This window comes from Streptomyces sp. A18 (genome assembly GCF_059026065.1).
In genome coordinates, this window is the sequence record NZ_JBWLKL010000050.1 from 1 (window position 1) to 43526 (window position 43526).

General features: G+C 64.5%; 40 protein-coding genes and 1 pseudogene. 17 read left to right on the top strand and 24 right to left on the bottom strand.

Annotated elements, in window-relative coordinates:
- The 8 genes from AC5P1C_RS38910 to phnD form a co-directional block, all read right to left on the bottom strand.
- On the bottom strand, positions 1–491 hold a 491-nt coding region (locus AC5P1C_RS38910), incomplete at its 3' end, for a 2-oxoacid:acceptor oxidoreductase family protein (protein WP_493870741.1).
- A 4-nt stretch (positions 492–495) separates the two neighbouring features.
- Positions 496–1743: a cysteine desulfurase family protein gene (locus AC5P1C_RS38915; protein ID WP_493870706.1), complete on the bottom strand. Its 1248-nt coding sequence runs from the start codon at positions 1741–1743 to the stop codon at positions 496–498.
- Positions 1744–1806: 63 nt separating this feature from the next.
- The gene (locus tag AC5P1C_RS38920) at positions 1807–2484 is read right to left on the bottom strand and encodes a TorD/DmsD family molecular chaperone (protein WP_493870707.1); all 678 of its coding nucleotides are present in this window, start codon (positions 2482–2484) and stop codon (positions 1807–1809) included.
- Positions 2485–2490: 6 nt separating this feature from the next.
- Complete coding sequence (locus AC5P1C_RS38925) at positions 2491–5067, bottom strand: molybdopterin-containing oxidoreductase family protein (RefSeq protein WP_493870708.1); 2577 nt, start codon at positions 5065–5067, stop codon at positions 2491–2493.
- Positions 5068–5082: 15 nt separating this feature from the next.
- Positions 5083–5982: an NrfD/PsrC family molybdoenzyme membrane anchor subunit gene (nrfD, locus tag AC5P1C_RS38930; protein WP_493870709.1), complete on the bottom strand. Its 900-nt coding sequence runs from the start codon at positions 5980–5982 to the stop codon at positions 5083–5085.
- A gap of 3 nt (positions 5983–5985) precedes the next feature.
- Entirely contained in the window at positions 5986–6582 is a 597-nt protein-coding gene (locus tag AC5P1C_RS38935; RefSeq protein ID WP_493870710.1) for a 4Fe-4S dicluster domain-containing protein, read from the bottom strand.
- 148 nt (positions 6583–6730) lie between these two features.
- On the bottom strand, positions 6731–7705 hold the full coding sequence (egtD, locus tag AC5P1C_RS38940; RefSeq protein WP_493870711.1) for an L-histidine N(alpha)-methyltransferase: 975 nt from the start codon (positions 7703–7705) through the stop codon (positions 6731–6733).
- A gap of 185 nt (positions 7706–7890) precedes the next feature.
- Complete coding sequence (gene phnD, locus AC5P1C_RS38945; RefSeq protein ID WP_493870712.1) at positions 7891–8796, bottom strand: phosphate/phosphite/phosphonate ABC transporter substrate-binding protein; 906 nt, start codon at positions 8794–8796, stop codon at positions 7891–7893.
- Between the two features lie 639 nt (positions 8797–9435).
- Here phnD and AC5P1C_RS38950 point away from each other — a divergent pair.
- From AC5P1C_RS38950 to AC5P1C_RS38960, 3 genes are all read left to right on the top strand, one after another.
- Positions 9436–10182 (top strand): ATP-binding cassette domain-containing protein, encoded by a 747-nt coding sequence (locus AC5P1C_RS38950; protein WP_493870742.1) that lies wholly within the window; start codon positions 9436–9438, stop codon positions 10180–10182.
- Entirely contained in the window at positions 10173–11045 is an 873-nt protein-coding gene (gene phnE, locus AC5P1C_RS38955; protein ID WP_493870713.1) for a phosphonate ABC transporter, permease protein PhnE, read from the top strand. Before AC5P1C_RS38950 ends, phnE begins: the two co-directional genes overlap by 10 nt.
- 162 nt (positions 11046–11207) lie before the next feature.
- Complete coding sequence (locus AC5P1C_RS38960) at positions 11208–12272, top strand: UbiA family prenyltransferase (protein ID WP_493870714.1); 1065 nt, start codon at positions 11208–11210, stop codon at positions 12270–12272.
- A 200-nt stretch (positions 12273–12472) separates the two neighbouring features.
- On the opposite strand, the gene AC5P1C_RS38965 is transcribed toward AC5P1C_RS38960, so the two are convergent.
- The 3 genes from AC5P1C_RS38965 to dxs form a co-directional block, all read right to left on the bottom strand.
- The gene (locus AC5P1C_RS38965; RefSeq protein WP_493870715.1) at positions 12473–13444 is read right to left on the bottom strand and encodes a 4-hydroxy-3-methylbut-2-enyl diphosphate reductase; all 972 of its coding nucleotides are present in this window, start codon (positions 13442–13444) and stop codon (positions 12473–12475) included.
- Positions 13445–13460: 16 nt separating this feature from the next.
- Positions 13461–14591, bottom strand: a complete 1131-nt coding sequence (ispG, locus tag AC5P1C_RS38970; protein WP_493870743.1) for a flavodoxin-dependent (E)-4-hydroxy-3-methylbut-2-enyl-diphosphate synthase — start codon at positions 14589–14591, stop codon at positions 13461–13463.
- A gap of 94 nt (positions 14592–14685) precedes the next feature.
- Entirely contained in the window at positions 14686–16620 is a 1935-nt protein-coding gene (gene dxs, locus AC5P1C_RS38975) for a 1-deoxy-D-xylulose-5-phosphate synthase (protein ID WP_493870716.1), read from the bottom strand.
- Positions 16621–16801: 181 nt separating this feature from the next.
- Between dxs and AC5P1C_RS38980 the strand changes: the two genes are divergently transcribed.
- The gene (locus AC5P1C_RS38980) at positions 16802–17746 is read left to right on the top strand and encodes a DUF7916 family protein (protein ID WP_493870717.1); all 945 of its coding nucleotides are present in this window, start codon (positions 16802–16804) and stop codon (positions 17744–17746) included.
- A 124-nt stretch (positions 17747–17870) separates the two neighbouring features.
- On the opposite strand, the gene fdxA is transcribed toward AC5P1C_RS38980, so the two are convergent.
- The 8 genes from fdxA to AC5P1C_RS39020 all read right to left on the bottom strand — a co-directional run bounded on the left by fdxA (position 17871) and on the right by AC5P1C_RS39020 (position 27215).
- Complete coding sequence (fdxA, locus tag AC5P1C_RS38985) at positions 17871–18200, bottom strand: ferredoxin (protein ID WP_493870718.1); 330 nt, start codon at positions 18198–18200, stop codon at positions 17871–17873.
- 79 nt (positions 18201–18279) lie between these two features.
- The gene (gene senB / locus AC5P1C_RS38990) at positions 18280–19257 is read right to left on the bottom strand and encodes a selenoneine biosynthesis selenosugar synthase SenB (RefSeq protein WP_493870719.1); all 978 of its coding nucleotides are present in this window, start codon (positions 19255–19257) and stop codon (positions 18280–18282) included.
- Complete coding sequence (gene senA / locus AC5P1C_RS38995; RefSeq protein ID WP_493870720.1) at positions 19254–20567, bottom strand: selenoneine synthase SenA; 1314 nt, start codon at positions 20565–20567, stop codon at positions 19254–19256. The genes senB and senA overlap by 4 nt, the downstream gene beginning before the upstream one ends.
- Before the next feature lie 3 nt (positions 20568–20570).
- Positions 20571–22430: a prenyltransferase/squalene oxidase repeat-containing protein gene (locus AC5P1C_RS39000; RefSeq protein ID WP_493870744.1), complete on the bottom strand. Its 1860-nt coding sequence runs from the start codon at positions 22428–22430 to the stop codon at positions 20571–20573.
- Positions 22417–23721: a cytochrome P450 gene (locus tag AC5P1C_RS39005; protein WP_493870721.1), complete on the bottom strand. Its 1305-nt coding sequence runs from the start codon at positions 23719–23721 to the stop codon at positions 22417–22419. Before AC5P1C_RS39005 ends, AC5P1C_RS39000 begins: the two co-directional genes overlap by 14 nt.
- Before the next feature lie 112 nt (positions 23722–23833).
- Complete coding sequence (locus tag AC5P1C_RS39010; protein ID WP_493870722.1) at positions 23834–24889, bottom strand: flavin-containing monooxygenase; 1056 nt, start codon at positions 24887–24889, stop codon at positions 23834–23836.
- A 67-nt stretch (positions 24890–24956) separates the two neighbouring features.
- Positions 24957–26147, bottom strand: coding sequence for a cytochrome P450 (locus AC5P1C_RS39015; protein ID WP_493870723.1), 1191 nt, complete (start codon positions 26145–26147; stop codon positions 24957–24959).
- Between the two features lie 159 nt (positions 26148–26306).
- Entirely contained in the window at positions 26307–27215 is a 909-nt protein-coding gene (locus AC5P1C_RS39020; RefSeq protein WP_493870724.1) for an ABC transporter ATP-binding protein, read from the bottom strand.
- A gap of 231 nt (positions 27216–27446) precedes the next feature.
- On the opposite strand from AC5P1C_RS39020, the gene AC5P1C_RS39025 reads away from it, so the two are divergent.
- The 4 genes from AC5P1C_RS39025 (at position 27447) to AC5P1C_RS39040 (ending at position 31225) form a co-directional block, all read left to right on the top strand.
- Positions 27447–27902: a MarR family winged helix-turn-helix transcriptional regulator gene (locus tag AC5P1C_RS39025; RefSeq protein ID WP_493870725.1), complete on the top strand. Its 456-nt coding sequence runs from the start codon at positions 27447–27449 to the stop codon at positions 27900–27902.
- A 192-nt stretch (positions 27903–28094) separates the two neighbouring features.
- A complete protein-coding gene (locus tag AC5P1C_RS39030) occupies positions 28095–29285 on the top strand; it encodes a cytochrome P450 (RefSeq protein WP_493870726.1) in 1191 nt (396 codons plus the stop codon).
- An 8-nt stretch (positions 29286–29293) separates the two neighbouring features.
- Positions 29294–30769: a hypothetical protein gene (locus AC5P1C_RS39035; protein WP_493870727.1), complete on the top strand. Its 1476-nt coding sequence runs from the start codon at positions 29294–29296 to the stop codon at positions 30767–30769.
- A 126-nt stretch (positions 30770–30895) separates the two neighbouring features.
- Positions 30896–31225, top strand: coding sequence for a thioredoxin family protein (locus AC5P1C_RS39040; RefSeq protein ID WP_493870728.1), 330 nt, complete (start codon positions 30896–30898; stop codon positions 31223–31225).
- A 72-nt stretch (positions 31226–31297) separates the two neighbouring features.
- Here AC5P1C_RS39040 and AC5P1C_RS39045 read toward each other — a convergent pair whose 3' ends face one another.
- Both AC5P1C_RS39045 and AC5P1C_RS39050 read right to left on the bottom strand, forming a co-directional pair.
- Positions 31298–32485: a cytochrome P450 gene (locus tag AC5P1C_RS39045; RefSeq protein ID WP_493870729.1), complete on the bottom strand. Its 1188-nt coding sequence runs from the start codon at positions 32483–32485 to the stop codon at positions 31298–31300.
- 51 nt (positions 32486–32536) lie between these two features.
- On the bottom strand, positions 32537–33733 hold the full coding sequence (locus tag AC5P1C_RS39050; protein ID WP_493870730.1) for a cytochrome P450: 1197 nt from the start codon (positions 33731–33733) through the stop codon (positions 32537–32539).
- Between the two features lie 85 nt (positions 33734–33818).
- Between AC5P1C_RS39050 and AC5P1C_RS39055 the strand changes: the two genes are divergently transcribed.
- The 4 genes from AC5P1C_RS39055 (at position 33819) to AC5P1C_RS39070 (ending at position 37489) form a co-directional block, all read left to right on the top strand.
- Positions 33819–34418, top strand: coding sequence for a TetR/AcrR family transcriptional regulator (locus AC5P1C_RS39055; RefSeq protein ID WP_493870731.1), 600 nt, complete (start codon positions 33819–33821; stop codon positions 34416–34418).
- Between the two features lie 99 nt (positions 34419–34517).
- Positions 34518–35282: a hypothetical protein gene (locus AC5P1C_RS39060; RefSeq protein WP_493870732.1), complete on the top strand. Its 765-nt coding sequence runs from the start codon at positions 34518–34520 to the stop codon at positions 35280–35282.
- Between the two features lie 393 nt (positions 35283–35675).
- Complete coding sequence (gene selD / locus AC5P1C_RS39065; protein WP_493870745.1) at positions 35676–36746, top strand: selenide, water dikinase SelD; 1071 nt, start codon at positions 35676–35678, stop codon at positions 36744–36746.
- Between the two features lie 107 nt (positions 36747–36853).
- Positions 36854–37489 carry a class I SAM-dependent methyltransferase gene (locus tag AC5P1C_RS39070; RefSeq protein WP_493870733.1) on the top strand — a complete coding sequence of 212 codons (636 nt, stop codon included), beginning with the start codon at positions 36854–36856 and terminating at the stop codon, positions 37487–37489.
- 103 nt (positions 37490–37592) lie between these two features.
- On the opposite strand, the gene AC5P1C_RS39075 is transcribed toward AC5P1C_RS39070, so the two are convergent.
- Positions 37593–37766: a rubredoxin gene (locus AC5P1C_RS39075; RefSeq protein WP_493870734.1), complete on the bottom strand. Its 174-nt coding sequence runs from the start codon at positions 37764–37766 to the stop codon at positions 37593–37595.
- Positions 37767–37966: 200 nt separating this feature from the next.
- On the opposite strand from AC5P1C_RS39075, the gene AC5P1C_RS39080 reads away from it, so the two are divergent.
- Positions 37967–38974 (top strand): polyprenyl synthetase family protein, encoded by a 1008-nt coding sequence (locus tag AC5P1C_RS39080; protein WP_493870735.1) that lies wholly within the window; start codon positions 37967–37969, stop codon positions 38972–38974.
- Positions 38975–39014: 40 nt separating this feature from the next.
- Entirely contained in the window at positions 39015–39821 is an 807-nt protein-coding gene (locus tag AC5P1C_RS39085; protein ID WP_493870736.1) for an IclR family transcriptional regulator, read from the top strand.
- Between the two features lie 88 nt (positions 39822–39909).
- Here AC5P1C_RS39085 and AC5P1C_RS39090 read toward each other — a convergent pair whose 3' ends face one another.
- Complete coding sequence (locus tag AC5P1C_RS39090) at positions 39910–40572, bottom strand: ArsR/SmtB family transcription factor (RefSeq protein WP_493870737.1); 663 nt, start codon at positions 40570–40572, stop codon at positions 39910–39912.
- A 301-nt stretch (positions 40573–40873) separates the two neighbouring features.
- Entirely contained in the window at positions 40874–41539 is a 666-nt protein-coding gene (locus AC5P1C_RS39095) for a metalloregulator ArsR/SmtB family transcription factor (protein ID WP_493870738.1), read from the bottom strand.
- A gap of 97 nt (positions 41540–41636) precedes the next feature.
- On the opposite strand from AC5P1C_RS39095, the gene AC5P1C_RS39100 reads away from it, so the two are divergent.
- The 3 genes and pseudogenes from AC5P1C_RS39100 to AC5P1C_RS39110 all read left to right on the top strand — a co-directional run.
- On the top strand, positions 41637–42851 hold the full coding sequence (locus tag AC5P1C_RS39100; protein WP_493870739.1) for an MBL fold metallo-hydrolase: 1215 nt from the start codon (positions 41637–41639) through the stop codon (positions 42849–42851).
- Complete coding sequence (locus AC5P1C_RS39105) at positions 42799–42999, top strand: rhodanese-like domain-containing protein (RefSeq protein WP_493870740.1); 201 nt, start codon at positions 42799–42801, stop codon at positions 42997–42999. The genes AC5P1C_RS39100 and AC5P1C_RS39105 overlap by 53 nt, the downstream gene beginning before the upstream one ends.
- A 257-nt stretch (positions 43000–43256) precedes the next feature.
- Positions 43257–43526: pseudogene (locus AC5P1C_RS39110) on the top strand (4-(cytidine 5'-diphospho)-2-C-methyl-D-erythritol kinase); the annotation flags it as partial.

The following is a 43526-nucleotide window of genomic DNA, read 5'->3' on the forward strand; positions in this document are numbered from 1 at the left end:
AGCGCCTCGACCGTCAGCGTCGTCAGCGGCACCGGATGCACGCTGTAACCATCCAGCGAACCGTCCTCCAGCGGCGACACCTCATAGCCGACCTTCGCCATCGCCCGCTTGGAGAACTCATCCGTGTTCACGATGATCTCCGCACCCCGCGGCACATCGGCGATGTTCGCCTTCAACGCCGCCGGATTCATCGCGACGAGGACGTTCGGCGCGTCCCCCGGCGTCAGGATGTCGTGATCCGCGAAATGCAGCTGAAAGGAGGAGACACCCGGCAGCGTCCCGGCAGGCGCCCGGATCTCCGCGGGAAAGTTCGGCAGAGTCGACAGGTCGTTCCCGAAGGACGCCGTCTCCGACGTGAACCGGTCACCCGTCAGCTGCATACCGTCACCCGAGTCACCCGCAAAGCGGATGACGACCCTGTCAAGGCGGCGAACGTTCTTGGCAGCTGCCCCTGCCGCACTACCTGGTGAGGGACTGACTGTGGACACCATGACCTCACTCGTGCTCGGCATCAGAAGTTCCGTGACCGGGTTCGGAACCCGCACCCACCGCAGCCGCCCTTCTCCTTGATGAGGCCGAAGAATCCCTCCCCCTCACTGCCTCAGCGATTGCTTCCGCAGCCCGGTCGACATGCTCCTCACCCGTCGAACGCCCAAGGCTCAGCCGGAGGGCTCCGAGAGCACGCTCCTCACCCATCCCCATGGCCAGAAGGACTTCGGAGGGGCGGACGCTTCCGGAGTGGCACGCTGACGCGGTCGACGCGGCGATGGTGGGCGTACTCGCGAGCACTTCAGTGCCGACGACTCCGTCGATACTCACGTTCAAGGTGTTGGGCAGACGATGGGCAGGATGCCCGTTCAGCGTGATCCTGTCGGGAAGCAATGCGACGAGCGCTTCGTGGAGCCGATCGCGCAGCTTGGTCAGGCGGACGTATTCGGAGTCCAAGACTTGGGCTGCCTTTTCGCTGGCGGCACCCAGGCCCACGATGGCTGGGACATTTTCGGTCCCGGCGCGCTGACCGCGCTCCTGCCCGCCGCCATGGACAACGGGCTCGAACTGCAAGTGCTTCGGAAGGTGGAGTGCACCAATGCCCTTGGGCCCGTAAAGCTTGTGTCCGGCCAGCGACAGGAGATCGACACCCATATCCCTGACGTCGACAGACACCTTGCCCACGGCTTGGGCGGCGTCGGTGTGCATCAGCGCGCCGTACTCATGGGCGATCCCGGCCAACTGATCCACGGGGTGGATCGTCCCCGTCTCTCCGTTAGCGCATTGGATCGAAACCAGCGCGGTCCGTTCCGTCATGGCTTCGTGCAGGGCCTCGGGGGTGATCTGCCCGTACTCGTCGACCGGCAGATAGGTGACCCAGATGCCATGAAGCCGTTTGAGCGCCTCGCAGTTCTCGAGGACTGACGGATGCTCGGTGACCTGAGTAACGACATGGTTCCTGCCGGCCCGCAGTGCAGGCAGCAACGCGCCCCGGATCGCGAGCGCGTTCGCCTCTGACCCACTGCCGGTGAAGACAATGTCCTGCCGGTCGCTGCCGATCAACGAGGAAGTCTGACGGCGTGCTCGATTGACGGCTGCTGCAGCAATTCGCCCGAAGTCGTGAGAACTTGACGGGTTGCCGAAGTGGCTACGGAAGTACGGAAGCATCGCCTCGATAGCCTCCGTATCCATTGGCGTGGTCGCGTTGTGATCGAGGTATGTAGGCCCGCCCCCGGGCGTTTCACCGATTGACATAAGCACGTCCCTCGCACTCGGTTGTAGCGGCGCCGCACGCCTGGCACCGTCGGCTGTCTGTCATCACATCTGTTGTGAGGCGACGACCAAGCCCCGTTTCGCGCTGGGAGGAAGGGCGGCTGCTGGCCAAACGGCAGCTTCTTCGATGATCTTCCGCACCAGATGCGCGATCGTGGTGTACGGCGCGAACTGCGCAGCGGATTGAAGTCGCCCGAGGTAGTCAACGGCCCACGGCCATATGTGCGTATGCAGCAGATCGTGAGCCGCCGCCCACGCCTCCGCAGGTGTCAGACAGTCGGTCACCGACCCCACCGCGATCCTGTAGAGGTGGGCCAGGAGAGCGAGTTCCACTGCCAGGTGATCCTGGCCAAGGACTGAGTCTTCTTCCTGCAGTATCGGGTGCAGGGCATAGCGGTCCATGAACTCTTTGATGTCGTTCGCCGCACGTCCGCCGAGCTTGACTTCACCATGGTGGACCGAGGCGTACGGCGGGCAAATCGGTTGCGGACCGATGAACAGGTGGCAGTACTCGGCAGCTAGCTCCTCCAATGCCTCGCTCTCTGTACGCTCGGCGAGGCCGGGGTCGGTGAGCGGCCTGTGGCCGCCACCGCTGTCAACGTCGGCCTTGAGCATCTGCCGGTAAAGCAGCGGGTCGATCTCACGAGCGAGAAGACGGACAGCCAGGCGCAAGAGAGCGGTGTACGCCCTCACGTGCTCAGCTGCGACAGGAATGGAGTTCACGCCAAGTCACACCTTCCGTATCTGCACGACGGTGTCGTGGTAAGCCTGTCCGCCGGCGACGGGGTCGGGGTAAATGGGCAACAGGTCGTTCTGGGGCACGCTGAGCGTGCCGTCCCACCACATGCGCTCGAGGTCGGCGTCGGCGGACTTGCCGTAGCCGGGGTTGTCGGCAGTGTCCTTGCCGTTGGTGGCGTACGCGCCACCAACGCTGCGCCCCGCGTTGTGGGCCATGGCCAGCACCAGAGGGTGGACGCCTTCGGTTAGCCGTACGCGAGTGCGCAGGGTTCCGAGCTTGGAACCATCCCCTCGGGGCACAGCCGCGTCCTTTGGCCGAAAGCTGGTGACCTCGATCCAGTCGCCGTCGGCTATCCCGAGCTTGTCGGCGGTAGCACGATTGAGCAGCGCCGGGTTCGTGTGGGAGATCTCCTGCAACCATTTGGACTGCATGGTGCGGTGCGCGTTGTGCACGTTGATCTTGTAGCTGGTCATGATCAAGTGGTCATCAGGGAAGTCGCGTTGATGGCTGGGGATCGGCTCGTACACCGGCAACGGATCTATGTCCCGGCCGACATCCTTGCCCTTGCCGACAATGAAGTCGCTGTGCACCTCGGCCTTGCGCGTCGGGGTGAGGAAGCCACGCCTGGCGATGCCGGCGATACGGATACCGATCGCCATGGGCTCGCCGGTCTTCTCATCGGTGCCCTTGTAGATGATCCCGGTCTTGCCGTCCTCACGGGAACCCTCAAGCTCGTCGGGCGTGAGCCGCTTCAGGTAGGGCTCGTAGAAGGGCTTCTTGGCCGGGTCCACCCAGATGCCCTTCGCCTTCATGTGGGTAAACCCTCCTGGGACGGGCTTGAAGTACTCCTCCAGATATTCCTCGGTGGTCTTCCAAGGGAAGTACTTCTCCATGCCTCCTCCGATCCGGCGGGCGAGCTCGGGGAAGATTTCACGGACATCCTTGGACTCGCCTCGAGCAGGCACGACAGGCTGGCGTAGACCGACATAGTCGATCAGGCCCTGCGGCGGGCGGGAGTCGATGTCCCACCGCTCCAGATAGGTGGCCCACGGCAGGATGATGTCGGCCAAATGGGCAGTCTCGGAGTACATCACGTCGATGCAGACGTGGAAGGGAATCAGCTTCTCGTCCTTGAGTACGCTGCGTACCAACTGTGCCTCGGGCCACGACCAGGCGGTGTCCGCGTTGTAGGTCATCAGCGCCGACATCTTCTGTCGGCCTTCCTTGATCCACAGGTAGATGACCTCGGCGACCTTCATCTTCTTGTCCGGGAAGGCATTGGCCAACGGCCAGTTCTTGGCCTCCACAATGATGCTCTTGGCAGTCGGCTTCTCCGGGACAGGTTCCGGCTCGGGAAGGAGTTCCTTGTCCCAGGCGGACTGGGGATGCCAGCACCACCCTCCCTCCTTGCCCATGTTACCGACCAGGGCGTTGAGAATGGTGATCGCCCGGTCGTTGTAGAAGCCGTTGCGGTGTCCTTGCGAGCCCCGGTTACAGATGGTTGTGCACCGCGGAGCCGCAGCGGCGAACTCTCTGGCAATGCGAACGATATCTACTGCGGGAACACCGCTTTCCCGCTCAGCCCATTCGGGCGTGTACTGCGCGACGTGTTCAGCGAACTTCGCAGCTGGGTAGTTCGACCAGGCGTCGAACCACTTCTTGTCCCACAGTCGCTCGCGACAGATCACGTTCGCCATGGCGAGCGCTACCAGGCCGTCCGTTCCGGGCTTCACGCAGAACCACTCGTCCGACAAGGCAGCGGTATTGGAGAGGCGGGTTTCGAAGGTCACCAGTTTCGCGCCCTTCTGTCGGGCACGCATCATGCGGATGGCTACGGGGATGTGGCCCTGGTGAGCCTCGGCCCAGTTGCTGCCGAAATTCAGGACGTACTGTGTGTTCTCGTAATCGCCAAGATCCCAATCTGACTCACCGATCGTGGTCAGGATAGCGGCGCGACGGTTCAATGAGCAAAGAGCCCGGTGGTTGAACTGCGAGGGGGTGCCGTAGGCGTTGAGGAACCGGGAGACGATATCGGTGGAGCGATTGCGGCCCTGCTGGAACGCGAACTCTTCCGGCTTACCACGCTCACGGATCTCCTTCAGGCGGTCGGCCATCTCGCTGTATGCCTCCTCCCAACCGATGCGCCGCCACTTTCCCGACCCGCGCGCGCCCACTCGCTTGAGGGGATAGAGCAGGCGATACGGGTCGTACAGCACCGATGGGCCGGCCACACCCTTCGCGCAGACCGCCCCTTGGCTGTTGGGATCCTCCGGGTTGCCCGTCACCTTGAGGAGGCGGCCGTCGTCGACATGGCCGATGATGCCGCACGCTGTGGTGCACATCTGGCACAGCGAAGGAATGGCTTGAGCACCGCCCACGGCGGGAGCCTCCGTTGAAGCATCCGCTGTCGCGTCACGGACGATCTCAATCGTGCCAAGTCCGCCGACAGCCAGGCCTGCTGCAGCGCCGAGCCTAAGTAGGTCGCGGCGGTCGAGCTCCCAGGTGTCCGGGCCCCCCGCTTCCGGCCCCGGCGTTCCGGTGCTCGTGGCCTCAGTATCCGAACTCATGGTGTCCCCCGTGAATCAGGCTGTGAAGATGAGGAATCGGGCGATGCCGGAGCCCACGAGCACCGCGACGGCGCTGACGAGCCGGGCCGCAGGCCGCCTTCCGCCAAATAACAGTGCCGCGGTCGGCACGAGCAGACCGATACCGAGAACGCCTCCATAAAAGAGAGGGGACCAGGAACCGAGAAGAACGGACTCCAGCGCCTCGTCAGCGGGGCCGATGGGCACGGACACCGCGGTGAAGACCAGAGCGGCCGCATACGTCATCAGCAGGACGAGCACTACTCGTCGACGGGCGTCGCTCTGCGCGCCCGCCGACTCCTCGCCAAAGGCTGAGACGAGTTCAACAACGGCATACCCCATCAGCAATGAGGTGACGAGGAAGATCAGCGCGGATCCACTGGTACCGGCCAGCGGAGACACCCATGTCCGCGCCAGAACCGCCACCGGATAGACCGCAAGCGCGAGGCTGGTGGCCCCCAGCAGCCACACCACGGCTCGGTCCAGATTCCTTGTCATCCCCCGCGCCGGCTGGGGCACAACAGAGTTCATCGAGGCCGTGCGTCTGCGCCACAGCAGGTACAGCGCAACCCCCAGAAGGAATGTCTTCGCTGCGATGATCTTTGCTCCGAGTGAGATCGGAGAAGTCCAGTTCCCGAACTCGGTGACCATCAACGAGAATCGCTCGGGCCGCCCCAGATCGACCGTCAGTAGCATGCCGGCGGCGCCGAGCATGGCCAGGCACGTCCAGCCGGCCCGCCAGTCCAGGGTGAGCGCCGCTTCCGGGAAGCGGCTCCGGTGCCACCAGACGGCAAGGGTGAGGCCACTGGGAATACCGATCAGCGCGAAGTACGCAGCGAGGAGCCCACCCCACGGGGTGTTTGTCATCGGCGCTACCTGCGCGAGCGTGACCGGCATGGCTCACCGCCCCTCGAGGTCCGCGTCAGTGTCCACCTGAACGCCGTCGACTGCTATCAGGGGCAGCGCACGCTTGGGGTCTATGTAGAACACCTTGGGACGAGTGTTGGCCTCGGGTTTCCACACATCCAAGTCGTTCTCGCGTGCCTTCACCGCGATCTCGCTCTCCGGGTCATCGAGGTCGCCGAAGATCCGGCAGTTGGTTGGGCAGGCCTCAACGCATGCCGGTTCGCCACCCTTGGAGGTTCGATGCTCACAGAAGGTGCATTTGCTCGCGGTCTGCGTCTGGGGGTCCTCATAAATAGCGTCGTACGGGCAGGCCGCCATGCAGAACCGGTTAAGGTTGCAGTCGCCTTCCTCGATCACCACCTCACCGCTTGGCTTGCGGGTGATCGCGTCAGTGGGGCACGCGTTGAGGCAGGGAGCGTCCTCGCACTGGTTACAGAGGACAGGGATGAAGTGGCGCGTGGCCTTGGGGTGTTCGCCGGCTTCTACGTACTTGACGGTGTCGCGGAAGACGCCCAGGGGGACGTCGAACTCGTTCTTGCACGCCACCGAGCACGCATGACAGCCGATACAGGTGTTCAGATCGATGAGCATTCCAAAGCGGGGCACAAGCTCCTCCAGAGCTGACGTGCTGAGAGCGGCTTCAAGCTGACGGAAAACTTCATCCAGTCTTCTAGTGTTCCTTGGATAATAACCATGGTCGTGGCTCTCCCACAGGAGGTCCCGGGATCCCGGGATCCCGTCATTGGCCAGGTCGCGCGAGGCACACCGCGTAGTCCTCGTCCGTGTCGACCCACCAGCACACGAGCTGCAAGCCGGCCTGCGAAAGCTCCTTCTCCAAGCCCGCCCGGCGGAACTTCGAGGAGATCTCGGTACGCATCTCCTCGCCCTCGGAGAAGGTCACCTGCAGACTCAGGGCACGAACGTGCACGACCTGGTCACGCGTTGAACGCAGTCGCATCTCCATACGCTCGTGCAACTCGTCCCAGGCAGCGACATGCTGGAACCTGTCCAGGACGAAGTCGGCATCCAGACCGCGGTTGATGACGGAGAGAACGTTGCGGTTGAACGCTGCGGTCACGCCCTTGGCGTCGTCGTAGGCACGCACGCGCCGATCGCGGTCCTTGACCAGGTCGACCCCGAGGAGCACCGTGTCGCCTGACCGCATGATCGCCCTGAGCGCCCCCAGGAACCGCCCCCTCTCATGCGGCGTCATATTGCCGATCGTGCTCCCGAGGAAAGCGATCAATCGGCGCTCCGGCGAAGGCAGTAGCTCCAGGTGGCGATCATGGTCCGCGGCAACAGCATGCACCCGGATATCCGGATAGTCGGCCGCTATCTTCTCGGCCGACTCCTGAAGATAGTCGCCGCTGACATCTACCGGAACGTAGGTTTCGAGAGAACCTGCATCCAATAGCGCATCAAGCAATATCCGGGTCTTCTGTCCCGATCCTGCACCCAACTCCATCAACGCTCCGGCGCCGGATGCCTTCGCGATCTCATCGGCGTGGAGTGAAAGAATGGATCGCTCACGACGGGTGGGGTAGTACTCGTCCAGCTGCGTGATCTCCTCGAAGAGCTCACTCCCCCGCTCGTCGTAGAACCACTTGGCGGGAAGTTCCTTTGGTGTTCTGGAAAGTCCATGCGCGACATCGGCTCGGAGAGCCGCGTCCAGATCGGCGGGAGTCACGAAGCAATCGGTCTTGACGAGGGACACGACGCCACCTTCTCAACGTGGAGGATTTACGGCACTTTCGTAGTGATCGCACTGGCATCTTTCAGCACAAGGGCTAGGCGAATCCGGACACGGCGGAGTGGCGCACGCCCTGTTCAGACCCGGGGAGCGGATGGACACAAGGACAGGAAAACCGCCCAGGCCATCCGCTGACTCGCTAATTGTGGTTACTCGGTCACCAATCCGAGACCCTTGGCCTGCGAGCGGACCTCTGAATAGTCCTTCGCCGTGACGCGGGCATACTTCTGGGCCCGCATGAGATCCAGGAGTTCGGAATCCTTCATCGTCTCGAAGGCGGCGGTGACTTCCTTGATCGCGTCGGCGCCCAGAGCGCTGCGCATCACCCAGGGGTAGCCCATGACCCGCCTCGACTCAATCTCACGAAGGGTGCCCTTCCGCACAGATCCTTCGGCCTCGAGGCGGCGCAGGATCCTCAGCTCAAGTCCGCCTGCATCGGCGCTCCCCGTGGCTACCGCCTGTGCGACCGCGTCATGCCCGCCGGCGAAGGTCACCTTGGAGAGCGGAGGACACGAAGTCTGCTTCCGCGCATCGCACTTGGCCCCGGCGTCCACGAGCATCACACGCGGGTAGAGGCTTCCAGAGGTCGAGCTGATGTCCCCGAAGGCGAATGTCGACTCGGCCCGGATCAGGTCCTTGGTGGAGCGCGCCGAGGAGCCCTTCTTCACTACGATGGCAGACTCGTATTCCTTGGTCCCCGTGTCCTGGTCGACTTCCGTCACCATTGGGGTGAGCTTCACCTGCTGCTCCGCCTGAACGTACGTCAGCCCTCCGAGGTAGGCGACGTCTACATGCTTTGACGCCAAGGCCTCGACGACACCGGAGTAGTCACTCGCCACGAAGAGCTCGACTTTCACGTCGAGCTTCTTCGACAGGTAGTCAGCGAGGGGCTCATACTGAGCCTTCTGCTTTTCTGGAGACACGTTCGGTATGACTCCGACTCGCAGAGTTTTCGGCACACCTAGGGAATTGGTCGACACGCCATCGCCGGCCGAACAAGAACTGAGACCGAGAGATACCGCCAGGGCGATAAGCCCGGCCATAAATCGCTTCATCGTTCGCCTCCGCTTTCAAGGCGGAACCCAAACGGGATTTAAGCTGGCATCCCAAGTAAGGCGACACGTCAAAAAAACGCGCCCCCGTTAGGACCAGGCAATTCTTGCCCCCGTTGCGGATCCCTTCGCATGGATTGGATCTCCCTAGCCAGCGGGACGGAGCCTAGCAGCGCAATCCGGCCCCGAGAAGACTGTGACTGGATTTACTTCTGGGACACACGGTAGACATCGGCCTGCCGCTGTGCACTTAGGGATCATGAGCCACCAGCGAAAGCGGAATGGCAGGTTCAGGGCCACCAAAAGGGGACGGAAGGGCGTCGTCTGACCTGCAATGGAGATCGTGAACGAGCGCAGCAAATGGAACCCATCCATCCATTCAGCACCGCGGCCGGGGCTCAGCCGCCTCCACCTCTACCCGCGTCACGGAACTCCTTTACTCTCGATATCTTTAGATGATAGGTTTTCAGCGATCTTCGAGCCACTCCCCTGGCCAGCACCCGTCAGTGATTGCCTGCAACCACGAGGGACAGGGATGAGCGACCCGGCAAGGCTGCAGCACCAGCCTGCTCGCGCTGCCTCGAGCGCCGAGCGGCTCGGCTTTCCCGTTCTCATCGACGCGCCCATGGAGGCTTGAGCCACGTGGACATCTCCTTACGGAACATCACCATCGACTTCGATCACCCCAAGGCGCGTGTTCTCGACGGGGTGAGCCTCGCCATCGAGGAGGGCGAACGGGTAGCCCTACTGGGACCGTCCGGCTCAGGAAAAACGACTCTGCTCCGCCTCATGCTGGGTGCAGTCCACCCGTCTGCCGGCGAAGTGCGAATGGGAGGCCGGAACCCTTTTGGTAGCGCAGTCGACCTCGCGGAGCTGCGGCGCCGTACCGGCTGCGTACGCCAGCGCGACGACTTGGTGACCGGGCTCACGGGGCGTACCAATGCCCTGATGGCTACCACGTCGGACTGGAAACTCAGCGACTGGTTCTCGGTCGTACGCGGCCGGACACCTCGGCGCTACAGCCAGTCCTTGGCGATCCTGGCAGAGCGCTACGGCATCGAACCCTGGCTGGCGTCACCGGTGAAGAACCTCTCCGGAGGGCAGCGGCAGCGCGTGGCTCTTGTCCGTGCCCTACTGAACCAGCCCTCGCTCCTCCTCGCCGACGAGCCGACGTCCGGCCTCGATCCGCGGAATACGTCCGTGGTGATCGACGGCATGCTCGAGGGCACACGCACCGTGGTGATGGCGACGCACGACCTCGACGTAGCCGAACGTTTTCAGCGCGTGATAGCCCTCCGCGACGGGTGCGTCACGTATGACGGTCCGCCGCCCGCCCAGGACATCCTCGACAGAATCTATGCCGCCGCCGAGGAACCCGCATGCGCCTGAAATTCCCTGCCGCTTCCTCTCCGACCCGGCCCCCCGTCGAGTCGTCGGCCGGCACGCCCAAGCGTGGCTCGCCCGCCACGCCGCCTCCCTCAAAGCACCATCTGAGGTGGGCAGTCGTCGCCCTTGTCCTGCTGACCGTGATCTGGTCGGTCCAGGGAACGGGGGTAGGGTTGACCTCTCTCGTGGAAGGGCGTGAGGGCGCCCAGCGACTCCTCTCGGGGCTCGTCCCACCGGACTTCAGCGCCGACCTCCTGAAGTCCGTGTTCACAGCCACTCTCGAGACCCTGCAGATCTCCATCACGGCACTGTTTCTCGGTGCGCTGATCGGGCTGCCCCTGGCCGCCATCATCGCCGGCAATGTGCAAGCGCCTGCCTGGTGCGCTTCCGGGGCTCGGGTGATCGCGGCGTTCCTTCGCGGCGTGCCCGAGCTGTTGTGGGCGCTGCTCTTCGTCGCCACTGTCGGCCTCGGCCCGGCAGCCGGTGTCTATGCCGTGGCTCTCCATGCCGCCGGACTTCTCGCCAAGCTCTGTTCCGAACAGATGGAGGCGGTGGACCCCGCTCCCGTCGAAGCCATGCGGCTGACCGGAGCATCCCGGACTGCCACGATGCTGCTGGCCATCTTCCCCCAGAGCCGCAGCGGGATCGTCTCGCTGCTGCTCTACCAATGGGAGTGCAACATCCGCAGCTCGACGGTCGTCGGGTTCGTCGGTGCAGGCGGAATCGGCCAGGCTCTGGGCATCTCGCTCTCCCTGTTCCGCTATGAGGAACTCGCCACCCTGCTCATCGCCGTACTGATCCTGATCCTCGGCGTGGACCGCATCTCCCGGATGCTTCGCAAGCCTCTGGGCGCGGCCACCCGCTAGGCAGGGGGCGCCGCTTGTGTTTCGACAAGCCCCGCTGCTCTGTGCGGTGTTGCCTCACATCTCGGCTGGCCGTGTCGTCCCACGACCGCACATCGCCGCCTCCGGCAAGGCGGCAGGCCAACTTCCCCATTGCTCGGTCCTGTTAGAGAAGGGCACCAAGGCATGACACAGGCGAATCCACCGCTGGACCCGAAAACCGTACGAGGGGAGCCGCCAGCACAGCGCATAAGCGCCAGGGACCGGATCCTCGCGCACATCGAGATCTGGCGGCTGGATCTCTTCTCCTATGCGGGCCTCGTGGGCGTGGCTGGAGCCCTCCTCGCCACGGACGACCCTGCCCTCTGGCGTGTGTTCGGAGCTTGGCTGGCACCAACTTTCGGCTGGCTCGCCGCGATGTACGGCGGCGACTTCTTCGACCGCGACCTCGATGCCTCGTCGAAACCGCAGCGCCCCGTACCGTCCGGGCGAGTCAGCGCGCGCGCTGCCTTCGCGGGAATGGTGATCAACGTCCTGCTGGGACTTGTCGTGGCTGCGGTGCTCAATCCGCTGAACGTCGTGGTCGTTGTGATCACCCTCGGCCTCGGCGTTGCCTACAACGCCTATCTCAAGGCGCACGGCGTCTTCGGGAATCTCACGCGTGGCGGTGTCACGGCGATGGCGTTCGTGATGGGATCCCTGGCCACGCATTCGGAGCTCCAGGTGGAGCTTCTGCCCATCGCGTTGATCTTCTGGCTGCACGACTCGGGTTCGAATGTCGTCGGAGCGATCTGCGACCGCGAAGGTGACCGCGAAGGCGGCTACGGCACATTCCCCGTCCGTCACGGGGACACGGCCTCGCTGTGGCTGATGGTGGGCTTTGACCTGTCGTGGGTGGGCCTCGCGGTCATCTACCCGCTGTTCCTCGACCAGGTCGCCTCGACCACGTACGCGGTGTTCCTTGGCATTGCACTCGTCATGGCGGTCGTCTCCGCCGGCATGCTTATACGCGGGCCACGGCCCATTCCGCGCCTCGTCGGACTCCGTTCCCACGAGATCCTTGTCATCGAGCGCCTCGTACTCACGTCGGCCCTCGTGGCGACGGCAACCTCCGCCCTGGTCGGCGTACTGCTGTTCCTCCCGTCCGCGGCCGCCGCGCTCGTGGCTTCCGCGGCCATCATGCGGAAGAGTTACGAGCCCTCGCGGCATGGGTGGCGGAAGAACGCTGCTGGCCACTCTCGGGTTCTCTGACGTCTCGTCGAAGCACCGGGCGCGCTACCGATGGCCGCCGCAGATCCCTGCGGCGGCCATTGGCACGCAGATGGGCGCGTCCCACGCCGACGCCGTTCCTCGCCCAGGACGGTACGTGGCCGATTACGACAGAGGCGCGGAAGCCTGTCCGGCTACCGCGCCTCTGTCCTTTCCCCGGGGCGGGGGATCGAGGGGAAGGATTATGAGCTACCGCCCTCGGAAGATCCCACACTCTGCCGTTCGAGTTCTCGCGGCAGGGCGAACCGCATTCGTTCTGTCACCGGTTCGACTTCGTGCACATCGCTGTAGCCGCGCGCATCCAACCAAGCCAGCACTCCCTGGACCAGTTCTTCCGGCACGGAGGCTCCGCTGGTGACGCCGACAGTGGTGACGCCTACAAGCCAGCCTTCCTCAATGTGTTGGGGGTAGTCCACCAGGTGAGCGCTGTGGGCGCCGTACTCCTTGGCCACCTCGACAAGGCGTACCGAGTTGGAGGAATTGGTCGAGCCGACCACGATGACCAGTTGCGCCTCCGCGGCCATCACCTTCACCGCGACCTGCCGGTTCTGTGTCGCGTAGCAAATGTCGTCCGACGGTGGGTCCATCAATTTGGGGAATCGCTCACGGAGCGCCGCGACCGTGGCGAGGGTCTCGTCCACCGAGAGGGTGGTCTGCGACAGCCAGGCCACCCTCTCGGGATCCCGGACATGCACGTCGGCCACTCCGTCCGGGCCGTCGACCAGGTGGACGTGGTCAGGAGCTTCTCCCGAGGTTCCGATGACCTCTTCATGCCCTTCGTGCCCGATCAGCAGGATGTCGTAATCAGCCTTGGCGAAGCCGATCGCCTCCCGGTGGACCTTGGTCACCAGTGGGCAGGTGGCGTCGATGGTCTTCAGGCCGAGATCTCTGGCTTCCTCGTGCACCACTGGGGCGACCCCGTGCGCCGAGAAGACGACGACGGCACCCGGCGGGACTTCGTCCGTCTCCTCGACAAAGACCGCACCGCGCTCTTCGAGGGTCTTGACCACATGTACGTTGTGGACGATCTGCTTGCGTACATATACAGGTGCGCCGTACTTCTCCAGCGCTACTTCGACCGTTTGGACGGCTCGGTCCACGCCGGCACAGTACCCACGTGGCTTGGCGAGCAGAACGCGTCGCTTGGCAGACAACGTAACCCCTTCAGATCTATTCGGGCAGGCCGCCGTCGTCCCCCAGCGGGTCGATGCCCATCTCCTCGGCGATGCGCATGGCCTCACCGATCAACGTCTCGACGATCTGGGACTCGGGCACAGTCTTCACGACCTTCCCCTTGACGAAGATCTGCCCCTTGCCATTGCCGGACGCCACACCGAGATCGGCTTCACGCGCTTCGCCTGGCCCGTTGACCACGCAGCCCATCACCGCGACGCGCAGCGGGACAGGGAAGCCCTCCAGCGCCGCTGTGACCTCCTCGGCGAGCTTGTAGACATCGACTTGGGCACGGCCACACGAGGGACAGGAGACGATCTCGAGGCCACGTTTGCGCAGCCCGAGCGATTCCAGGATCTGTGTACCTACCTTGACCTCTTCGACGGGCGGTGCCGACAGAGAGACCCGGATCGTGTCACCGATGCCCTCGCTCAGCAGGGCACCGAAAGCAACGGCTGACTTGATCGTCCCCTGGAACGGGGGACCTGCTTCCGTGACCCCGAGATGGAGCGGATAGTCGCACTGCGCGGCAAGTTGGCGGTAGGCCTCGATCATCACGACCGGATCGTTGTGCTTGACCGAGATCTTGATGTCCTGGAAGCCGTGCTCCTCGAAGAGCGAGCACTCCCAGAGCGCCGACTCCACCAGCGCCTCGGGCGTCGCCTTGCCATATTTCTTCAGCAGCCGCTTGTCGAGCGATCCGGCGTTCACGCCGATGCGGATGGGCGTACCGGCCGCGGCGGCCGCCACAGCGATCTCCTTGACCTTGTCGTCAAACTGCTTGATGTTGCCCGGATTCACGCGCACCGCCGCGCAGCCCGCGTCGATGGCGGCGAACACGTATCGCGGTTGGAAGTGGATGTCCGCGATCACGGGGATCTGTGACTTGCGCGCGATCTCGGGCAGCGCGTCGGCGTCGTCCTGCGACGGAACCGCCACGCGCACGATCTGGCAGCCCGACGCGGTCAGCTCGGCGATCTGCTGCAGGGTCGCGTTCACATCGGACGTCAAGGTGGTCGTCATCGACTGCACGGACAGAGGGCTGTCGCCCCCCACCGCAACCGAACCCACCATGATCTGCCGAGACTGCCGCCTCTTCGACACGGCGCGTGGCTGCGTCTGCGGCATTCCGAGGTCGATGCTCACGACACAACCCCAGTGGAGATGTGCGGTGCGGGGGCACCGCTGACGGACAGGGTGATTCGCATGGACAACAGTCCTCTCATGCGTGCAGCGATGCCGGTCGGCCGTTGACCACGGTGGTCATCGGACCGTGGGCGAGGCGTGTGATGTCCTGTGCGATGCCCTGCGCCGTGAGCCCGATATCGGAGAGGATCTCCTCGCGCTTGGCATGGTCGAGGAACTCTTGAGGAATACCGAGCGTCCGAACCGGTGTGGGCACCTCCGCGTCCCGGAGCGCCCGTGCGACCGCGTCGCCGACGGCTCCTACGCGTCCGTTGTCCTCGACTACGGTGACAAGCCGGTACCGGCGCGCCGCGTCGACGAGTGCGGGGTCGAGCGGCTTGACCCACCGGGGATCAACGACCGTCACTCCCAAGCCGTGCGCCGTGATCAGGGACGCCGCCTCCTTGCAGACCGCGGCCATCGCGCCGACGGCCACGACGAGTACGTCCTCGGGTTCTCCCGCGACCCGCCCCAGTCCTGGAGTTTGGACCAGCACATCCATGCTGCCGAGCTTTCCGACGGCCTCCAGATCAGAGCAGACCCCTCCCTTGGGGAAGCGCAATGCTGTCGGGGCGTCCCCAACCGCGACAGCTTCGCGCAGTAGTTCGCGAAGCCGGGATCCGTCACGGGGGGCCGCGACGCACAGGCCGGGCACGAGCTGGAGGAGCGACAGGTCCCACATTCCGTTGTGGCTCGGCCCATCGGGGCCGGTCACTCCCGCTCGGTCCAGCACGAAGGTGACGGGTAGCTGATGCAGGGCGACGTCCATCAGCACCTGGTCGAACGCCCGGTTCAGGAATGTCGCGTACATCGCGACCACCGGGTGCAGGCCGCCGACCGCCAGGCCTGCCGCGGAGGCTGCGGCATGCTGCTCCGCGATCCCCACGTCGAAGACCCGGTCGGGAAAGGCCTCGGCAAAACCGGCAAGCCCTGTTGGGTGCAACATGGCAGCGGTCATCGCCACGACATCAGACCGTTCAGCACCGATCTTCACCAGCTCGGAGCCGAACACCTTGGTCCACGACGTGGAGGACCCCGCCCGCGACTTCCCGGTCATCGGGTCGAAGGCACCGGGACCATGGAAGCAGTCCTCGACGTCCTTCTCCGCCGGCCGGTATCCGTTGCCTTTCTTCGTCACGCAGTGGATGATCACCGGCGATCCGAAGTCGCTTGCACTGCGCAGAGCCTCTTCAAGGACGTGGACGTCGTGACCGTCGATCGGACCGACGTACTTCAGACCGAGGTCCTCGAACATCGCCTGAGGCACCAGGACGTCCTTCAGCCCCTTCTTCAGACCGTGCAAAGCCTCGTAGACGGCCGAGCCCGCGACCGGGGCGTGCGGCATGAACCGCTTGACGAAGCTCATCGCGTTCTCGTATCCCGGATCCAGCCGGAGGGACGCGAGGTGGCTGGCGAAGCCGCCGATGGTCGGAGAGTAGGACCGACCGTTGTCATTGACGACGATCACGACCGGCCGGTCCTCACCGGCGGCAATGTTGTTCAGTGCTTCCCAGGACATTCCGCCCGTGAGCGCACCGTCCCCCACGAGGGCGACCACCCGGCCGTCCAGACCGCGCAGTTGATGGGCCTTGGCCAACCCATCAGCGTACGAGAGCGCGGTCGAGGCGTGGGAGTTCTCGATGATGTCGTGCTCGGACTCACTCCTGCTCGGGTAGCCGGACAGTCCTCCGCGCTGGCGGAGCAGCGCGAATCCGTCCTGCCGCCCCGTGAGCAACTTGTGTACGTACGCCTGGTGTCCGGTGTCGAACAGCAGCCGGTCCTTGGGTGATTCGAATACCCGGTGCAGCGCGATGGTGAGTTCCACGACGCCGAGATTCGGCCCTATGTGTCCCCCGGTCTTAGAAACCGCGGACACCAGGAAATCGCGGATCTCAGCCGCAAGGTCCGGCAGCTGCGAAGAGTCCAGCGCCCGTACATCCGCCGGGCATTGAATCTTCTCCAGTAGGCCCATATGCGCTTCCCCTCCGCGAAAAAGACGATGCCGACCACGGTAGGGACGCCATCTCGCGACCGCCACCATTGTCCAGCACAGCGGAACACCTCTGGTCGCGAGTTTCCGGGACGCCATAGTCTGATGTCTTGCTCATGGAGCGGTCCGCAACCAGTCATTGATAGCGACGGAGTGACAGTTCGTGTCCGATGGAATCCTTGATCTCCACACCGAGCAATTGTCGGAGCTGCGTGGCAATTCGCTGACAGAATCGATCACTGCATCCGGGGGCCGCGCCGTCCTCGCTAGCGTCCCGTCCGACGGAACCCTGGCAGGCAAGGCCCATCACATCGAGCTGGCCAGGGCTTTCGGAGCGGATCTCGTGGTTCTCGGATTCATCGAGCGAGTGTGGGGCGGAGACTCCTGGGATCTCCCCTCCCTCGGCCGGTACGCCGACCTTCACGCCCTTGCCCAAGACACGGGCAGGCCCATTGCCGTCGTGCTCGAGTCCGGAGACGTACCAGAACCGCGGCGAGCGACACCCTGGACCGCACAACGGCTGGCGGATCAGGGCGCGGCGATGATCTGCGTGACGGCTAGCCCGACTTCATCCGCCACCTGCGCCGAGCTCGCACGCGACATCACGAGGATCCGGGCAGTCGTCGGTCCCGATGTGGTGCTTTGGTCGGCAAGGGCACCTCGTGGCGGCCCACTCGCCCCCTCAACCTCCACTGCGAGACCCCTGTTGCGGCTGGTCGAGGCCGGCTCGGACGGCGTACTTGTGGCTCTCCCTGGCCCTCGTGAGGAGGCCGCCGTGGAGCAGGCTGTCGTGAGCGGTCTTGCTGCGCGTCGCGCCGGCGCCGTCGTAGCAGCCGTCGTCGGTGCGGGAGGAGCAGAAGTCCGCGTGGACGAGATACCGGATCAGATGCTCGCGGCACGGGAGATGGGAGCGGACGCGCATCTCCTGGGCGATCTCCACAGCGGCCTTCCGTCGAGCCCGGAGCTCTTGTACGCCTGCTCGGTGACACTGCGCGGGCAGGACCTCACATGGCAGCGCATGGCGAAGGCCGGCCCTGGCACAGGCTCTCTCACCGCTCCCAGCTCAGCGGGGTATGGCACCGCTTTGCGCTTGCCCGAGACCGGGTGACGGCTCTCGCGTCGGAGGCCACACAGCGCGACGCCGACACGGTCGTGAAAGGCGAAGCACGGGCGACAGGTCCGCTGGATCCCCGTCGCCCGTGCCGGCGTGCTGCCCTCTTTTCGCTGCGCCTTCAGACTGCCGCCCCGTTCTGCGGCGACAGCGCTGCTATGAGGGGGTGGTCATGGTCGATCGGACCGGTCTTGGTGGCACCACCCGGCGAACCAATTTCCGCGAAGAACTCCACGTTCGCCTGGTGATAGTCCTGCCACTCCTCCGGGATGTCGTCCTCGTAGAAGATCGCCTCAACCGGGCAGACCGGCTCACAGGCACCGCAGTCGACGCATTCGTCCGGCTGGACGTACAGGGCGCGTGATCCCTCGTATATGCAGTCGACGGGGCATTCTTCGATGCAGGCTTTGTCTTTCAGGTCGACGCATGGCTGCGCAATGACGTAAGTCATCTGTAGTTCCTTCTCGTTGATCCCCCGGTGGACGACCGTGGGGTTCTCCACGAAATCCGAAGCATCGCCCCGTCAGACGTTACAACGGCGGTGTCGGCCTGGACGTTTTCACCGCGATCTTGTACAGAAGACGCGCGAATTCTTTTCGCTCGACACCGGGATCGACCATGGCCGCCAGTTCGTCGCAGTGCTCCTGCAATCTCTGTAGGTATCCGTCACGGTTCTGCTCTGCGGCATAGAGAGCCTCGGCAAGTGCTTCGCTGTTCCCCGCGGGAAAGTATCCGGGGTAGTCGTCACCGAGCAGTCCGATGCTGCCAGGGATGGCAGACGAAATGACGGGGACGCGCGCGGCGAGCGCTTCGGAAATGACGTTCGCCCCACCCTCATGGAGCGAGGCCAGCACGAGGAGGCGGCTGCGTGCAAGCACCGTCAGTGCATCGTCACGAGAGACGGCACCCAGCCAGTCGTAGCGCGTGTTGGCATCCGACTCGGCCGCCAGTTCCGCAGCGAGTCCCTCGTCTCTCGATTCTCCCGCGTGAGTGACCCGGATCTTCGAGTCAGCCGGCAGCAGCCGCACCGCGGCCGCGAGTCGTAGCGGGTCCTTCACCGGCCGCACGTGCGCCAGGAACGCCACCTCGAAACAGTCTGTACGCGGCGGCAGTGCTTGCACCGCAGGAACCGACTGCACGATCACCTCGGCCCGCTCGGCGAGAGGGCGGGGTAGCTGGGCGAGACCGAGTCGTTGCAGCACGATGAAGTGGTCCGCCAACGCCAGGACATCCAGATCGACATCTGAGGCGTCGAGGTCGGGATACAGGTCTGTTCCTGTCAGGGCGATGACAATGGGTGCGCCGGGGTGGTTCGCGTGAAACGCCCGTACGGCGTCGGCGCTCTTGCGGGCATGCAGCGCCAGCAAAGCGTCGTACGAGCCGGGGCGATAGCCCTGGCTGATCTCCACGGGGTGGCCGAGGTCACGGATGATCCCGGCCCATCGCCGCGCCGACACACCATTCCCGTGGGTGCTGTCGGTCGCTGTCGGAGTGACCAGCAGGATCATGCCTCGACCGCACAGGTGCGCAGGCCACCGAGCACGTCTCGCCGGTCAGGGGGGAAATAGTTGCGCATGGTCGAGCGCACGTAGCGGCCACGTGTCGCCCAGGCCCCTCCCCGTAGCACCTTCCGACTCCCGAAGAACTGCTCCGAGTTGTCGTGGTACGAGTCGCGCTCGAAGTTGGGATAGGCCGAGAAATCACTCGCGGTCCACTCCCAGACGTTGCCGATCATTTGACGGCAACCGACGGGGCTGTCCCCAGCCTCACAAGCGCCGACATCCGCAGGGCCCATGCCGCGCCAGTCCGTTGCAGCGTTCTTCGCGCTGGCAGCGTCCTCGCCCCATGGATAGCACGCCTTCGGCGCCGTGCCTCCCGTCGCGGCGAACTCCCACTCCGACTCTGTGGGAAGCCGACGGCCGGCCCACCTCGCATACGCGTCGGCCTCCCACCAGCACACGAAATGCACCGGGTAGTTAGGCTCCAAGTCCACCCACGTGTCGAAGTGCCGACGCTGGAAGCCGTCAGCGGAGGTCCCCCGCCAGTACAGGGGATGCTTCGCACCGCTAGCCGCGAGCCAGGAGCCGCCGTCGGACCACAGCCGGGGGTCGTCGTATCCGCCGTCCTCAATGAAGTCGGCGAACTCGGCCTGGGTCACCGCTGACTTCGCGATGGAGAACGGCCCGACCCTCGTGACGTGCGCCCACTTCTCGTTGTCGTAGACGAACGGGTCACGGCGCAGGGCTCCGAGCAGGAATTCTCCGCCGTCTACACGCGCATCGCCGGGGTGTGCGCCCGCGCCCGCACCATGGGGAGCCTCGGTGTCGGTGAGACCGGGCAGCCGTGGCGGCGCATACCCGAGGGCCTGCCTCGTATAGGTGAAGGCCTCTGTGTGCGTGTCGTAATGGTGCACCGTGTAGCGCGCGAAGTGGCGGACTACATCCGTGGCTTCCTTGTGCGCGACCTCCTCCGCGACTCGCTCGGCCACCGTGCGCATGTACGCGATCGTGTCCTCGCGCGAAGGCAAGACGAGGCGCCACCGGGTGTCGTGCGGAATGGCGCCCGAGTCGTAGATCGAGTCGGCGTACGGAAGAACGGGGTCCCGGCCGCAGGCATCGCGGAGCACGAACTTCTCCTGGAACCACGCCTGGTGGCCGATCTCCCACAGCAGCGGATTCACCGTGGGCAGCATCGGGCCGCGCATCTGCTGCTCATCGAGATCCGTCACGAGCTGGATGGCACGCTCGCAGCCGTCAAGTACCCAGTCGGCCAGTTCATCGGGCACGGGGGCGTTCGCTTGAATGTCAGTTCCAGACATGCCTCATGCCCTTCCGGTTCCGGCAGTGCTCGCCTCGTCGTCGACCAGCTTCAACCAGCGTGCCAGGGCCCGCTGGGCGTAGGTATGCGCGATCAAGTCATCGCTGTAGTAGAGCTGGTCGTAGTACAGACCGACCATGCTCTGCCGCCAGGACCCGCGGACGTCCTGGTGGTCGACCAGCCATTCGGCGGCGCGGACCATGTGGTCATCCCAGGGCGACTCACCGGCCCTCAGCAGGGAGTACAGCGCCCATCCGGTCTCCTCGGCCGTACCGCCGTCGGGAGCACCTTCCACAACTTTGGCAGGCCAGGCTCCGTCCGCGCGCTGGTTGTCCAGCAACCACTCGCGCGCCTTCGTCGGTACAGGGCCTGTCACATCACCGAGTTCGGAGTACGTCTCGAGCACTTTCGCCGTGCCGTGCGTCGAGTCACGGAACCAGAGCGAGGGCAGCGAACCATCGGCCTGCTGTGACGTCTCGAAGTATCCCAGCGCCCTGTCGATCGGGGACTTATCGCCTCGCCCAATGCCGAGCTCCTTGAACGCCATCGCCACATGCGACGTGACGCCGGTGCACGGCCCGTCATGGACCATCGAGGAGTTGCGGACCCACTCCGACCACGAGCCGTCCTTGTTCTGCATCGAGTACAGCCACCGCAGGGCCTTGCGCACGGCTGGGTGCCGCCGCGGCAGGCCGAGCATGGACAGCGCCGTGAGCACCACGGCTGTGTCCTCCGACTCCGGCCAGCCGGACGGGTTGGCCCACGACCAACCTCCGGATGGCAGTTTGAGCGGTTCGAAGGGGCCATTCCACTGGCCCGACAGGAGCCAGTCGCGGGTCCGACGCAGTCGGGGTTCCGCAGCGACGTCACTGCTCTCCGACAGGGCGAGGACCGCGTACGACGTGACTGCGAGCTCCAGGTCGCGGTCGATCGCCCAGGAGCCGTCATCGCGCCGTGTCAAGGTCAGGTAGTCCAGGCATCCGCGTTGGATGTCGGGACCGACATCCTCACCTGCAACCCTCAGGCCGGTGTAGACGAGCGCAGCCATGAGCGGGCATTCCTCAATGCCGCCGTTCGTCCCCATGGCGCCACGGAGCCAGTCCAGGCCCTTCTGTTCGGCCATGCGCTGCACCATCCGACGTGCTCGGTTGGCCGGCAGCTGACGTGACTGGCCGATGCCAAGAGCGATGACGCCGGGCAACGCGATGGACGCCCTGTTGCGCTGGCTCGGGGGCAGCAGCATGACTTCCATGGGCTGGACCGGCTGCTGCTCGACATCACGGAGCCCTTCCATCGCCCAGGTGATGGCCACCAGTTCCCGCCAGGTCCTGATGTTCGGGAAGACCGCGGCTTCACCCCCGTTGGCTTCGATGAAAGCCGCGCCTCTGTCGATGCTCTGGCGGGCTCCCTCGGGGTCGAGCACCTTGAGTGCGGCAAGGGCGAATGCAGTGACGCTGATGTCTGAGGGCGGATCGGCGTCGGCCACGCTCCATCCGCCGTCCTCGCGCTGGTTGGCTCGGAGCCAGTCGAGACCGGCGCGGATCTCGAGTGCGTACTTCTTCCGGCTCGCTCGGGCAAAGGCCAGTACTGCCAGGGCTGTCGGCATCGCCGAGGACGACAACCGGTCTGTCCAGCCCCCGTCGTCCCGCTGCTGCGAGTACAGGTAGTCCGTACTCCTGGTGACGGCTTCGGCCACGCGTTTCTTCAAGGTCTCGGAACTCACGCTTGAACTCCTGTGGAGGATCGCTCTGGGCACGGACGCCGAGGTGACCTTCCGCGGAAGCCCCGGCAGATGTGCGAACCGGTCGGCGGTAACCGGCCGTTGAGGCCCGGCTGCCGCCGACCGGTGGTTACGCGAGGGCAGACGCGGTGACGGGTGTGAAGGACAGAGTCATGTCCTGAATCGCGTGGACTGCTTCCGGCATGTACGTGGGCGGGTCCAACGTCAGCTGCGGGTTGGCAAGTCGACGTGCGAACGTACTGAAGACCACTTCCCCCTGCATACGGGCCAACGGCGCACCCAGGCAGTAGTGGATACCGCCGCCGAACTCCAGGTGGCGATTGTCGGTGCGCGTGATGTCGAAGCGGTCGGGATCCGGGAACCGCGCGGGATCGCGGTTCGCTGACGCCAGCCAGAGCAAGAGGGGCGTGCCCCGTGACACCGTGGTGCCGTTGATCTCCAGGTCCTTGGCGGCAACCCGTCGAGTGAACTGGATCGGCGAGTCATAACGCAGAACTTCCTCGACCGCCGAGGAGGCCAGATCCGGCTTGTCCCGAAGCAGCTGGAGCTGGTCGGGATTCCGCAGGAAGGCCAGCATGCCATTGGCGATGAGGCCGATCGTCGTCTCATGTCCGGCCACCACCATCAGCCGGCACGTGTCGTTGATCTCCGATGTGGTCATCTCGCCGCGCTCTTCGGCGTCAAGCATGACCGACAGCAGGTCGTCGCCGAGGTTGCTCCGCTTCTTGGCGATCTGCCGGTCGAAGTACGCCGTCATCTCATCCTGCACGCCGGCGCTGTAGTTGAGGCAGGCGCCCGCCCCGGCCGGCGCTTCGAAGTCACAGCACAGCTGGGACCGCTTCCACGCCACTTCACCGAGGTGATCCTCTGCCGGGATACCCAGCAACGTACAGATGACCTTGATCGGGAGGGGGTATGCAAGCTCCTCGATCACTTCGATCTCACCACGCTCGGCAACCGAATCGAGCACTTCGTCGACCACCTGCTGCGCCAGCGGCCTGAGGCGCTCGATACGCCGCGGGGTGAAGACATCGCTCACCACGGCGCGCAGCCGCGTGTGGTCCGGCGGGTCCCGGTGCAGGAAGGACCGCTGGCCAAGGGTGTCGACAAGATTCTGCGGGAGAGAACCCGCAGCGATCTGAGCCTGCTGGCCGGCACCGTGACCGTCATCGCTGCTGACGTCCGGATGGCGCAGGGCTGCGGACACGTCCGCGTACCCCATCATCACCAGAGTTTCGCCCAGTTGGTGCACAGGGCGCTCCCGCAGCAGCTTTTGGTACAGCTCGTAAGGCTCAACCATTACGTCGTGTTCCGCGAAGTACGGAACGATGGTCGGCTCCGTCTCCGCCTTTGCCAGCGCGGGGATGTCCTCCGCCTTCTTGCCTGGGAACAGCTTCTTTTCGATCAGTCCCATCCGGAACCCATCCTCCCCAAATACGTTAATCCACGTATCTTTGTAGAAAGACTAGATGCAACTCCCACACCCGTCAATGTGGTTCAGAAACCGAGCAGGGCGAACAACAGCCTCAGCGGAGAAGCCCACCCGCTCGCGCTGCGATCGTGCGGGCGATGCCTGCGGCGTCCTGCCCTACTCCACCCATGAGGTGGGATGCAACAGTCGCCTGGAACGGCAGGCCCAGGACATACAAGCCCGGCTCACCCTGGACAACCCCGCTGCGATGGCGAGGGATTTGATCCTGCGCGAAGAATGGCAGGTCGACCCAGGAATAGTCGGGCACGAAGCCTGTGCACCAGACGACGGCGTCAGCGTTCTGCACCCGACCGTCGGCGAGCAGCGGGCGACCGTCCTCCACGCCGACGACACGGGGCACTCGACGCACACCGGCACGGCGCAGGTCGTCGGGTCGGACACTGATCAGAGGGTGCCCGCGCCCCGTCCCCGAGGCCGCAATACCTCGTCCAGGCCAGGAGTTGACGGAGAGCCGCCCCATCATGCGATAGACGGCAGGTCCCATTGGGAAGGGCACATAGCCAGTGTCGGGCCCCGCGAGCCTGGTCTCGCGGTAACTGGCCAGTTCCTGCGCTATCTCAGCACCAGAATTTCCGGCACCCACCACAAGGACGGCACCGTCGGTCAGCTGACCTGGGTTGCGGTAGTCCGCCGAATGGAGCTGCATGACGGTCGGATCAAGCTTGGCCGCAAATTCCGGTATGCGCGGGGCGGTGAAGGCCCCAGTAGCCAGGATTACGTGTGCAGCCTCCATCTGATGCGTACCCACGGTGACCACGTAGCGATCTTCGTGCCGTGTCAGTGCATCGACTCGACAACCGAGGCGTACTGGCAGATCGAAAAGCGCCGCGTAGGTTTCGAGGTAGTCGGCCAGCTCGTCCTTGGACTGATACCGGCCGTCGGCGGCTGGGCACGCCATACCCGGCAGGTGTGAGAACGTCGCCGGCGTGAACAGCTTCAACGAGTCCCAACGGGAGCGCCAGGAGCAGCCGATGCGCTCCGCGCCCTCAAGGACCACGAAGTCCTGACCTTGTCGGGACAAGTGGTAGGCGGCGGCCAAGCCGGCCTGACCGCCTCCTATCACGATCGTGTCGAACCGTTCGACACTCACATTGACCGCTTCACACCGAAGGATTCCGCCTGGCCCTCACGACCGGCGCCACCTTCGACTCGGCCGGTCACCATGTAACCGGCAACTTGATCGGTGCGTTCAGCATGGACCCCACGGTCCACTCCAACTCGCCCGGTGGAACCGTGAGTTGCAGGTTAGGGAATCGCTTCGCCATCGCTTCGAAGGCCACCATCATCTCTGCTCGCGCCAGTGCGGCGCCCAGGCAGAAGTGCGCGCCGTAGCCGAACGTCATGTGCCCCGCATCGCTGCGCTCGGCGTCGAAAACGAGCGGGGCCATCCGGCCGGTGGGGTCGAGGTTGGCCAGGTTCAGGCTGACGAGTACCTGTTCGCCCGCCTTGATGTGCTGACCGGCGAGTTCCGTGTCGACCTTCGCGGTTCGCCAGATCGACGTGTCGATGGGTGGCTGGTGACGGAGCACTTCTTCGACGACCTGGTCCATGGGGACCACGCCGGAGGCGATCCGCGACCATTGCTTACTGCCGGCGAGCACCATGACTCCCCTGGTGATCGCCTTTGCCGTCGTTTCGTGTCCAGCAATGATGATCAACCCAGTCGTGGCGATGAGTTCATCCTCACTCATCGCGTCGCGACCGTCACGGGCCCTGATGAGATCCGAGAGGAGATCGTCGCCCAGGTTCTGCCTCCGGTCGGCGACGAGTCTCTTGATGCAGCCGTGGATCCCCACCACAGCACCTTCGATCTCTTCGCTGGTGCTCGTACTCAACGAGATGAAGATCTCGGACCACCGGCGGATATCGGCCTTGTCTTCGTCGGGCACTCCACCGAGCACTCTGAAGATCACCGACATCGGCAGCGGAAGCGCGAGAGTGGAGATGAGGTCCGCGGGCGGCCCCGCCTCCTCCACGTCATCGAGCAGCGAGTCCACCAGATCCCTGATGGCCGGAACCATGACCTGGATTCGACGTGCGGTGAAGACCTTCGCGGCAAGCCGACGGATTCGCGTGTGCTCGGGTGGATCCATACCCACCATGGGGACCGCGGCCTTCGCCCGTTCGTCGTCGACGTTGGGATCGGGCTGGCTCGTGAAACGTCCGGGCTCAGAGAGGACCTCGCGGACCTCCTTCTCGCCCGCTATCAGCCACGCGTCGTTGCCGCCCGGGCCGACCACGCGTAAGACGGGGTTGTCGCGCGTCGCCTTCAACAGCAGTGGATCAGGTAGACCCTCCGGCGTCAGCGGTCGAGGAAATGTCATGCCCTGCACCGGACAGTCGCTCATCCCAGCCCTCCACGAGCTCGTCATCGGCCACCGCCTCAGGACGGGACCTTATAACGGTAATCCTAAGAACATTGGAGATACGAAGTGAGCGGGACCTTAGCACGCTGCCGGGATCTGCCATAAGCCCTCCAGTGCGCGAGGCCCCGCTCAGTAGCGCACCTACTCGTCGCCGGTCAGCGCGAAGAAGATGTCCTCGAGGCTGCTGCGCTCGGACCCGAGTTCGTGGATCTCCAGCTGTGCCGACGACGCAATCCGGCCGACCTCAGCCACGTCGAGCCCCCATACCCGAACGAGGTCCGGCGCGGCGCGATCCGCGCGAACACCGCTGGACATGCGCTCGGCCAGAAGGGCGCAGAGAGCGTCGGCGTCCGGAGTTCGGACCATCACCACGGTCTCCTGGCCGCTGGACACCTCCGCGAGCGTCCCCTCGCGGATCAACTTTCCCTTGCTGATGACCACGACGCGATCCACCATCTGCTCAACCTCTGACAGCACATGGCTCGACACCAGGACGGTTCCGCCTTGGTCCGCGAACTCCCTGAGGAGCGCGCGCATCCAGATGATCCCCTTCGGATCCAGACCGTTGGCCGGCTCGTCGAGCACGAGGACCGAGGGGTCGCCAAGCAGCGCCGCGCCCAGGGCAAGCCGTTGCCGCATACCCAACGAATAACCCTTCACCTTGCGGTCAGCGGCTTCGGCCAGGCCGACGCGCTCCAGCACTTCGTCGGCACGTCGGGCCGGGAACCCGTTGACCGTACACAGGACACGCAGGTGACCTTTGCCGCTGCGGCGCGGGTGGAAGCCGGAGGCATCGAGGGCAGCGCCCACTTCACCGCTGGGCGAGGCCAGCTCGTCGTAACGACACGCCCCAATGGTGGCCGTGCCCGAGTCTGGACGCACGAGACCCAGCAGCATGCGCAAAGTAGTGCTCTTCCCTGCGCCGTTGGGCCCCAGGAAACCCGTGACCGACCCAGGCTCCACCGCGAAGGACAGGCCGTCGACAGCCTTGACGTCGCCGAACGTCTTGGTCAATCCGGAGATTTCGATCCGAACGCTACTCTTGCCCATGAGGACAGCTCTCCATCGTGAGTCGGAACACTGCGTCGGGGTGCGGTAGATGCATCGCCCCGGGTACTGCCGACATTCGGTGGACACCGCACAGCGGGGCTCATCCCTTGCCCGCCACGCTGACGGTCACTCCACCCCACCGCTATGGGGCATCTGCTGCGATCGGTTAAGATGCCGCGTGGATAGGGATCCTACAACATGGTGAATTCAATACACAATGTTCCGAGTGCTATGACTGCGACGAGCCGAACAGCGGCGCTCGACCGCCTGCTGACCCTGTCGGGACGCCTGACAGAGGTGATGGATCAGGGAATGTCAGGGCGAGGCCTGAGTCGCCCGCAAGCGACGCTGCTCATGGTGCTCCATCACAACGGCCCCACGGTGCAACGCGGATTGAGCCAGGCGCTGGGGGTGACCCCGCGCCATGTCACAGGGCTTGTCGACGCACTTGAGGCCGACGGCTGGGTCGAGCGTCGGCCGCACCCCACAGATCGCCGCGCCTCCATGGTCACGCTCACCGAGCAAGGCGAAGCGGCGGTCGCGACCATGAACGGTGATCGCCAGGGCTGGGCGGAGCAACTGTTCGCCGACGTGCCGGAGTCTGACCTGACCACATTTATCGCGATCCTCGACACCCTCGACAAGACCGTTCCGCGAAGGAACGACGACCCGCAGTGCGGGGGCTGACCGCCCGAACGTCCTTACTCAGTACGCACGGCGCCACCCCAGGAGGGTGCACTCGACCAGAGTGCACCCTCCTTCCATATTCCAAATATTTTTGTAATCATGCACAACGGTACCTCTTGCCTCTCCTCCTCGATGAAGCCGACAGCCCGTGCCCCGCACTGGCTCGTTCGCTAGCGATAAGGGCTCAAGTGCATGAAGATGACCGAAAACCACCCCAAGCTTCCCTTCGCCAGGTCGAGCATCCTCGACCTGGCTCCTCAGTTTTATGAACTGCAAGAGAACGAGCCGGTCTGCGGAGTTGAGACGCCCACCGGCGACTTCGGCTGGCTGGTGACCAGGCATGCCGACGTGAAGGCGCTGCTGGCGGATCCACGCCTCGGACGCGGGCACTCCGATCCCGATCGGGCTGCCCGCTACTCCAGGTCTCGGCTCGAAGGAGGGCCGCTAGGCGATCCGGAGACCGAGGACGTCGAGTACGGCCGTATGCGGAGCCTGTTGTCTCCGTCGTTCGCCCCTCGGCGCATGCAGGCAGTGCACTCCCAGATACTCGCCCTCGTCGACGACCTCTTCGACCAAGCGCTGCAACAGCCGCGGACGGCCGACTTCCATGAGGCGATCGCGTTCCAGTTGCCCGTCATGGTGATATGCCGTCTCCTCGGCGTTCCCACCGACGACCGAGACCGATTCAGAGGCTGGCTCGACGCTGCGACCGCACTGTACGACCAGAGCGAGATCGCGAACGGCTACGTAGCTCTGATGCAGTACACCGATGAACTGGTACGCCTGAAGCAGAAGCAGCCGGGCGAAGACATCATCTCCGACCTGCTCGCGGCGGTCGAGGAGTCCGAGGTGTCATCGAAGCTCCCGCAGCTGGTGGCCGGCCTGCTCTACGCCGGCTACGAAACCACTGTCGAGCGCCTCGGCTTCGGCGCGCTGCATCTGCTGGCCAACCCTGATCAAGCGGCCCTGCTGCGCAAAGACCCCGCGCTCATACCTTCGGCGGTCGAGGAGGTTCTCCGGGTCGCGGCGCCCAGCCGTCCGCCCCGCATCGCCTACGCCCGCGCCGACCTGGAAGTCAGTGGTGTCCACATCAAGACGGGCGACCTGGTCATGCTGGCGATCCAAGCGGCCAACCACGACCCTCGCGTCTTCGACGAGGCCAGCAGCTTTGACGTCACACGGAGCCCCAACCCGCATCTCAGCTTCGGCTATGGGGGCCATTTCTGCCTCGGCGCCAGCATGGCCCGGATCGAGTTGGAAGCGGTCTTCTCCGCACTCGTACGGCGAGAGCCGACGCTGCGTCTCGCCGTGCCCGTCGAAGACATGCTCCAGCACGAGAACCCGACCACCGGCGGCCTGAGCGCGCTGCCCATCACCTGGTGAGAGAGAGCATGCACATACCGATCCGGCGACGTATATGGACCTCGATCGCCGCAGCAGGACTGATCACGACCCTGGTGCCGCTCTCGGCGTCAGCAGGCACGGATTCGGTCGACAGGGGACCCGCCAAATCCGCCAAGGCGTCAGAGTCGCGGCCGTTCCCCGGCCGTCTCGGACCTCAGAACCCGTTCGTGGCGCCAGGAGGCGTCGGCACCGCGCACAACGACAGCCAGTCATCCGATTCGACTCCTCTCCCTGGCCCCGGCGCCGGCCCGTACGACACGGCGATGGTGAATGGCTCCACGTGCCCCTCGACCGTGATGGACCGCAAAGGGTTCCTGGTCGGACTGTGCATGGATGGGCACGACAAGCCGAGCATCCGGCTCATGGATCCCAAGACCTTGAAGGTCCTGGCCTCCCTGCCCCAACCCCCGACCAGTCAGTACGGCGTCCACTTCTACATCGACCCGCGCGACCGCACCGTAATCTCAAACGGCGACGGCCACGTACTTCGGGTGAAGCACCGTCAAGATTCCTCCGGAGCCTGGGATCTGACCGTCGAGGACGACTGGGATCTGAGTCGGCAGGTGACATCCCATTGCGGCACCCCACGCTGCGACTACCTGGTCAGCGTCAAGCCCGATTGGTCGGGCCGCATCTGGTTCTCGTCCCTCGAAGGGGTCGTGGGCACGCTGGATCCGCGCACCGGTGCCGTGCGAACCATGCATCTCCCCAAGGGCGAACGGGTCGTCAAGGCGATCTCCACTTCGGTCAGGGGCGTTGCCCTCGCCTCCGACTACGCCGTCTACCTTCTTCGCGCGGACAGTCGAGGCCGCCCGCGGATCGTGTGGCGAGAGACGTATGAGCGTGACGAGGTAGTCAAGCCCGGTAAATGGACCAGCGGAAGCGGCACCTCCCCGAGCTTCTTCGGCCCTGGCGACGATCGATACCTCGCCATCATGGACGGAGGCGCCCCGCGCGAAAGTGTCCGCGTCTACCGCGCCAACGGGTCCAAGGCCGACCGACTGGTGTGCACCGTCCCGGTGTTCGGTGAGGGAACAAGCAGCACCGACGACACATTCATCGCCGCAGGTCGCAGCATCATCACCGTGAACACCAACGGATACAACTACTTCGACTACACACCGAAGCCACTGCCCGGCGGAATGACCCGGATTGACGTGCGCAAGGACGAATCTGGCTGCGACGTGGTCTGGAACAACCCGACCTCCACCACCACGATGGCCAAGCTCTCCATGACCAAGGGGATCGTCTACAACTTCGAGCGCACCGTCTCGGACGCCGGCGTTCCCACGTATTCATTTATGGCTATCGACGCCCACACGGGCCGGACACTCAGCAGGACGCCACTCGGCAAGCACTTCATCTACGAAGGGCTCCAGCTCAACGGCATGTTGGGCCCTGACGGCAGCTACTACCAGGGGGTGCTTGGCGGCATGATCCGCATCAGCCCAGCTGCGGACTAGCACTTCGGGTACTCCGCGGCTGGACTGTCGCGGAGTACCCGGCCACTACGCACCAGCCTCCCAACCTTTACGCTCCTCACTTCATTATGTACTCTCTTCATTAATATCGAAGAGAGATGAGGCACGATGACCGAGCACGTCCAGACCCTGACGGAGGCGGACTTCGACCCCCAGGTAGCCAGCGCCCCGCAGCCGATCCTTGTCGACTTCTGGACCGAGGACTGTGCGCCCTGCAAAGCAATTGCTCCTCTGCTCGAGGAACTTGCCCAGGAACACCGAGGAAGGCTGCGGGTGGGCAAAGTGCGACTCGATGACGCTCCTGGTCTCGCGCGCCGCTTCGACATCATGAAGATCCCGACGCTGATCGTCTTCGTCGACGGAGAACCCGTGAAGCGCGTGGTCGACATCGAACACAACGCGGATCTCATGGATGCACTCGCGGAGTACCTGCGCTGAACCCTGCCCTGAAATGCCGAAGCTCCTTCTCGATCACGGTCGAGAAGGAGCTTCGGCTTCGCCGCAAGAGCGCTACCAGGCCACCAGAACCTCGTGGAAGCCAGCCGTCAACTTGCCCCTGCGGGCGGGCATCTCCTCGACCGGCACTGCGGCACGAAGGCTTGGGAAGCGCGGCAGCAGACGCGAAAAGAGGATCTCCAGCTGGAGACGAGCCAGAGGCGCGCCCATGCAGTAGTGGTCGCCCTGGCCGAAGGCGATATGCGGATTCGGGCTTCGGCGGATGTTGAAGGTATCCGGATCCGGGTGGACGCTCCCATCGCGGTCAGCTCCCGGCCGCTCGAGCAGAACGAGCTCGCCGGCCCCTATCTGCACCCCGGCGACCTCGATGTCCTGCTTCGCGTACCGCGGCGCCCAACCCTCGGAATGCGGTGCGATACGGAGTATCTCATCGAGGGCACTCGGCAGCAGGGACATGTCCTGGAGCAGTTCCCGGTGCTGCTCAGGATTCGACAGGAGCAGCACCACACCAATGTCGATCATCGGGATGGTGGCTTCATGGCCAGCGAACACCATCATCATCGATTGGCGCGTGATGTACTCGTCGTCGAGACTGCCGCCCTCGGCCTTGCAGAGAGTTGACGTCAGATCGCCTCCGGGATCCTTGCGCTTCCTCTTGGTCAGCTCACTCATGTACCCGTACAGCGACGCCAGGGAGGACTGGGACTGCTCCCCGTCCGTCATGTCCGAGATCCCGAGGGACAGTTCACGTATGAGTCCGTGGTCCTCGGTGGGCACGCCCAGCAATTCGCAGATGACCAGCGCCGGCAGCGGAAACGAAATGATCGAGTGCAGGTCGGCCGGCTGTGGGGATGTTTCCAATTCGTCGAGCAGCTGATCGGTCAGCTGCTCCAGGCGCGGACGCAGCACCCGCATCCGCTTCGGCGAGAAGTACGGCTGAATCAGGCTGCGTTGCTTCGTGTGGTCCGCCTCTTCGGTCTCGTACACACCCGACGGGCCACCGAACCAGACCGAATCGCTCACCCTCGGCGCATTATCGGGGTCCGGGTGTGCATAGCCGAGCCGCCGGTCGGCCATCAGCTGCTTCACCACGCTGTGGCCCAGAGCAAGCCATGCCTCATCCCCTGCGGGAGTGCGGACACGGTGGATCGGAGCCTTGTCTCGCATCTCGCCGTACCGCGGGGGCACGGCCAGCCCGTGCGGGCAGCCGAATGGCAACTTGGGCAACTCATCGGTGGTCATGGGTTCCTCCCCTTACGTGGTTCAGAATGTGGCGGCAGTTCCGGCGAGGCACTACCAGGTGACCGGGAGCTCGTGGAATCCGGCGGTGAGCAGCCCGCGGCGGATGGTCATCTCCTCGACCGGCACCGCGGGGCGCATGCGGGGGAACCGCGGGATCAGACGGGAGAACAGCACCTCGAGCTCCAATCGCGCCAACGGTGCACCCATGCAGTAACGCGGTCCGTAGCCGAATGCGAGGTGCGGGTTGGGGTTTCGGCCTATGTCGAACTCGTCAGGCCTGGCGTGAACTTCACCATCACGATCCGCGCCCGGCCGTTCGAGAAGCACACACTCACCCGCCCGAATGGTCACGCCCGCGACGTCGATGTCCTCGCGGGCGTAGCGCAGCGCCCAGGCCTCCGCATGCGCGGAAGCACGGAGGATCTCGTCGACCGCGCTCGGCACCAGGCCCGGATCCTCCAGAAGCGCACGGTGCTGGACCGGGTTGGTGAGCAGGAGCAGGACACCCAAGTCGATGCTGGTGACCGTCGTTTCATGTCCGGCGAAAACCGTCATCATGGCGAGGAAGGTGATGTGCTCGTCGTCGAGGCTTCCGTCTTCGGCAGCACAGAGGACCGAGATCAGGTCGTCGCCAAACTCACCATTCTTCCTCTTCCGGCAGGTGAGCTTGTGCATGTAGTCGTAGAGCGCGGCAAGGGACGTGCCGGATCTTTCCTGATCTGCCATGTCGGAGATCCCGTCGGACCATTCGCGGATACGGGATCGGTCCTCCGGGGGCACACCAAGCATCTCGCAGATCACGAGGGCCGGTAGCGGGAAGGCCAGCACCTCATGGAGATTGGCCGGCTGAGCGCTCGCGGCCAACTCGTCGAGAAGCTCGTCAACCAGGGCCTCGATCCGCGGGCGGATGGTCCGCATGCGTTTCGGTGAGAAGTACGGCTGCAGCAGGTCGCGCATCCGCGTGTGGTCAGCCTCTTCGGTCTCGAAATTGCCGGCAGGCCCGCCCAGCCAGGCAGAGTCGCTGACCCTGGGCGCTTCATCCGGAGTTGGATGGGCTCTGCCTAACCGCTTGTCAGCGAAGAGTTGCTTCACCACGTCGTGGCCGATGGCGAACCAAGCTTCATCACCAGCTGGAGTGATCACTCGATGGATGGGGCCTTGTTCCCTGAGCTCGCGGACCCTGGGCGGTATGGACAGGCCGTCGGGACGGGCGAACGGCAGCCGAGGCAACTCGGCGGAGGTGCTCATGGGTTCCTCCCGCGTCAACTTAACTTCGGTATGTATATCGTAGAGTTAACACTGCGAAGTAGACAACGGCCTTCGAAGGAGAACCGTGTCAGCGACGAGCAAGTCAGCGCAGCCGGCAGCCGCCGGTGGTGAGCGGCGCCTACGGCGACCCGAGCGCCGCGAACAGATCCTGGCTGCTGCCACGCGCGCCTTCTCGCGGGCCGGGTACGCAGACACAGGACTTGACGCCATCGCGACCGAGGCAGGCATCACACGGGTACTGCTCTATCGGCACTTCGACTCGAAGAGCGACCTCTATCGCGCCGTGCTCGACAGGGCCTTCGCCCGGCTCTCGCACGCCGTGGGGGAGGGCGAGTTCAGCGGAGACAGCATCCCCGCTCTGCTCCGCGCGGCCGCCGAGGACCCGGAAGGCTTCCGCCTCCTCTTCCGGTACGCAGCCCGAGAGGCAGAGTTCCGCGACCAGATGGACCGCTTCAGCGCCGACGCCGAAGCCGCGGCAGCGCACTACCTCTCAGCCGCAATCCCCGAGCCGGCCTGGGCCAAGTGGGCCTCACAACTGGTCCCCACCCTGGCCATTGAAGCCGTGCTCTGCTGGCTCGACTCAGGGCAGCCGGACCCTGAAGTCGCGGCGCGCCGTATCGATCAGGCCATCCGGGGAGTGATCGCCGCGGTTACCGACAACTGAAGCGACTTCACATAACACTATGCAATGAGTTCACCATGTTCTATGCTCACGATCCATGCGAACCAGCAGCCCGCTCTGCCCTCAAGGATGTGAGCTCCTATGCGACGCCTGATCGCCGCAGAGTTCCAGAAGATGTTCACGACTCGCCTATGGCTATGGCTACTCCTCATCTCCGTGTGGCTGACGTGGGTCTTCGTCTACATCGCCATCGAGTACGGCGATGAGGCGGGCAATATGCAGCCGCCACTGGACACGGCCGCCGGACAGCGGACAGTCCTAGCCGCCTCAGTCATGGGCGCAGCACCACTACTCGCCGTACTGGCCGCGATCGGCATGACCGGGGAGTATCGGCACAAGACCGCGACCTCGACCTTCCTCGCGACGCCGAGGCGCGATCGCGTCATCCTCGCCAAGATGGTGACCTACCCGCTCGTCGGTGTCGTGTACGCCTTGGTGAATTTCGCAGTCGCGGCGGCGATCGCTGTGCCGTGGCTGTCTTCGAAAGACATCGACGTCTCCCTGACAGGCAGTGGCATTCCCGGTGCGCTGCTCGGGGTCATCATCGCCATCATGCTCTTCGGTGTGGTGGGCGTGGCCCTCGGAGCACTGATCCGCGACCAGGTGGGGACCGTCGTCGCCCTACTCCTGTACACACTGCTCATCGAGGGGCTAGTCGCCCGCATCTCGGCGCTGGGCGACGTGGCAAGCTATCTTCCCGGCGTCGCGGAACGAGCTCTCGCCCAAGTGCACCAGTGGGACGTCGAGTTCCTCGCCCCCTGGCTGGGCGGCATCGTCCTCGCGGCATACGCCGCGGCACTCGCTGCAGGCGGCGTCTTCCTCGCCAAGAGGCGCGACGTGACCTGACGCCCCTCACCCCCTGGTCAGCCTGCCCGGCAGCGGATCCCCCGCCTCTGCCGGGCAGGCTCTTTTCATGCCCGCACAACTGGGACTCAAGGTGACGTCTCCATAGCTCTACAGCTGCGGACCCTTCATCAACAGGCAAAGCTTGCAGCGACCTTGGTCGCGCCACGGGCCGGCCACCGAACGCCGCCTTCAACTCCCCGTTGTGGGCAAGCAATTCACCCACCTCCAGATGCCCTCTCGCACGCCGTGCGCGAACTGCTCGTCGAGAGCCCCGCCGCACGTGAGGCATGCAGCGACAGCAGCAGGTGCATCCTCGCGCGCACCCTTCCCTCGGCGAGCAGCCACCTGCTAGGTTCACGCAAGAACGTAATTCCAAAGACCTTTGGAGCAATGATGAATACTCCAGTGGCCCAGCTCCCCCGGCTGACCTCGTTGTCGCCGGGCGCAGGTTGCGCATGCAAGCTGCCCCTGTCCAAGCTCGAAGCGCTGTTCTCTTCACTGACACCCGGCCTCCAACCTGCATCCGGAGATCTCCTCATCGGGGCACTCGAGGGTGACGACGCTGCCGTGCTGCGCCTGGACGACGAGCGGGCGATCGTGCTGACCACGGACTTTTTCACTCCGATCGTCGACGATGCGCGGGACTGGGGGCGCATCGCCGCGGCCAACGCCCTGTCCGATGTCTACGCCATGGGCGGGAAACCGTTGATCGCCGTCAACCTCGCCGCATGGCCGGGCAGCGATCTGCCGATCGAAATGCTGGGCGAGGTCTTGCGCGGTGGTGCGGAAGTCGCCACCTCCGCAGGCTGCCCAGTGGTCGGCGGACACACCGTGGACGATCCGGTACCCAAGTACGGGATGGCGGTCGTCGGCCTGGCCCACCCAGACCGGCTCTTCGCCATCGACAAGGTGAAGGACGGTGACCAGCTCATCCTCACCAAGGCCATCGGCACAGGTGTCATCTCGACGGCCCTCAAACAGGGAGCCGCCTACAGCTCCTCGATCCAGGCCGCAGTCGATTCGATGACGCTGCTCAACGCCGGCGCGAGCGAGGCCGCACTGGAGGCGGGTGTCCGGGCCGCAACCGATGTCACCGGATTCAGCCTGCTCGGCCACCTCCATCGCATGGTGAGGGCCAGCGGCCTCTCCGCAACGATCGACGCACAAGCGGTCCCCCTGCTCCCCCAGGCCACCGAACTCGTCGACCAGGGCTTCGTCTCCGGCGGAACCCGCGCGAACATGTCCACGCTCAAGGACGCGATTGACGTCGAGGGTTCCGTTTCGGAGGCCGTGTCGACGCTGCTCTTCGACGCGCAGACTTCCGGAGGCCTCTTGCTGGCCGTGCCGGAGGGCGACACCACCCTGCTGAAGGCCCTGCAGGAGCAGGGACTGCCGGCGGCGGTCGTCGGCCGCGCCGCGAAGGGGCAGCCGGGCGTCGTCTCCGTCAAGAATTCCCCCGCGTAGGCGGGAGTTGTTCGCTCCTGCGGCTGGCGTAGCCGTGTTTCATGTATATACTTCATCATGAACTGGCTACGCCATTCCACAGGGGCGTGAGCGAAGGAGCGGGGGTCATGTCGACTAACCGTCCGGTATTTGGACGCCTCTACCCTCGGATGAACCGCGCCATGGAGAAGGCCGGAATATCCGAGCACCGCAAGAATCTGCTCACCGGACTGACGGGCGTAGTCCTCGACGTCGGCACAGGGGACGGCTCCGGATTCGAACATTATCCGCCGGAAGTCGTGAAGCTGGTGGCGGTTGAGCCGGAACCTCACCTCCGCAAAGTCGCACAGCTTCGAGCCGATGAGGCACGATTTCCGGTCGAGGTTGTCGATGCCACAGCTGATGACCTCCCCTTCCCCGCGGCGCATTTCAATGCGGCAGTTGTTTCGCTCGTCCTTTGCTCCGTGCCGGATCAATCAGCTGCGTTGACTGAGATCTCTCGAGTTCTGCGCCCCGGCGGAGAGCTGCGATTCTTCGAGCACATTAAGGCAGATAGCCCGCGCCTGCGCCGCACTCAGCGTGTACTGGACGCCACCATCGGCCCTGCGATGTGCGGTGGATGCCACAGCGGACGCGATACTCTCGCAGAAATTGAAAGAGCGGGCTTCCGCATCGAGAACATCGATAGGTTCCAATTTCCCGAAACGCCGGTCCCCATACCTGCATCTCAGCACGTCCTCGGTATCGCAACCATCTCTGAGTAACCTCCAGCAGGGATCACACGCACGACGCCGCCAAGTCATAATCACGACTCGGCGGCGCCGTGCGTCATAGAGATATTCTCGACGGCCTCGATGCCAGGCCAGATCACATGTGAGTGATCTCCATCATTTCAAACGTGACCTTCGCCGCGCCACATTCTGGGCACGCCCAGCCGTCCGGGATATCTTCCCACCGAGTTCCGGGAGCGAAGCCCTCGTCAGGCCACCCCTTGGCTTCGTCATAGATGAAGCCGCACACCTGGCATTCCCATACCTTCACGCCAACTCCCTCGATGCCGAACCGACCCGAAAAGCCTCTTGCACTTCCGGGCTCAGCCTGTACGATAACAGAAACTCCATAGATACAGAAATCTATGGATAACGAGATTAACGGGGATCCCGAGTGCCGGGGAAGCGACGTGCTTCGTCCATCCCGAGCCACACACTCTGGGTGCACTCGATGGGAAGCGAGGTAGCGGAATGCCTGTCCATGACAGTCTCTTACTGCTTGACGGCGTTGAACCTCTCGGCCAACTCGTAGCCGACGAGCTCGAGAAACGCTGGGCAGACGGGGACGGGGCGATCGATGCGATCTGCCACTACTCCCTGGTGCCCACTGGGAAGTTGTTTCGGCCCATCCTCCTGCTCGACTCGGCGCAGGCGGTCGGCGGTGACCCGGCCGCTGTTCTGCCCGCTGCCGCAGGAGCCGAGTGCGGCCATGTCGCGAGCCTCATACATGACGACATCATCGACCAGGACGACTTGCGTCGAGGTCGCCCCTCAGTACAGAGCAAGTACGGAATCAACGACGCCATCGTCGCCGGAGACGCACTGCTCTTCGACCTTTTCGCCTCGCTGGCCGAGTGCCGGCAGACGGGAGTCCCGGACAGTCGCGTCGCCGCGGCTCTGGAGGCAGTCGCACGAGCCGGCTTGGATCTTTGCCGCGGGCAGAGCCTCGAAGCAGAATTGACGGCCAGTCGTCGATTCGACGCCACCACCTATCTTCAGGTGGCCATGCTTAAGACAGCCGCGTTCTTCCGAGGCGCCTGCGAAAGCGGTGCCCTTCTCGGCGGAGGTTCGTCGGAGCAGGTGGAAGCACTGCGCTTGTACGGTGAATCGATCGGTACCGCGTTCCAGATTCACGACGACCTCCTGGCCTACCTGAGCAAGAGCGATGTCACAGGCAAGCCCGACATCAGCGACGTGCAGAATGGTCGTGTGACGCTTCCGGTGATCCTCGCCTACGAGGCAGGAACAGTCGACCAGAAGCAGCACATATCGAATGCGCTGTTCTCCTCGAATGATCCCGAGAACGGTCTTGCGATACTCACTCGTATCACCAGCGAAACCGGGGCGGTTGCCGCCGCGTCGCACATGGCGCGAACCTACGCCAGTACTGCCAAGAACGCAGTCCTGACCCTTCCCCCGTCCCCGAGCCGGGATCGACTGTCCTTCTTCGCCGACGCGGTCATCACCCGAGACTACTGATGACGCCCGTCCTGCCTGACTGTGGAGAGGAGGGTGGAACGTGGAAGACATCCCCTCAGGCGCGGTGGAAAAGGCCGCGATGGTGTTGGAGGCCTTTCCGCCAGGGCGAACAGCAATTGGCGTGACCGAGCTATCCCGCCGTTGCGGTCTGGCCAAGTCGACCACACACAGAACCTTGGGGATTCTGGAAACGATCGGAATGGTCGAACGTCAGGAGGCCGGGTACCTCCTGGGCTGCCTCATCAGGCGACTCGCTGACATCTATGACGGGCGGTCACCTTCCCAGCTCCGGGACTGCGTTCTGCCGTACATGCTCGATCTCTATGAAGAGACGCACCTAACGGTCCAGCTAGGTATATGGACTGGTGGGAGTGTGCTCATCGCAGAGAACCTGCACGGACAGACGGACAGACGCAGCTCCCCTGAAGTGGGAGCACGTATTCCTGTTCACTGCACGGCGTTGGGGAGAGTGCTTCTGGCCCACGTCGACGACTACTCCCGACTCCGCGTCCTCCGGACCAGGCTCCGCCCCTTCACGACAGAGACCGTCGTTTCGCCGGGACTTCTGGAGCAAGAACTGGAAGCTATTCGCCAGCAGGGTCTGGCTCGCAGCTGGAACCAGTTCCTGCCCGGCATCGCGGACGTAGCTGCGCCCATCCGGGACGCTGACGGATCCATCGTCGCCGCGATCGCTGTGTCGGGGCCCATCGGTTGCTTCGATACCGATGCGGCGGCCCGTCATGTCCGTCGCACCGCCCGCGCCGCGTCGCTGTCACCCTGCCTGGCCGAAGCTCCGCGGCCGGCGGGGCACACCGACAGGAGCAACTCATCCCTGCAGTACGTCTGAACCGAGCAGCACTCCGGAGGCTTGCCTGGAGCTTCAGCCAGGCAAGCCTGCGGAGGTGAGGCAGGTCCACCGCAGCCCTCGGAATTACTCAAGCCGCTTCGGAGGTGACGGGCAAGCCCTCCACGCGCCACTCCAGCATGCCATCGACCAGACGGCGCGCCTTGCGGCCCCGGCTGTTGAGCAGCCGTACCGCTTCGTGAGCCAGGACGCAGTAGCTTCCGCGGCAGTAGGCCACTATTTCCCTGTCCGACGGCAGAGCCGTGAGTCGGTCACCCAGCTCTTCCAGCGGCACGCTGAAGGCACCGGGGATGTGCCCTGCAACGTATTCCTCGTGCGACCGTACGTCGAGGACGATGGCACTGCCGTCCTTCGCCCGGGCAAGCAGTTCCTCACGCCCGATGGCTTCTGTCGCCTCACCGAGGTAGGCAACACGCGCTCGTTCCGTGTCGGCGATGTGGGTCTGAGCCACGTTGCGAATCAGCACATACAACGCAGCGACATCGTCACCCGAGAGTCTGTAGTAAACGCGTGTTCCCTCGCGACGGGTGGACACGACACCCGCACGCTTGAGAGCCTGGAGATGCGCGGACGCGGTGGTCAGCCCAAGCTCCGCAGCCTTGGCCAGTGAGTCGACTGTCCGCTCGCCCTGAGCGATCAGGTCGAGCAGCTCCAAACGCTTGCCGCTACCAAACGCTTTCCCTACGCGGGCGAATTGTTCGTAAAGATCCGCCTTGAGTACTGAGTCACCCATAATCCACTCCTCAAGCAATTTCAAGAATAGAGTAACAGTGGGTATGGCAGCCTTGCCACTGGCCAGCAGTAGGCCATACCTCCGGTCCACAGCCGTTGGGCGCGAACACGTTCAGCGTGAAGTGAGAGCCAACCCTCCGCGCAGGCCGTGCCCGAGATCGCTGGACAGCAGCATGAGCGCCATCTTGCGGCCGGCAGACTAGCCGCATCGCCCCAGCGAGGCCCTCGAAAACTCTGGCCGCGCACCGCACTTTGGCTGAGACCCTGCGTCGCGATACCCCAGGCCGACTACGCACGCACACTCACGTCGTGTCGACCTCAACGGGCAACTCCGCGAGCCGCCACTCAAGCATCCCGTCCGCCAGGCGCAGGGAACTCCGGCCACGAGCAGTGAGAACCCGGGCCGCCTCTCGTGAGAGAACACAGTTGACTCCGCGGCAGTACGCAACGATTTCGGTGGTGTCCGGCAGTTCGCCCAGCCGAGCCTCAAGTTCCTCCAGCGGGATGGATAGCGCGCCAGGGATATGCCCCGCGAGGTACTCCTCAAGCGGTCGGACGTCGAGCACCGTGGCAGTACCCTCCGCCACCCGTTCCAGGAGTTCGGACCGAGTCAACTGCGCGGTGTCGTCGGGGCCGAGGTAGGCGGCGCGCGCGACGTTGACACCTGCAATGCGGAGGTCTGCGACCTGCTGCAATACCGAGTAGAGCTTGACGATGTCGTCACCGGCAAGGCTGTAGTGAATGCGCACGCCTTCGCGTCGAGTGGCCACCAATCCTGCCTGTTTGAGGGTCTGCAAGTGTGCCGATGCAGTCGTCAGGTTCAACCCGGCAGCACCAGCAAGAGTCTCGACACTGCGCTCCCCCTGGGCCAGTAAGTGCAGCAGCTCCAAACGCTTGCCGTTAGCCAGAGCCCGCCCTACATCGGCGACAGTGTCGAAGAGGGCGGCCTTGAGTGTGGGATTCGACATTCATTCCTCCATACATCCATGGAGTATTTTATTACTATGCTGGCGACAGGTGCCACCCCCAGCGTCGATCCCGTACCGCTGCCCTCAGGAGGGCGCCATGACATTCGCGGACCAACATCTGGTTCCACTGACCGACACCGGGCTGGGCAACAACTCCTACCTGGTAGATCTGGGTGACGGACGTGCGCTCGCCGTAGACGCGAGCCGCGACTTGCGAGCCCTTCGAACCGCTACTGAGCGACGCGGACTTTCCATCGCGTTCACCGCTGATACGCATCTACACGCCGACTTTCTCAGTGGTGCGCTGCAGCTCTCTGCCGACGTTGGCTCCACGATCCTGGCTTCCGCAGCAGGTCGACGAACCTTTCCCCACACGGCTCTCGCCGACGGCGACGAGGTGGACCTGGGCGGGCTGACCCTTCGTGCCCTGGCGACTCCTGGGCACACAGATGAGCACTTGTCCTTCCTGCTGCTGGACGGCACAGAGCAGCTCGGTGTCTTCACCGGCGGCTCCCTGATCGTTGGCTCGGCCGCTCGCACCGACCTGCTGGGCAGCGAGCGAGCGGAAACGCTCGCCCGTTCCCAATACCGCTCGCTCAAGCGACTGGCCGAGCTACCCAACGACACGGCTGTATGGCCCACGCACGGTGCAGGGTCCTTCTGCTCTGCCCCACCCGGAGCCGACCGCACCACCACCATCGGGGCCCAGAAGGCCGCCAACCCGCTCCTCACCGCGCCGGACGAGGACGGCTTTCTCCAGCAGCTGCTCGGCAGTCTCGGCTCCTACCCCTCGTACTTCAACCGCCTATCCGAGGTGAACCGGCGTGGCCCGGAGGTCCTCCAGGCGCTTCCTACGCCTCGCGAGCTGTCCCTGGACGACGTGTCGAGGCTCGTCCGCAGCGGAGCACAAGTCATCGACATCCGTCCGGTGGCGGACTTCGCAGCGGGTCATATCCCTGGTGCCCTCTCCATTCCTCTGCGCGACCAGTTCGCCACCTGGCTGGGCTGGCTCGTCCCCGACGACAGTGCGATCGTCATCGTCGCGGAGCGAGAATCCGTCGAAGAGGTCCTCTGGCAGTCCCTGAAGATCGGCCACGGGCGAATCGTCGGGCGGCTGTCGGGGGGGGATGGACGCCTGGGCAGCGGCCGGACGACCTCAGGAATCCATCGAGTTGGTCCCGCCTGCTCGCATCACCGGGCGCCCGGTACTCGACGTACGGCAAGACTCGGAGCACGCTGCGGGGCACATCCCCGGCGCCTTGCACATCGAGCTTGGCGCCCTGCCCGCACACATGGTCTCCGCGCCATCTGACGCGGTCGTGGCCTGTGGACACGGCGAGCGCGCCATGACCGCCGCCAGCCTGCTCCAGCGCGCCGGGCGGCAGGGACTGGCCGTACTCGACGGTGGGCCCACGGACTGGGCCGAGGCAACCGGCCGTGCGCTCGAGGAAGGCGCGTGATCACGTCGGCCAGAGGAGAGGGCAGCTCTCGGGCCCGGCCAACAGCCGCATCCGGCTTGCTCGTCACTGCACGAATGCACGAACCCCACGCCACTCGTCGACAGCGGATGGCTTCCCTGCAAGGCCACAGGCCCGGCGGCCTTACGAGCATGCACCGAAACCGATCAAACAGCGCTCAGACACTGAAAGCTGGCGCTTCACACGCCGGGCCCGGATCCCTGGACGTGTGCGCCGAAAATAGAGGGGGGATGAACTACATGCGAGCAACCGCACGCGTACCGGCGAAGGTGAATGTGCAGTTGGCGGTAGGGAAACGCCGACCGGACGGCTTCCACGAGCTCGTCAACGTGTTCTTGGCAGTCGGTCTCTACGACGAAGTGACTGTCGCCCCTGCTGACAAGTTACGGATCACGTGCTCAGGCGACTCGACGCATCAAGTCCCTCTCGACCGTACGAACCTCGCCGCCCGAGCGGTGGAACTGCTGGCCGATCGGCGCGGTCGCTCGCCCGACGTTCACATCCATATC

What these genes read in the sequence shown, in the direction of transcription:
- AC5P1C_RS38915 (WP_493870706.1), bottom strand. Translation starts at nt 1,743, where the DNA reads ATGTCAATCGGTGAAACGCCCGGGGGCGGGCCTACATACCTCGATCAC.
- AC5P1C_RS38925 (WP_493870708.1), bottom strand. Translation starts at nt 5,067, where the DNA reads ATGAGTTCGGATACTGAGGCCACGAGCACCGGAACGCCGGGGCCGGAA.
- nrfD (WP_493870709.1), bottom strand. Translation starts at nt 5,982, where the DNA reads ATGCCGGTCACGCTCGCGCAGGTAGCGCCGATGACAAACACCCCGTGG.
- AC5P1C_RS38935 (WP_493870710.1), bottom strand. Translation starts at nt 6,582, where the DNA reads ATGCTCATCGATCTGAACACCTGTATCGGCTGTCATGCGTGCTCGGTG.
- phnD (WP_493870712.1), bottom strand. Translation starts at nt 8,796, where the DNA reads ATGAAGCGATTTATGGCCGGGCTTATCGCCCTGGCGGTATCTCTCGGT.
- phnE (WP_493870713.1), top strand. Translation starts at nt 10,173, where the DNA reads ATGCGCCTGAAATTCCCTGCCGCTTCCTCTCCGACCCGGCCCCCCGTC.
- AC5P1C_RS38960 (WP_493870714.1), top strand. Translation starts at nt 11,208, where the DNA reads ATGACACAGGCGAATCCACCGCTGGACCCGAAAACCGTACGAGGGGAG.
- ispG (WP_493870743.1), bottom strand. Translation starts at nt 14,591, where the DNA reads ATGCCGCAGACGCAGCCACGCGCCGTGTCGAAGAGGCGGCAGTCTCGG.
- dxs (WP_493870716.1), bottom strand. Translation starts at nt 16,620, where the DNA reads ATGGGCCTACTGGAGAAGATTCAATGCCCGGCGGATGTACGGGCGCTG.
- fdxA (WP_493870718.1), bottom strand. Translation starts at nt 18,200, where the DNA reads ATGACTTACGTCATTGCGCAGCCATGCGTCGACCTGAAAGACAAAGCC.
- senB (WP_493870719.1), bottom strand. Translation starts at nt 19,257, where the DNA reads ATGATCCTGCTGGTCACTCCGACAGCGACCGACAGCACCCACGGGAAT.
- senA (WP_493870720.1), bottom strand. Translation starts at nt 20,567, where the DNA reads ATGTCTGGAACTGACATTCAAGCGAACGCCCCCGTGCCCGATGAACTG.
- AC5P1C_RS39005 (WP_493870721.1), bottom strand. Translation starts at nt 23,721, where the DNA reads ATGGGACTGATCGAAAAGAAGCTGTTCCCAGGCAAGAAGGCGGAGGAC.
- AC5P1C_RS39015 (WP_493870723.1), bottom strand. Translation starts at nt 26,147, where the DNA reads ATGAGCGACTGTCCGGTGCAGGGCATGACATTTCCTCGACCGCTGACG.
- AC5P1C_RS39020 (WP_493870724.1), bottom strand. Translation starts at nt 27,215, where the DNA reads ATGGGCAAGAGTAGCGTTCGGATCGAAATCTCCGGATTGACCAAGACG.
- AC5P1C_RS39025 (WP_493870725.1), top strand. Translation starts at nt 27,447, where the DNA reads ATGACTGCGACGAGCCGAACAGCGGCGCTCGACCGCCTGCTGACCCTG.
- AC5P1C_RS39030 (WP_493870726.1), top strand. Translation starts at nt 28,095, where the DNA reads ATGAAGATGACCGAAAACCACCCCAAGCTTCCCTTCGCCAGGTCGAGC.
- AC5P1C_RS39035 (WP_493870727.1), top strand. Translation starts at nt 29,294, where the DNA reads ATGCACATACCGATCCGGCGACGTATATGGACCTCGATCGCCGCAGCA.
- AC5P1C_RS39040 (WP_493870728.1), top strand. Translation starts at nt 30,896, where the DNA reads ATGACCGAGCACGTCCAGACCCTGACGGAGGCGGACTTCGACCCCCAG.
- AC5P1C_RS39045 (WP_493870729.1), bottom strand. Translation starts at nt 32,485, where the DNA reads ATGACCACCGATGAGTTGCCCAAGTTGCCATTCGGCTGCCCGCACGGG.
- AC5P1C_RS39050 (WP_493870730.1), bottom strand. Translation starts at nt 33,733, where the DNA reads ATGAGCACCTCCGCCGAGTTGCCTCGGCTGCCGTTCGCCCGTCCCGAC.
- AC5P1C_RS39060 (WP_493870732.1), top strand. Translation starts at nt 34,518, where the DNA reads ATGCGACGCCTGATCGCCGCAGAGTTCCAGAAGATGTTCACGACTCGC.
- selD (WP_493870745.1), top strand. Translation starts at nt 35,676, where the DNA reads ATGAATACTCCAGTGGCCCAGCTCCCCCGGCTGACCTCGTTGTCGCCG.
- AC5P1C_RS39070 (WP_493870733.1), top strand. Translation starts at nt 36,854, where the DNA reads ATGTCGACTAACCGTCCGGTATTTGGACGCCTCTACCCTCGGATGAAC.
- AC5P1C_RS39080 (WP_493870735.1), top strand. Translation starts at nt 37,967, where the DNA reads ATGCCTGTCCATGACAGTCTCTTACTGCTTGACGGCGTTGAACCTCTC.
- AC5P1C_RS39090 (WP_493870737.1), bottom strand. Translation starts at nt 40,572, where the DNA reads ATGGGTGACTCAGTACTCAAGGCGGATCTTTACGAACAATTCGCCCGC.
- AC5P1C_RS39095 (WP_493870738.1), bottom strand. Translation starts at nt 41,539, where the DNA reads ATGTCGAATCCCACACTCAAGGCCGCCCTCTTCGACACTGTCGCCGAT.
- AC5P1C_RS39100 (WP_493870739.1), top strand. Translation starts at nt 41,637, where the DNA reads ATGACATTCGCGGACCAACATCTGGTTCCACTGACCGACACCGGGCTG.